The organism is Erysipelothrix sp. P66, from assembly GCF_038682365.1.
GTDB lineage: Bacteria > Bacillota_I > Bacilli_A > Erysipelotrichales > Erysipelotrichaceae > Erysipelothrix > Erysipelothrix piscisicarius.
In genome coordinates this window covers 115,343-173,013 of record NZ_CP152290.1, presented here as the reverse complement: position 1 = coordinate 173,013, position 57,671 = coordinate 115,343, and the positions used below count along the sequence as shown (strand labels likewise).

The 57,671-nt window shown below is 37.3% G+C and carries 52 protein-coding genes, 1 tRNA gene, 1 pseudogene and 1 other annotated feature (2 of these 55 running past the window's edge); of the genes and pseudogenes, 18 read left to right on the top strand and 36 right to left on the bottom strand.

Annotated elements, in window-relative coordinates:
- Positions 1 to 38, bottom strand: partial view of a D-alanyl-D-alanine carboxypeptidase family protein gene (locus AAG186_RS00790; RefSeq protein WP_342621820.1) — the beginning only. The gene continues 1,240 nt to the left of window position 1, outside the view; only the first 38 of its 1,278 coding nucleotides appear in the window; it begins with the start codon at positions 36 to 38; its stop codon lies off the left edge, out of view.
- Between the two features lie 228 nt (positions 39 to 266).
- Between AAG186_RS00790 and AAG186_RS00785 the strand changes: the two genes are divergently transcribed.
- A complete protein-coding gene (locus AAG186_RS00785) occupies positions 267 to 3,392 on the top strand; it encodes a polysaccharide lyase family 8 super-sandwich domain-containing protein (RefSeq protein ID WP_342621819.1) in 3,126 nt (1,041 codons plus the stop codon).
- Positions 3,393 to 3,501: 109 nt separating this feature from the next.
- Here AAG186_RS00785 and AAG186_RS00780 read toward each other — a convergent pair whose 3' ends face one another.
- From AAG186_RS00780 to AAG186_RS00740, 9 genes are all read right to left on the bottom strand, one after another.
- The gene (locus AAG186_RS00780) at positions 3,502 to 4,329 is read right to left on the bottom strand and encodes a lysophospholipase (RefSeq protein WP_342621818.1); all 828 of its coding nucleotides are present in this window, start codon (positions 4,327 to 4,329) and stop codon (positions 3,502 to 3,504) included.
- 4 nt (positions 4,330 to 4,333) lie between these two features.
- Positions 4,334 to 5,101, bottom strand: a complete 768-nt coding sequence (locus tag AAG186_RS00775) for an inositol monophosphatase family protein (protein ID WP_161637179.1) — start codon at positions 5,099 to 5,101, stop codon at positions 4,334 to 4,336.
- A 10-nt stretch (positions 5,102 to 5,111) separates the two neighbouring features.
- A complete protein-coding gene (locus tag AAG186_RS00770) occupies positions 5,112 to 5,879 on the bottom strand; it encodes an inositol monophosphatase family protein (RefSeq protein ID WP_161637181.1) in 768 nt (255 codons plus the stop codon).
- A 126-nt stretch (positions 5,880 to 6,005) separates the two neighbouring features.
- Positions 6,006 to 9,782, bottom strand: coding sequence for a DNA-directed RNA polymerase subunit beta' (gene rpoC, locus AAG186_RS00765; protein WP_161637183.1), 3,777 nt, complete (start codon positions 9,780 to 9,782; stop codon positions 6,006 to 6,008).
- 17 nt (positions 9,783 to 9,799) lie between these two features.
- The gene (locus AAG186_RS00760; RefSeq protein WP_200542486.1) at positions 9,800 to 13,918 is read right to left on the bottom strand and encodes a DNA-directed RNA polymerase subunit beta; all 4,119 of its coding nucleotides are present in this window, start codon (positions 13,916 to 13,918) and stop codon (positions 9,800 to 9,802) included.
- A gap of 98 nt (positions 13,919 to 14,016) precedes the next feature.
- Complete coding sequence (locus AAG186_RS00755) at positions 14,017 to 14,601, bottom strand: methyltransferase (RefSeq protein ID WP_342621817.1); 585 nt, start codon at positions 14,599 to 14,601, stop codon at positions 14,017 to 14,019.
- A 24-nt stretch (positions 14,602 to 14,625) separates the two neighbouring features.
- Positions 14,626 to 14,997 (bottom strand): 50S ribosomal protein L7/L12, encoded by a 372-nt coding sequence (rplL, locus tag AAG186_RS00750; protein ID WP_125163718.1) that lies wholly within the window; start codon positions 14,995 to 14,997, stop codon positions 14,626 to 14,628.
- A 22-nt stretch (positions 14,998 to 15,019) separates the two neighbouring features.
- Positions 15,020 to 15,592: a 50S ribosomal protein L10 gene (rplJ, locus tag AAG186_RS00745; protein ID WP_161637188.1), complete on the bottom strand. Its 573-nt coding sequence runs from the start codon at positions 15,590 to 15,592 to the stop codon at positions 15,020 to 15,022.
- A 34-nt stretch (positions 15,593 to 15,626) separates the two neighbouring features.
- Positions 15,627 to 15,740: a sequence feature (ribosomal protein L10 leader region), on the bottom strand.
- 198 nt (positions 15,741 to 15,938) lie between these two features.
- Complete coding sequence (locus tag AAG186_RS00740) at positions 15,939 to 16,334, bottom strand: helix-turn-helix transcriptional regulator (protein ID WP_200542488.1); 396 nt, start codon at positions 16,332 to 16,334, stop codon at positions 15,939 to 15,941.
- A gap of 159 nt (positions 16,335 to 16,493) precedes the next feature.
- Between AAG186_RS00740 and AAG186_RS00735 the strand changes: the two genes are divergently transcribed.
- Positions 16,494 to 17,636 (top strand): TraB/GumN family protein, encoded by a 1,143-nt coding sequence (locus AAG186_RS00735; RefSeq protein ID WP_342621813.1) that lies wholly within the window; start codon positions 16,494 to 16,496, stop codon positions 17,634 to 17,636.
- A 32-nt stretch (positions 17,637 to 17,668) separates the two neighbouring features.
- Here AAG186_RS00735 and AAG186_RS00730 read toward each other — a convergent pair whose 3' ends face one another.
- Together AAG186_RS00730 and AAG186_RS00725 are read right to left on the bottom strand one after the other, a co-directional pair.
- Positions 17,669 to 18,739 carry an NAD/NADP octopine/nopaline dehydrogenase family protein gene (locus AAG186_RS00730; protein WP_342621811.1) on the bottom strand — a complete coding sequence of 357 codons (1,071 nt, stop codon included), beginning with the start codon at positions 18,737 to 18,739 and terminating at the stop codon, positions 17,669 to 17,671.
- 96 nt (positions 18,740 to 18,835) lie between these two features.
- Positions 18,836 to 20,035 carry an MFS transporter gene (locus AAG186_RS00725; protein ID WP_161637195.1) on the bottom strand — a complete coding sequence of 400 codons (1,200 nt, stop codon included), beginning with the start codon at positions 20,033 to 20,035 and terminating at the stop codon, positions 18,836 to 18,838.
- Between the two features lie 184 nt (positions 20,036 to 20,219).
- On the opposite strand from AAG186_RS00725, the gene AAG186_RS00720 reads away from it, so the two are divergent.
- The 4 genes from AAG186_RS00720 to AAG186_RS00705 are packed head-to-tail and all read left to right on the top strand — an operon-like array spanning position 20,220 to position 24,255.
- Positions 20,220 to 22,145, top strand: coding sequence for a PRD domain-containing protein (locus tag AAG186_RS00720; protein ID WP_161637197.1), 1,926 nt, complete (start codon positions 20,220 to 20,222; stop codon positions 22,143 to 22,145).
- Between the two features lie 12 nt (positions 22,146 to 22,157).
- Positions 22,158 to 22,442, top strand: a complete 285-nt coding sequence (locus AAG186_RS00715; protein ID WP_342621808.1) for a PTS sugar transporter subunit IIB — start codon at positions 22,158 to 22,160, stop codon at positions 22,440 to 22,442.
- A gap of 11 nt (positions 22,443 to 22,453) precedes the next feature.
- Complete coding sequence (locus AAG186_RS00710) at positions 22,454 to 22,906, top strand: PTS sugar transporter subunit IIA (RefSeq protein WP_202606003.1); 453 nt, start codon at positions 22,454 to 22,456, stop codon at positions 22,904 to 22,906.
- 2 nt (positions 22,907 to 22,908) lie between these two features.
- A complete protein-coding gene (locus AAG186_RS00705) occupies positions 22,909 to 24,255 on the top strand; it encodes a PTS transporter subunit IIC (RefSeq protein WP_161637200.1) in 1,347 nt (448 codons plus the stop codon).
- Positions 24,256 to 24,320: 65 nt separating this feature from the next.
- Here the strand turns inward: AAG186_RS00705 and AAG186_RS00700 are convergent, their stop codons facing one another.
- Both AAG186_RS00700 and AAG186_RS00695 read right to left on the bottom strand, forming a co-directional pair.
- Positions 24,321 to 25,040, bottom strand: coding sequence for a DUF695 domain-containing protein (locus tag AAG186_RS00700; RefSeq protein WP_161637202.1), 720 nt, complete (start codon positions 25,038 to 25,040; stop codon positions 24,321 to 24,323).
- A gap of 110 nt (positions 25,041 to 25,150) precedes the next feature.
- The gene (locus AAG186_RS00695; RefSeq protein WP_342621804.1) at positions 25,151 to 26,053 is read right to left on the bottom strand and encodes a sugar phosphate nucleotidyltransferase; all 903 of its coding nucleotides are present in this window, start codon (positions 26,051 to 26,053) and stop codon (positions 25,151 to 25,153) included.
- Between the two features lie 183 nt (positions 26,054 to 26,236).
- Between AAG186_RS00695 and AAG186_RS00690 the strand changes: the two genes are divergently transcribed.
- A tRNA-Thr gene (locus AAG186_RS00690) sits at positions 26,237 to 26,310 on the top strand.
- A gap of 61 nt (positions 26,311 to 26,371) precedes the next feature.
- Here the strand turns inward: AAG186_RS00690 and AAG186_RS00685 are convergent.
- A complete protein-coding gene (locus AAG186_RS00685; protein WP_125163777.1) occupies positions 26,372 to 26,941 on the bottom strand; it encodes a hypothetical protein in 570 nt (189 codons plus the stop codon).
- 247 nt (positions 26,942 to 27,188) lie between these two features.
- Complete coding sequence (locus tag AAG186_RS00680) at positions 27,189 to 27,752, bottom strand: Imm64 family immunity protein (RefSeq protein WP_161637205.1); 564 nt, start codon at positions 27,750 to 27,752, stop codon at positions 27,189 to 27,191.
- 137 nt (positions 27,753 to 27,889) lie between these two features.
- Here AAG186_RS00680 and AAG186_RS00675 point away from each other — a divergent pair, with 137 nt between their 5' ends.
- The 6 genes from AAG186_RS00675 (at position 27,890) to AAG186_RS00650 (ending at position 31,737) form a co-directional block, all read left to right on the top strand.
- Positions 27,890 to 28,378: a GNAT family protein gene (locus AAG186_RS00675; protein ID WP_342621801.1), complete on the top strand. Its 489-nt coding sequence runs from the start codon at positions 27,890 to 27,892 to the stop codon at positions 28,376 to 28,378.
- A 92-nt stretch (positions 28,379 to 28,470) separates the two neighbouring features.
- Positions 28,471 to 29,091, top strand: a complete 621-nt coding sequence (locus tag AAG186_RS00670; protein ID WP_200542491.1) for a TetR/AcrR family transcriptional regulator — start codon at positions 28,471 to 28,473, stop codon at positions 29,089 to 29,091.
- Positions 29,075 to 29,833: a phosphopantothenoylcysteine decarboxylase gene (locus tag AAG186_RS00665; protein WP_161637210.1), complete on the top strand. Its 759-nt coding sequence runs from the start codon at positions 29,075 to 29,077 to the stop codon at positions 29,831 to 29,833. The genes AAG186_RS00670 and AAG186_RS00665 overlap by 17 nt, the downstream gene beginning before the upstream one ends.
- Positions 29,830 to 30,378: a phosphopantothenoylcysteine decarboxylase gene (locus AAG186_RS00660; protein WP_342621797.1), complete on the top strand. Its 549-nt coding sequence runs from the start codon at positions 29,830 to 29,832 to the stop codon at positions 30,376 to 30,378. Before AAG186_RS00665 ends, AAG186_RS00660 begins: the two co-directional genes overlap by 4 nt.
- Positions 30,375 to 31,130 carry a type III pantothenate kinase gene (locus AAG186_RS00655; RefSeq protein ID WP_342621796.1) on the top strand — a complete coding sequence of 252 codons (756 nt, stop codon included), beginning with the start codon at positions 30,375 to 30,377 and terminating at the stop codon, positions 31,128 to 31,130. The genes AAG186_RS00660 and AAG186_RS00655 overlap by 4 nt, the downstream gene beginning before the upstream one ends.
- Positions 31,120 to 31,737: an ECF transporter S component gene (locus AAG186_RS00650; protein WP_342621795.1), complete on the top strand. Its 618-nt coding sequence runs from the start codon at positions 31,120 to 31,122 to the stop codon at positions 31,735 to 31,737. Before AAG186_RS00655 ends, AAG186_RS00650 begins: the two co-directional genes overlap by 11 nt.
- Before the next feature lie 29 nt (positions 31,738 to 31,766).
- Here the strand turns inward: AAG186_RS00650 and AAG186_RS00645 are convergent, their stop codons facing one another.
- The 16 genes from AAG186_RS00645 to AAG186_RS00570 all read right to left on the bottom strand — a co-directional run bounded on the left by AAG186_RS00645 (position 31,767) and on the right by AAG186_RS00570 (position 49,369).
- Positions 31,767 to 32,342 (bottom strand): GNAT family N-acetyltransferase, encoded by a 576-nt coding sequence (locus AAG186_RS00645; protein ID WP_331836464.1) that lies wholly within the window; start codon positions 32,340 to 32,342, stop codon positions 31,767 to 31,769.
- Between the two features lie 279 nt (positions 32,343 to 32,621).
- Entirely contained in the window at positions 32,622 to 33,185 is a 564-nt protein-coding gene (locus AAG186_RS00640) for a Maf family protein (protein ID WP_125163786.1), read from the bottom strand.
- 29 nt (positions 33,186 to 33,214) lie between these two features.
- Positions 33,215 to 33,940 (bottom strand): NYN domain-containing protein, encoded by a 726-nt coding sequence (locus AAG186_RS00635; RefSeq protein ID WP_125163787.1) that lies wholly within the window; start codon positions 33,938 to 33,940, stop codon positions 33,215 to 33,217.
- Positions 33,941 to 35,275, bottom strand: a complete 1,335-nt coding sequence (locus AAG186_RS00630; RefSeq protein ID WP_200542493.1) for a HAMP domain-containing sensor histidine kinase — start codon at positions 35,273 to 35,275, stop codon at positions 33,941 to 33,943.
- Positions 35,272 to 35,928, bottom strand: a complete 657-nt coding sequence (locus AAG186_RS00625; RefSeq protein ID WP_003775921.1) for a response regulator transcription factor — start codon at positions 35,926 to 35,928, stop codon at positions 35,272 to 35,274. The genes AAG186_RS00630 and AAG186_RS00625 overlap by 4 nt, the downstream gene beginning before the upstream one ends.
- Positions 35,929 to 35,938: 10 nt before the next feature.
- On the bottom strand, positions 35,939 to 37,261 hold the full coding sequence (gene glmM, locus AAG186_RS00620) for a phosphoglucosamine mutase (RefSeq protein ID WP_342621793.1): 1,323 nt from the start codon (positions 37,259 to 37,261) through the stop codon (positions 35,939 to 35,941).
- A 13-nt stretch (positions 37,262 to 37,274) separates the two neighbouring features.
- Positions 37,275 to 38,666, bottom strand: a complete 1,392-nt coding sequence (locus tag AAG186_RS00615) for a CdaR family protein (protein WP_161637224.1) — start codon at positions 38,664 to 38,666, stop codon at positions 37,275 to 37,277.
- The gene (gene cdaA, locus AAG186_RS00610) at positions 38,647 to 39,807 is read right to left on the bottom strand and encodes a diadenylate cyclase CdaA (protein ID WP_125163791.1); all 1,161 of its coding nucleotides are present in this window, start codon (positions 39,805 to 39,807) and stop codon (positions 38,647 to 38,649) included. The genes AAG186_RS00615 and cdaA overlap by 20 nt, the downstream gene beginning before the upstream one ends.
- 122 nt (positions 39,808 to 39,929) lie before the next feature.
- The gene (locus tag AAG186_RS00605; protein ID WP_342621790.1) at positions 39,930 to 41,612 is read right to left on the bottom strand and encodes an ABC transporter ATP-binding protein; all 1,683 of its coding nucleotides are present in this window, start codon (positions 41,610 to 41,612) and stop codon (positions 39,930 to 39,932) included.
- Entirely contained in the window at positions 41,599 to 43,293 is a 1,695-nt protein-coding gene (locus AAG186_RS00600) for an ABC transporter ATP-binding protein (RefSeq protein ID WP_342621788.1), read from the bottom strand. The genes AAG186_RS00605 and AAG186_RS00600 overlap by 14 nt, the downstream gene beginning before the upstream one ends.
- 86 nt (positions 43,294 to 43,379) lie before the next feature.
- Complete coding sequence (locus AAG186_RS00595; protein WP_342621786.1) at positions 43,380 to 45,323, bottom strand: DUF2207 domain-containing protein; 1,944 nt, start codon at positions 45,321 to 45,323, stop codon at positions 43,380 to 43,382.
- Between the two features lie 42 nt (positions 45,324 to 45,365).
- Positions 45,366 to 45,920 (bottom strand): LemA family protein, encoded by a 555-nt coding sequence (locus AAG186_RS00590; protein WP_161637231.1) that lies wholly within the window; start codon positions 45,918 to 45,920, stop codon positions 45,366 to 45,368.
- A gap of 135 nt (positions 45,921 to 46,055) precedes the next feature.
- A complete protein-coding gene (gene smpB, locus AAG186_RS00585; protein ID WP_237558307.1) occupies positions 46,056 to 46,496 on the bottom strand; it encodes an SsrA-binding protein SmpB in 441 nt (146 codons plus the stop codon).
- The gene (gene rnr / locus AAG186_RS00580) at positions 46,471 to 48,660 is read right to left on the bottom strand and encodes a ribonuclease R (protein WP_342621782.1); all 2,190 of its coding nucleotides are present in this window, start codon (positions 48,658 to 48,660) and stop codon (positions 46,471 to 46,473) included. The genes smpB and rnr overlap by 26 nt, the downstream gene beginning before the upstream one ends.
- 30 nt (positions 48,661 to 48,690) lie before the next feature.
- Positions 48,691 to 48,918, bottom strand: coding sequence for a preprotein translocase subunit SecG (secG, locus tag AAG186_RS00575; RefSeq protein ID WP_125163795.1), 228 nt, complete (start codon positions 48,916 to 48,918; stop codon positions 48,691 to 48,693).
- 244 nt (positions 48,919 to 49,162) lie between these two features.
- Positions 49,163 to 49,369: a helix-turn-helix transcriptional regulator gene (locus tag AAG186_RS00570; protein ID WP_013852454.1), complete on the bottom strand. Its 207-nt coding sequence runs from the start codon at positions 49,367 to 49,369 to the stop codon at positions 49,163 to 49,165.
- 299 nt (positions 49,370 to 49,668) lie between these two features.
- On the opposite strand from AAG186_RS00570, the gene AAG186_RS00565 reads away from it, so the two are divergent.
- Positions 49,669 to 52,020: an anaerobic ribonucleoside triphosphate reductase gene (locus AAG186_RS00565; RefSeq protein ID WP_161637237.1), complete on the top strand. Its 2,352-nt coding sequence runs from the start codon at positions 49,669 to 49,671 to the stop codon at positions 52,018 to 52,020.
- Positions 52,010 to 52,555, top strand: a complete 546-nt coding sequence (nrdG, locus tag AAG186_RS00560; RefSeq protein ID WP_161637239.1) for an anaerobic ribonucleoside-triphosphate reductase activating protein — start codon at positions 52,010 to 52,012, stop codon at positions 52,553 to 52,555. The genes AAG186_RS00565 and nrdG overlap by 11 nt, the downstream gene beginning before the upstream one ends.
- Before the next feature lie 196 nt (positions 52,556 to 52,751).
- Here nrdG and AAG186_RS00555 read toward each other — a convergent pair whose 3' ends face one another.
- Positions 52,752 to 53,483, bottom strand: a complete 732-nt coding sequence (locus AAG186_RS00555; protein WP_342621778.1) for a tyrosine-protein phosphatase — start codon at positions 53,481 to 53,483, stop codon at positions 52,752 to 52,754.
- A 245-nt stretch (positions 53,484 to 53,728) separates the two neighbouring features.
- On the opposite strand from AAG186_RS00555, the gene msrA reads away from it, so the two are divergent.
- Positions 53,729 to 54,262: a peptide-methionine (S)-S-oxide reductase MsrA gene (gene msrA, locus AAG186_RS00550; protein WP_161637241.1), complete on the top strand. Its 534-nt coding sequence runs from the start codon at positions 53,729 to 53,731 to the stop codon at positions 54,260 to 54,262.
- Between the two features lie 383 nt (positions 54,263 to 54,645).
- On the opposite strand, the gene AAG186_RS00545 is transcribed toward msrA, so the two are convergent.
- Both AAG186_RS00545 and AAG186_RS00540 read right to left on the bottom strand, forming a co-directional pair.
- The gene (locus tag AAG186_RS00545) at positions 54,646 to 55,914 is read right to left on the bottom strand and encodes a glucose-6-phosphate isomerase (RefSeq protein ID WP_237558329.1); all 1,269 of its coding nucleotides are present in this window, start codon (positions 55,912 to 55,914) and stop codon (positions 54,646 to 54,648) included.
- Positions 55,915 to 55,938: 24 nt separating this feature from the next.
- Positions 55,939 to 56,262, bottom strand: a pseudogene (locus AAG186_RS00540) (S1 RNA-binding domain-containing protein); the annotation flags it as partial.
- A gap of 93 nt (positions 56,263 to 56,355) precedes the next feature.
- On the opposite strand from AAG186_RS00540, the gene AAG186_RS00535 reads away from it, so the two are divergent.
- Both AAG186_RS00535 and AAG186_RS00530 read left to right on the top strand, forming a co-directional pair.
- Entirely contained in the window at positions 56,356 to 56,820 is a 465-nt protein-coding gene (locus AAG186_RS00535) for a divergent PAP2 family protein (protein ID WP_125163801.1), read from the top strand.
- Entirely contained in the window at positions 56,817 to 57,056 is a 240-nt protein-coding gene (locus AAG186_RS00530) for a NifU family protein (protein WP_161637566.1), read from the top strand. Before AAG186_RS00535 ends, AAG186_RS00530 begins: the two co-directional genes overlap by 4 nt.
- A gap of 62 nt (positions 57,057 to 57,118) precedes the next feature.
- Here the strand turns inward: AAG186_RS00530 and AAG186_RS00525 are convergent, their stop codons facing one another.
- A protein-coding gene (locus tag AAG186_RS00525) for an ABC transporter ATP-binding protein (protein WP_342621775.1) crosses the window boundary here: on the bottom strand, positions 57,119 to 57,671 show its final stretch. 1,253 nt of this gene lie beyond the right edge of the window; only the last 553 of its 1,806 coding nucleotides appear in the window; the start codon falls outside the window, past its right edge; its stop codon occupies positions 57,119 to 57,121.

The window sequence follows — 57,671 nt, the reverse complement described above, 5'->3', positions numbered from 1 at the left end:
ATCACCCCATATTTATGTTTTTGAATCCATTTAATCATACACAATCTCCTTGCCTCACTCTTGACTTTAATTATCTCATTTTCTTTCATCCATATCCACTTCTAACTAAACTTTAGCTTTAGACATTCCTTGATTTAATTAAAAAAAAACGTTAAAAACCCATTTTCACTTTTCAACCAAACACTTATAGAATTCAATGGAGCGATTGACCAACATCACCGTAAAATGTAGAATTCATCTGTAAGCGTATTCAAAAGGAGGATACCATGAAACACACCAAAACATTATTATGTACCGGGCTCGCGCTCGTAATGAGTTCCAATGCATTGTTGATCCATGCAGACGAACCCACATCTTTAATCGAGAAACAACCACTTTTTTTTAATACCGAAAGTAAACCGGTAAACTCAAAAGAAATGGCTCTTACAATTCAAAAAGGACATCGTAAATTTGTTACGCCACTTCTCAGTGATCCAAATAGCCATTATCAATTTGAAACTACTGATGCCGCAATCGCATCGATATCAGAAAATGGTCTTATCCTTGGCCTTAAAAAAGGGAAAACAACCGTAAACATTAAATCAAAAGACACTTCTGAAATCGTTCAAAGCATCTCAATTGATATTACTGAAGATGCGGTTGATTCCCACTTTATAACGATGGAATCACGCTGGCAAGAACGTGCTGTTGGAGATGAATCCATCAACCTCAATGACAAACACATTCAAGATTATATTCAGGTTGTTGATGGAAAAGCAGATGACGCATTCTCAACACTTGACCAAAGTCCAAATCCTGAATTCCCATGGGCTAATGAAGACAACAAAACCGTAGCTGCTCATAACACCCGTCAATTTACAAATCTAAAGTCCATTGCGATTGCATTTGGAACGTACGGAAGTAAATATTATCAAGATGAAGCAACCTTAAACTTTATTTCGACGCAACTTGATTTTCTCATTAACGACCAAATGTATGGAAGTCCATTCACCGTTCCGACTCACGGAAACTGGTGGGATTGGCAAATTGGAATCCCAATGCGCCTTCTTGATATCCTCTCGATTGTAAATGATTATATCGACCAAGAGGACATAACCCGTTATTTAAAAGGAATTGAAGTCTACAATACAAACCTCACCACGCTCCTCAATGGTGCTCCAGCAACAGGTGCAAATAAAACAGATGTTGGTCTAATTTTCTTAGGGGTTGGGATCATGAAGCAAGATGCTTCACTTCTTGATTATGTAAACCAAGAGATGCCGGAAGTTGTTCAATATGTATCATCAGGTGATGGTCTTTACAAAGATGGATCACTTGTACAGCATAAAGATATTGCATACCTTGGTACCTACGGAAATGACCTCGTAAAGGGAATTGGGAAAATCGCATCGATTGTCGCGGACACACCTTGGGCTATGGATCCTGCAACAATGCAAAATATCTATACACTAATTGATGAGGGATACATTCCACTTATGTATAAAGGGAAAATGATGTCAATGGTTAATGGTCGAAGCATTTCTCGCGCTCCTTACATGAGTCCAACCGCACAAGAGTTTGACACAGGAAAAGAAAGTATCGCAAATATTATGTTGATCGCAGATGCAGCACCGGAACCACTAAAATCTACTTACAAACAACACCTCAAAGAGTGGATTATCGCATCAGATCGTTACCACGATTACTTTAGTCGTACTCGTGATTTCGAATCATTAGTTAAAGCCAAACAAATTTTTGAAGATGAATCCATCCAAACCTTGGAATCAACGCAACATGTGAAAATATATGGATCAATGGATCGCGTTGTAAATCGTAACCACGACTATACCGCAGCACTCAGCATGTTCTCAAAACGAATTTCAAACTATGAATCCATAAACAACGAAAACATGCAAGGATGGCATACAGGAAGTGGTATGCTCTATCTGTACACAGATAACGACATTGATCAATATGATGGTACCTACTGGGCAGCAGTCGATAAATATCGTCTTCCAGGAACAACCGTTGATACACGTCCATTAGCTAATAAAGCGCTCCACCGAAAACTATCCAAACAAGCATGGGTTGGTGGTTCATCAACTGGTAAAATAGGAAGTGCAGGAATGTACTACAACACAAATACGTTTAATAATGGTATGGACCTTCGTGCTCAAAAATCATGGTTCTTCTTAGATGATGCAATTGTTGCACTCGGAACAAATATCACAGGAACATCCCCATCATCCATTGAAACAACAATTGAAAATAGAAAAGTTGATGCCGATGCTCAAATCAAGCACAACGAAACATCCATTAGCGCTCCAAAACTAAGCCTTGAAAAAGGGGATACAATTACCCTCAACAACGGCGACAAAGGAACTTTTGGATACTACTTCCCAACAGAAACAGATGTTGAAATCAGTAATACCGTTCACAGTGGAAAATTTGTAGATCAAAACCTAATGTTTGATGACAAAATTGAATACAGCTCAAACTTCTTTAAATTGGGCATCAACCATGGAATAGTCGCAGACAATGATTCTTATGAGTATGTCATGCTTCCAAACAGTTCCGAAACACAAATTCAAGACTTCGCTAAAAATAACACACTCGAAATCCTTGAAAATAACAACTTAATTCAAGCAATCAAAACAGATACAACCTTTGCAATGAACGTGTGGGGTGTTGATGGTGCCAATCTCGAAGGAATTGGTGTTGACCGTTCCGCATCCGTTACTGCACACATTACAAACAACCGTACGTTAACCATTGCAGTGAGTGATCCAAAACATGTAGAGGAAGAAATTCAGGTAACCATTACCCGTCCCTACAAATCTGTAACCAAGATGGATTCAAACATCACTCAAAATGGAAACCAATTCACAATCAATACCAAAGATCTTGAAGGGGCTTCCAGCATTATCGAATTACGCCTTGATACAGAGGCACTTGAAAATGCTGTCGTGTCAGAGATTCGTACGCTCTTTAAAACAATCGATGCTCTTGATTTAGATCTCTATACTGAAGATTCTAGTAATGATCTAGTTGAAACACGATCACGCGTACAAGAAACCGTTGATAATCCCGATCGTACCCTCGAAGATCTCGAAGACGGCCGCAATCAACTTCAAACCTCCTACGATCATCTTGAACTCAAAGAAATCCAAGAAGAACCTGAAACAAAGCCGGAAACAAAGCCTGAAGAAGGAAAACCAGATGTGGAAATAGAGCCAAACATTGATCCTTCAAAACCAACTGAAAAACCAACTGAAAAACCAACTGAAAAACCAGAAAGTAACCGTGAAGAATCCGATACACTTCCTAAAACAGGTATCAATTCAGAAACACGATCCTTTGCAGCGTTTATGATTATTGGACTTGGCTTACTCTTTAAGCGTAAAGACTCTTAATTGCTAAGAAACAAGTAAAACGTAAAAACATCTCAATCTGACATGATGCCAGACTGAGATGTTTTTTTACTTTATCATTTATAAGAAACCGTCATTTTAGAATTACATATTACTTACTCAACTGAAGCAATATCCACTCAACCATAGTATCTAGAATCTCAGGGTACATCGTTTCATTAAGGATTTCATGGTATAGGTCTGGGTAAGCAATAAAACGTTTGTTTTTTGAACCGATGTTTTCATAAAGCCATTCACCTACTTCGATAGGAACAACCTTATCCTTTTCTCCATGACAAATTAAAACAGGATAGCGGTAACGGGATACATTTTTCGCAACAAACTCCGGTGCCTTAATTAAAAATTCACGCATAAATCCTGCAGTTGCTTTATGTAAAACATCCGGATCATTTTTATAAGCACTCACAACCTCGGGTACCGAACAAATGTCATCTTCCACAACATTACGAATGTTTATCTTTTTAAATGATTTACCGACTACATTTAATACTTTACCCATATTTCCTTCAACCGGCGGAAGTGGCGCCACAGCAGGACCTGATAGAATTTGGCCTTTTAGTTCATAGGGATGTGCTATACCATACATCGTCGTAACAAGCCCACCCATACTATGACCTAACATAAATACAGGAACACCGATATTCTCATCTTTAACAAATTTAACCATTTCATTACAATCTGAGATAAACGATAAATACGAATCGATATGTCCTTTAGGGGAGTCGGTACGACCGTGTCCACGTAAATCATAGCGATACACACTTAATCCTGCTTTATTAAAATGCTCTGTAACATGATCATAGCGACCAATATGCTCCGCAAAACCATGGTTAATAATAACAATAGCCTTCGGTTTTTCAACACAATCAGCTGCATAACGCAGCGAAACCTCATCATTAATCTTTAAATAAGATTCCATATTCCTATCTCCTATCTTTGAGTTCCTGAATCACTGTGGGATTTGAAGCACACATAAATTCAAAATTCTTATCTTCAAATATAATCTTATTATCGCATGTATCGTAAGTGAATGCACCACCAACTGCCTCAAGAATGATTGTTGCAGCTGCAATATCCCATACCTTCAAGCGCCGTGAGAGATACACCTGATGACGTCCTGCAGCGACACCACAAATTTCAAGCGACGCTGCTCCCATATAACGTACCGACATAAAATCATCATGCGCCTTAACCGCATCCCCAAACATAACCTCTAAAGTCTTAGTATCCGAATAAACAACGGAATCACGAAGTGTTACGGTTTGAGATAGCATTGGAAGCTTATGATCGTTGAGGTAAGCCCCTTCGCCTGCAATCCCGACATACATTTCATCACGACTCACGTCATAGACAATCCCAAAAACAGGTTTTTGTTCTTCATAATAACCAACAGATATCGCAAAATTACGTTTTTCAAAAATAAAATTTGACGTACCATCAATTGGATCAATGATCCACAAATCATCAAGTCCAGTCGATGCAACCATTTTTTCTTCGGTAATAAAATTTTGGTTTGGATATTTTGCATTAATGCGTTTGGCTAAAAATTGCTCAGTCCCTTTATCGACATTGGTAACAAAATCATTGCGTGCTGATTTCGTATCAATATTTAATTCTTGCTTCATATGTTCGCGAACATAGTCTCCTGCTTCATAAACTAATTGCTTCGCAAATGATAATTTTGATTGCATACATTTCTCCTTATAGTAGTGCTTTTAAACTTTCTTTAATCGTTTGATTGGATGCCGCGATAAATACACGGGGTTCATTATCAAAGTAAAGCGTATCCTCTAAATCCCCAAAGTGGTAAGTACCACCAACACATGTTAAGACAATCACCGCAGCTGCGAAATCCCATACTTTGAGTTTAGGAAAGACATATGATTGCCATCGCCCTGCCGCAATATGACATACTTCTAGAGCTCCCGACCCTAAAAATCGATGCGTAATAAATAGTGGTTTAAGTTCTTGAGGGGTCATTTTAAATAAACCAGGACGGTAGACATCACCGGAAATAATTGAATCTTTTAACTGAATATCTTGGTCGAGCATCGCTAATTTTTGTCCGTTCAGATATGCTCCTTCACCAACAATCCCAACAAACATCTCATCTGCCATGACATCATAAACAATACCAAATACAGGCATTCCTTGATGATAATAACCCACAGAAATACTGAAATTTTGTTTTTGATAGATAAAGTTTGTGGTTCCATCAATCGGATCAATAATCCATAAATGGTCTTTCCCCATCGTTTCCACGGTTTTTTCTTCAGTTAAGAAATTTTGGTTTGAATAAGCTTCCTTGATTCCTGAAACTAAAAAAATCTCTGTTTGTTTATCAACATTCGTTACAAAATCTGATCTTGATGATTTAAGACTAATATCAATCGATTCCTGCATCATCGTTTTAATGCGTTCTCCGGCTTGACGTACAAGTTTTGTCGTAAATTCTGCTTTTTTATTCATTTTAACGCCTCCATCTTATCATTATAAACCTTTATCAATAAATATGTACATATAAAAAAAGTCCTACACTCAAATCGATGAGTGTAGGCCCTTAATTTTAGAAATGCATTGATTTATAAACCTCAATTATCCACGAATAATTTCGCTAATAACGGAATCCTCTTCCTCAATTGTATTTCGTTCAATACGTTCTTGGCGTTTGAGTTCAGCCATTTCTTTAACCATTTCAGTTGATTCACGGTATAATTCAGAACCTGTTCCCGCTGGAATTTTCTTACCAATGATAACATTTTCTTTCAGACCCATGAGTGGATCAATCTTAGACTTGATAGCTGCATCCGTAAGAACTTTTGTAGTTTCTTGGAATGAAGCAGCTGATAAGAATGATTCCGTTTCAACAGAAGCTTTAGAAATACCGAGTAACACTGGACGATAACGTGCAGGGTTCTTACCTTCCATAAGGATATCTTCATTGATTTGAGTCATGTTATCAACATGCATTTGAACACCAGGAGAAATTCCTGTATCTTGTCCATCAATTACAATAACTTTACGCATCATTTGGTTAATCATAACTTCAATATGCTTATCAGAAATTTCGATACCACCACTTTGGTAGACTTTTTTAACTTCTTTTAAAATGTATTTTTGAACATCGAGACGTCCTGCATATTCCATAAGTTTCTTAGGATCTACAGAACCTTCTGTTAGTTTTTCACCGGCTGAAACCTCAGAACCAACTTTTAACCAACCACGAGCAGGTTGATGTGGTAATGTATGGTGCTCAACAGATGTTTTATCGTTTGCAACGGTGATGATATAACCGAAACCATCTTCGGCATTACGGATATCCGTAATACGTCCGGAAATTTCAGAAATCGCAGCACCCAGTTTTGGTGAACGCGCTTCAAAGAGTTCTTCAACACGTGGAAGACCTTGAGTGATATCTTCCCCACCAGCAACCGCAACCCCACCGGTATGGAACGTACGCATGGTTAGCTGTGTACCCGGTTCCCCGATTGATTGAGCGGCAACGATACCGACTGCTTCTCCAACCTCAACAATTTCACCTGTTGCCATGTTACGTCCGTAACATTTTTTACAGATACCATGTTTTGATTCACATGAGAATACAGAACGAATGCGAACTTGTTTGATTCCTGCATTCACAATACGTTTTGCAGCAAACTCATCGATATATTCGTCTTCTTCGATAATAACTTCTTTAGTTTTTGGATCAACAATTGTTTCTTTAATATAACGTCCAACAAGACGGTCATGGAGTGACTCAACAATTGTATTAGATTTACGATCTACAATTTCCTCTACAAGGAAACCGTTGTCGCTATAACAGTCATCTTCAACGATTGTGACATCTTGCGCAACGTCAACAAGACGACGTGTAAGATATCCTGATTCCGCTGTTTTAAGAGCAGTATCGGTTAGTCCCTTACGCACACCGTGAGTAGAAACGAAGAATTCACTAACATTTAGACCTTCACGGAATGACGAATAGATTGGAACTTCAATAATTGATGATTGATAGCCTGCTTTTGATTTTGATTGAGTAGGTTTACCCATTAAACCACGCATACCGGATAACTGAGTAAAGTTAGAAACGTTACCACGAGCACCCGATGTCGCCATCATATTGATAGGGTTTTTACGAGCAAGTTCGTCCATTAATTCCGCACCAACGCGTCCTTTAATACCATCCCATAGAGTCATCAGTTTACCTTCCCACTCTTGAGCTGTTAAACGACCACGTTTGTATTGTTTCATTAATTTCGCAGCTTGTTCTTTACCCTCATCAACATATTTTTCTTTGTTAGGGGCAACATTGATGTCACTTAACGCAACAGTCATACCCGCAACAGTTGAATAGCGGAAACCTAAGTCTTTAATGTTATCTAAGATTTCAGCTGTTTTATCGATTGAGTAACGATCAAAGATTTCTTTGATAATTTTCTCGAGATCTTTTTTCTTGAAGTCATTATTAAGTGGCATTGCACTAATAATTTCACGAACATCTTGTCCCATCGCAACAAAGAATTTATCCGGTGTCGCTTTAAAGTTATCCGGTGAAACCTCGTTTAAGTATGGGAAGTCACTTGGGAACATATCGTTAAAGATAAGTTTACCAAGCGTTGTAACAAGGTACATTTCGTTTTGTTTTGCACTTAACGTTGATTTCTTAAGTGATGATGCACGAACACAAATACGTGTATGTAAGTGAATCAACTCATGTTCATATGCAAGTTGTGCCTCATTGATGTCACGGAATGCTTTACCTTGGTTTTCACCAAAGCGACGCCATTTAGCACCTTCTTCCATATCGCCACGAGCTTCACATTGTAATGCTTTTTCTTCAAATTCTTCTGGAGATTCTTCCATGTTTAGATAGAAGTTTCCAAGAACCATATCTTGAGATGGTGTAACAATCGGTTTTCCATCTTTAGGACCAAGAATATTACGTGAACCAAGCATGAGCAATTCTGCTTCTGCTTGAGCCATTTCGGATAATGGAACGTGAACCGCCATTTGGTCACCATCAAAGTCCGCGTTAAACGCAGGCGTTACAAGAGGGTGAAGACGAATTGCACGACCTTCAATCATTTTCGGTTTAAAGGCTTGAATACCAAGACGGTGAAGTGTAGGGGCACGGTTTAAGAGCACAGGGTGATCTTGAATTACTTCTTCAACAATATCCCAAACACGTGGATCTTGACGTTCAATAAGTTTTTCAGCAGCTTTAGCATTATTACTAATTCCACGAACCTTCATCTCATTTACAACAAATGGTTTAAAGAGTTGAATTGCCATTTCTTTAGGAATACCACATTCATACATCTTAAGATCTGGTCCAACAGCGATAACTGAACGACCTGAGAAGTCTACACGTTTACCAAGTAAGTTGGCACGGAAACGACCTTGTTTCCCTTTAAGACTGTGTGAAAGTGATTTTAGAGGACGTCCACCAGCACCTGTAACAGGTTTTGAACGACGACCATTGTCAATCAATGCGTCAACAGCTTCTTGAAGCATACGTTTTTCGTTTTGAACGATAACTTGTGGTGTACCCATTTCAAGTAAACGTTTCAGACGGTTATTACGTGTGATTACACGACGGTATAAGTCGTTTGCATCTGAAGCAGCAAAACGGCCACCATCAAGTTGTAACATCGGACGTAAATCTGGTGGAATAACTGGAAGTTCAGTCAGTACCATCCATTCTGGCATGTTATCAGAATTAATAAATGCTTCAACCGTTTCAAGACGGCGAATTAACTTCTTACGCTTGTCACCTTTAGCATTTTCTAATAACTCAAGAATTTCATTACGTTCTTTTTCTAAATCCATATTTTCAAGCAAGGTTTTAATACCTTCTCCACCTGCTTGAGCTACGAAACCATTCGGTCCGTATTGATTGATGTATTCACGATATTCGCGGTCATCAATAATTTGTTTGTATTGTAATCCTGATTTCTTAGGATCCACAATAACCCATTTTACGAAGTACACAACTTCTTCCAAAATTTTAGGGGTAATGTTTAGTAATAAACTCATGCGTGATGGAATACCACGTAAATACCAAATATGTGCAACAGGTGCAGCTAACGTTATGTGCCCCATACGTTCACGACGCACAGCAGATTTCGTTACTTCAACGCCACAACGATCACAAATAACACCACGGTAACGTACTTTCTTGTACTTACCACAGTAACATTCCCAATCCTTTGTAGGACCAAAAATCTTTTCACAGAACAATCCATCACGTTCCGGTTTTTGTGAACGATAGTTAATTGTTTCTGGTTTTTTAACTTCTCCATGAGACCATTCTAGAATGCGCTCAGGGGACGCTAAAGCGAGTTGTATCGAGTCAAAATTATTAATACTCATGAGATTACCGCCTCCTTCTACGCTTGCTCATCAAGGTTTAGTGATTCAACCTCATTAGTTTCTTCGATTTCCACAACAATTTCTGGTTGCGGAACATCTTGTGATGGTGCTGAAGCAACTTCTTCATCACCATCTACAAGACTTTCTTTGATTTCTTCTTTGTTTTCGTCCAAGAATTTCACATCAAGTGCAAGTGCTTGGAGTTCATGTTTAAGTACTCGGAATGATTCTGGAATTCCAGGTTCTGGAATATCTTCACCATTTTGAATAGCGGCATAAGTCTTTGTACGTCCATTTACGTCATCGGACTTAATGGTAAGGATTTCTTGAAGTGTGTTTGCAGCTCCATAAGCATAGAGTGCCCAAACTTCCATCTCTCCAAATCTTTGTCCACCATTTTGTGCTTTACCACCAAGTGGTTGTTGGGTAACAAGTGAGTAAGGTCCTGTTGCACGAGCATGAAGTTTATCATCAATCATATGTGATAACTTAAGCATGTACATAACACCTACTGAAATACGTTCATCATAACGCTCACCAGTTTGTCCATCATAAAGTACCATCTTACCATCAGGTGAAACGTTACCTTCTTTCATGATATTAAACAGTTCATCTGTTTCAATACCATCGAAAACACTTGTAGCAAACTTAATATTTAAGTTCTTCGCTGCAATACCAAGATGTAATTCTAAGATTTGTCCAATGTTCATACGACTTGGAACCCCAAGAGGGTTAAGCATAATATCAACAGGTGTACCATCTTCCATGTATGGCATATCTTCTACAGGAAGAATCTTAGAGATAACCCCTTTATTACCGTGACGTCCAGCCATCTTGTCACCTTCATGGATTTTACGTTTTTGAACGATGTAAACCTTAACAGATTCACTTACTCCAGGTGGCAAGTCATGTCCTTCCGCGCGGCTAAAGATCTTGATATCTTGAACAATACCTGATCCACCGTGTGGAACTTTAAGTGAGTTGTCGCGTACTTCACGGGATTTTTCACCAAAGATTGCAAGTAATAATTTTTCTTCTGGAGAAATTTCGCTTTGTCCTTTAGGTGTTACTTTACCCACAAGGATATCGCCTTCTTTAACTTCAGCACCAATCATAACGATTCCGCGTGCATCAAGATGACGGCATGCAACTTCACTTACGTTTGGTATATCACGGGTAATTTCTTCAGGTCCAAGTTTTGTCTCACGAACTTCAAGTGTATATTCTTCAATATGAATTGATGTATAGACATCTTCTTTCACAAGACGTTCACTCATGATGATCGCATCTTCATAGTTATATCCGTTCCAAGTCATAAATGCGACTGTAACGTTTTGACCAAGAGCAAGCTCACCATTTTGCATGGATGGACCATCCGCAAGGATGTCACCATTTGAAACTTTTTCACCAAGAGCCACTAAAGGTTTTTGGTTAATACATGTTCCTTGGTTTGATCGTCTGAATTTCTGTAATAAATATGTACGTTCTTTTCCTGATACTCCGTTTACAATAACGCGGTTTGCATCAACATAAGAAACGATTCCGTCTTCATGACAGATTACCGCACTCCCTGAATCCTTTGCAATACGGTGTTCAATACCCGTACCAACAAATGGTGAGTTCGGTTTTAAAAGCGGAACAGCTTGACGTTGCATGTTGGCACCCATGAGGGCACGAGAAGCATCATCATTTTCCAAGAATGGAATCGCCGCAGTCGCAACAGAAACAATTTGTTTAGGACTCACGTCAATAAGTTCTACAGTGTCACGGTGGGCAAGAATATTTTCACCACGGTAACGAACAACAACTTCTTCGTTCACAAGTTTGTGATCTTGCACTTCGTTCGCTTGCGCAATAACATATTCAAACTCATCGTCTGCAGATAGATAAATAATATCTTCAGTAACGGTTCCATCTGGAGTAACGATTCGGTATGGTGTTTGAATAAAACCATACTTGTCAATTTTTCCATATGACGTTAAGTTCGAAATCAACCCGATATTTGGTCCTTCAGGTGTTTCGATTGGACAAATACGACCGTAGTGTGATGTATGAACATCTCGAACTTCGAAACCAGCACGGTCACGTGTAAGTCCACCCGGTCCTAAAGCTGAAATACGACGTTTGTTTGTAAGTTCAGCAAGTGGGTTTAATTGGTCCATAAATTGTGACAATTGGGATGAAGAGAAGAACTCTTTAACCATTGCGGTCAATGGACGAACGTTTGTAAGATTTTTGGGTGTTAGGTTCGATGAATCTGAAGAGATTGACATACGTTCCTTAACAACACGTTCCATACGGCTTAAACCGATTCGGAATTGATTTTGGATTAATTCTCCAACTGTACGAATACGACGGTTACCTAATTGGTCAATATCGTCTTCATTACCAACACCATCAATGAAGTTTAAGAAATATGAATATGTAGCATAAATATCTGATGCTACGATTGTTGTTTTTTCAAGTAATGGATCAATACCAACAATCTTCACAATTTCTTCATGATCATCTTCATGCGCAACAAACAATTCTTGCATTGCTGCTCCGACTAACCACATTGTTACGGGGCCATCTTCTAATGAATCAACAATTAGTTTTTCATTTGTTTTATTAATTTTAGGTACGTTGTAATTTGGTGTGAAACGATCTGCGATTAGATTTCCTTTTGCAGACATCATATCTGCTCCAGAAGCATCAAGAATACGTCCAACAGTATATAAACGTTGTGAGTAGTTTAACACTGCCCATACGTTATCTTTTGTTACCACAACTTCTTTACCCATGATACCTGTGTAAATTTGAATCGTTTCGCCTTTTAAGGTCTCAAGATCTTGTGCAGTAAGAACCGTTCCGCGTTCAAATTCAAAATCATCACCATCAACATCTTTCGATAAGATACGTCCAACTAAATGCACGGTTCCATCAACCGTGATATCACGTACATCGGGTGCAGAGAAGATATTCTTAAGTGGGAATACATTCATGTGTCCGCCTTCGCGTAATACATCACGTAATTTTAAGACATCATCACGACGTGTAATATGTGTTCCTTTTTCAAAAACAACATTACCGTTAATATCTTTGATATCACTTGTAAGAACGGTTCCATTTACACGATTGTAAACTTCAAGTTTTTTATGAATTTTATAACGACCTGCTTTATTAAGGTCATAACGGCGTGGATCTAAGAACTTCGCGTTCATCAAGTTGATAGCACCGTCAGTTGTAGGGATTTCATCAGCACGTTGGTTTTCATACATTACACGTAATGAATCTTCAAACGTAACAGTCTTATCTAATACTAATGAGTTCACAATCTCAGGATAGTTTCCAAAGAATGCTGTATAGAGTAACGCATATAAAGTTAAGAATTCACGTTTCTCACTATCAATTTCTTCCCATTCATCATAAACAGGTAAATTCATAGCATTTAAGAACGTTTTAAATGAATGTGTATCAAATGCATCTTCACCTTCTTGTAAATCAAGACTTAAACCAAAAGACTTGAACAAAATTGTGGATACAATCGTACGCTTACGGTCAACTTTCATGTTGATAACACGACCATTAGCCGCTTTACGATCATCACTCATAAATTCTAACCAAGTACCACGACTTGGAATTAATTCGGACATGAACGTGTCACGACCCGTTTTATCATCATTTTCAGACTTAAAATACGCTCCAGGAGAACGCACAATTTGCGAAACAATAACTCGTTCCGCTCCATTAATAATAAAGGTACCTGTTTCAGTCATTAAAGGAAGATCACCGAGGAACACCTCTTCTTCTTTTTCAATCACTTCACCAGTTTGTTTGTTAATTACTTCTAGACGCATTGTTGCTCGAAGTGGCGCAGCATAGTTTGCTTCGCGTGATCGACATTCGTCTACGTTATATTTAGGTTCACCAAATGAATAATCAATGAACTTTAGTTTTACATTTTCATTATAGCTTTGAATAGGATAGATTTCGTTAAAAACTTCAAAGAGTCCCTCGTTTTTAAACCATTCATACGCATCCGTTTGAATTTCTACCAAATTAGGCAATTCTAAGGTTCCACTAACTTGAGAATAATCACGACGGGTAGCCTTATTACCAAATTTCTTTACACTATATACTTGGTTTTTCTCCATTTATGCCATCCTTTCCTGTACTTTTTATAACAACCAAAAAAACGCGCATAAATCCACTATTATGCAATTATATATATTATCACTAATGTGGGTTACAGTCAACGCTTTGAGGCACAATAGATGTAATATCCCTTTTCTTTTTTTAATAACGTGCAATTACCAAATAATGCTTCACATTTTGCTTGCGCAGACTTCGCTCCATGTGACTTACGAATTACAAAGATAAACATCCCATCCTTGGTCAAAACATTGTAAGCATTATCAAATAAAGAATACATTTTTTCTTTTCCAACACGAATCGGCGGATTGCTAATTACAAAGTCATACACGCCATCCAACCCATCTTGAATTTTATTAATTCCATTCACATTATATTTTTCATAGTTTATATTGGCGAGTTCAACCGAACGCGGATTAATATCGACGCCCGTCATTTCAATATCACTAAAGAAATGCGAAAGAATCACACCCACAACCCCAATACCGCATCCTAGGTCTGCAACCTTTCCTTTTAAGGGATGATTGACACAGACTTTAAGCAGTGCTTCGGTACCGCGATCCAGGCCATCTTTCGAGAAAACCCCATCATCCGAGATAACTGAAAAACTAATGTCTAAAAACCGGAAAGGGATATCTCTCCGGTTTTTATTCAAATTAGAATTGTCTGTAAAGTAATGACTCACAGAAGATCCTTCTTAACGTGTTAATTATTTAACTTCTACAACTGCGCCAGCTTCAACAAGTTTAGCTTTGATTTCTTCTGCTTCTGCTGGTTTGATGTTTTCTTTAATTGCTGTTGGTGCGCCGTCAACTAATGCTTTAGCTTCCATCATACCTAAACCTGTGATGTCGCGTAATGCTTTGATAACTCCAACTTTTGAACCTGAGATTTCTTTCAAGATTACTGAAACTTCGCTTGGTCCTTCTTCTTCACCAGCATCTGATGCTGCTGCAACTGCAACTGGTGCTGCTGCTGAAACTCCGAATTCTTCTTCGATTGCTTTTACTAATTCATTTAATTCTAAGATTGTCATTTCCTTTAGGGAAGCGATTAGTTCTTCTGATGTTAATTTTGCCATCTTAATATTTCCTCCTATTTAATTAAGCTTCTGTAGCTTCTTCTTTTACTTCTTCTACAACAGGTGCTTCTTCAGCAACTGCTGCTTCTTCAACAACTTCTCCGCCCTCTGCACGTTGTTCAGCAACTTGTGATACAGCGTAAGCAAAGCTTCGAATTGGTGATTGGAACATTCCAGCCAACATAGCAATCATGCCATCGTGGTTTGGTAATGCTGAGAGTTCTTTGATTTCTTCTTGGTCTACTAAGTTACCGTCAACGATACCAGCTTTAAGGATTAACTTTTTGTTCTTCTTAGCGAAGTTAGCTAATACTCGAGCAGGTGCAACAGCATCTTCTCCAAACGCAACACCGTTAGGTCCTGTTAATTCGGATTTTAAACCTTCAAAGTCTGTGCCTTCGACAGCACGTTGGAACATTGAGTTTTTATAAACTTTAAATTCAACGTTTTCTGCACGAAGTTGACGACGTAGTTCAGTCATTTGATCTACGGTTAGTCCACGGTACTCAACAACAACTGTTGATCCGGCATTCTTTACTTTTTCTTGAATCTCTGCAACAACAGCTTTTTTATTTTCTAAAATTTCTGTACGCAAATGATTCACCTCCATTCGATCTCGGAAATCAAATTAAACCAAAAAAATAAACCCATCCAAAAGACAGGTTCAAAAGTTTTATACTTTCACCTCGGTAACATTATTAAGGTTGCCCCGTTACTGTCTTTGGTTAATTGATAACATAGATATTCTACCAACTTTATTCAGAAAGTCAAGATTTTTATTATTCCAGTGTTAAATATTTCCAACAAATAGCCCCTGCTATCCTTCATGACTGTTTAGATTCATGATTGAATAATTATTTAAAGGCATGCATGTACAAAGCGCCCCATCTTTTTGATGTAAAACAAGCGGACACATGACGTATCCGCTTATCACATTTTAACTATAACTCTGACTTCAATTCTGACTTCATTAAAAGGGCTTTCTTCCGTAAAAAAAGAACCAGTTCATTGATAAGTTTTATTTTGTTTTCTTCATCCAACTCTCGAATATTTAAACCGACTTCATGATGCGTCCCACATAAATTTAGCACATGATAAAACGCTAAATGTAAGCTCCATTCATCAAAATCTTGCATGTGTTTCGGTTTTTGACAGAGAAGACACTCCACAGAAATATTCAGTTCCTCGCAAATCTTTACAAGATTTGAAATATCTGGATTCGAAACCCCCACTTCCCACTTTGCGACTGCTTGTTGAGAATAATTTACACGTTTCGCCAGCTCACGCTGCGTTAATTTTCGTTTTAAACGTATTTTCTTTAGATTAGAGTCTAACATCGTGCTCACCCCTCAAATTGATTATAATCGACAAGTTTTGAAAAAAATATATCATTCATTGACTATATTCTTAAGTAATCTTAATGTTTCGCGGTCAATTCAAATCAAGTACTATGGATGACATTTAGAATTTGATATGATGATGGTACGAGGTATCTTATGAAAACAGTAGAATTTAAAGATAAAACATTGCATTTTGTATCCACCGCTCATGTATCCAAGCAATCCGTCCTTGATGTACAAGAAGCAATTGCTTCCGTTCAGCCACAGGCTGTTTGTATCGAATTGGATGATAACCGGGCTCGTAACCTTATGGAATCTGATAAATATAAAGAAGTTGATATTAAGCAGATTATTAAAACCAAACGAGTTGGTGCTTTTATTGCCACCTTGGTCCTTTCTTCCTATCAGAAAAAACTCGCAGATGACCTTAATACATCTGTAGGTCAAGAAATGAAGCAAGCAATTGAAAGCGCTAAAACGTTTAACGCTTCGATTCATTATATTGATCGTGATGTCCAAGTAACCTTTAAACGCATTTGGGGAAATCTCACTTTCTTTAAAAAAATATCCTTGCTTTCCACGCTCATTTTAAGTGTCTTCGAAGATGATTCGGTTTCAGAAGTTGATGTTGAGAATTTAAAAGAGAGTGATTTATTGTTTGAGTCTGTTCGTGAAATGGATGAAAAACTTCCAGCAATTTCTAAAAGTCTTCTCCATGAGCGAAATGCTTTTATGGCCGAAAAAATTAAAGCATTACCTGAAAAAGAAATTGTGATTGTTGTAGGGGCTGCTCATACTGAAGGTATCATTGAGGTACTGGATCAAGACCATTCGCTTTATGAACTAAATCAAATCCCCGCAAAGAAAAAATTGAATTTATCAGGTTGGATCGTACCGGGAATAATTATTTTATTACTGGTTGCGCTCACGCTTAAAAATCCACACATGGCTCTTAACGATCTTTTGGTGTGGTTTGCATTAAGCGGTGGCCTTGCAACCCTTGGTGCAATCATTTGCCTAGCACACCCGCTTACAATTCTCACAACAGCCCTTACCGCATGGATTGGGACACTCTCACCCGTTTTAGGCGTCGGTATGTTTGCAGGTCTCATGGAAGCATATCAACGTCCACCAACATTCGAAGATTTTGATGCCTTATCCACGCATGCAACCCAACCGAAAATGTGGTTTAAGAACAAAGTTTTACGTATTTTACTAATTTTTGTAATTACATCACTCTTTAGTTCAATCGGCACATTTATTGCCGGTGGAAATATTATTGGTTCACTATTCAAATAAAAAGAGTTCAGTACTTTCGTACTGAACTCTTTTTATTCTATGAAACGTTTGATTTCTTGAATACTCATGTTTTGAATCCCTAAATCTGCCATGCTTGGCCCCATTGTCCAACAATCTTTCCCTAATATGGATGAACCCAATGTCACAAGACTGTTCATTATCGAAGTTTCCACATGAATGTGCTGTGCTAATTTGGCCCACGTTGCGAGTCCAAAGGGAATATCTTCCGAATAATATCTTCCCTTCACATCAGCTGGACCTTTAATGGAAGCAAAACTCGGATTCTCTGAAATTACTTGATGAAGATCATCCGATGCATCCGGACCACCTACCCCTTTATTTACCGTTTCAAAATTGTATTCGAAAGCTTCAAGAAGACGGATTCGTTCTTGATCCAGCCCTTCAGTAGTACGCACAACACAAGAAGTAAATCCTTCAGTGTAAAAATAAAAATCCCCACGGGCCTTTTCAATCCGTCCTGCATTAAGGATACATCCTGGAACATGGATAATAGGATTTAAGCTGTTTAATCCACAAGCAACAATGCTTTCCACAGGTTGAATGCCATCATAAAGTTCCGATAATATCTGACAGACGCGCATTGTTTCTTTTGCTGGTAAGACACCAACTTTAAGTGGATCGAAGCGACTCATAATCATCACATGACCTGGCTCAATGATTCGTGTAGCATAAGGAAGTGTATGTGATTCCGCAAATACAATATTGGCATGATTGCCTACATCATTCATTGCCTTCTTAAATATCAGACTCCCAAATGTCCCTGGAACAATAAAAACGATCTGCCCTTCTTGCAAGCATGGTGCAAGGCGGTATGCATAATCTTTGTGGGCAAAGGCTGGCACGGCAACAAGAATAATCTCTGCGTCCGCAACGCCCTTTTGTAAGTCTGTTGTTACGGATGTTAGGGTTGCGGTGCCTTCCACGACACCGGTCACATGAATTTGGAGTGAATCAAAGACCGTTTGCATATTATGTTTAAACCGCGCATCTTCGATTAAAGTAACCGAGTACCCTTTGAGTGTTAAATCAGCGGCGGCTGCGTGAGCACCATTCCCACCACCAATGATCGCAATTTTTTTCATATTCAATCCTCCTTTAATTTCTACATTATAAATCGAGGCGGGTTCCATGTTTCCATAATGTAATAAGAGACATCGTTTGTGTAACGATGTCTCTTATTATTTCGCGATGCTTTTTTCGGGTTTGAGTAAAACGATAAATGACAGAATAAAGATAAAGCCAGCAAAGAGAAAGGTTGATGACGGCGAAATCGTATAAACCAGACTCGTAAGTAATGCCCCGAAAATTTTTCCGAGCATTAATAATGAATTATAGAGGCCTGCCAGTTGGTTCCCTTCCTCAACACTGCGTTTGTTTGAGATTACTGAATTTTGAAGAATAGGAATCATCACTGTGTACATACCAAACCACGCTAACGCAAAACCAACAAAGGGTTTTGATGTCTGGCTAAAACTTACAATCATAGCGAGCGTTCCCATCGCAATAAACACGGTTTTTAAAAGACCCAACTCAACCGCTTGTTTTTTACGATTGCGACGTCGAATTAAAATAACATTCAACACAACCGCAAACAATCCGGTAATGGCTTTAATAATTCCATTTTGGCTGGGTACAAAGTTGAAAATATCTTTTATATAATAATTAAAACTTTGGTCAAACAAAGTTGTTCCAACGGATGATGTGAACGTTACAATCAATAAAATCAAAACCACATCTTTCATTAAATGACGCGATGACTGAAGGACCTTTAATGGATTGGAGTTGCGAATCATGGACCATTCCATCTTTTCTTCGATTTTCTCATATCGTCCTAAAATAAAATAAAATAAAACACCTAGTACAATTTGAAATACCGCTTGAATCACAAACGTGAGTCGCACAGAAAAATCACCAAGATACCCACCAATAAAGAATCCAAGTGCTGCCCCTACACTGACTATAATCGATGAGATTGTTATGTAATGAGATTGGCGTTCTTCTGGTGCTTCATTCACTACATAACTCATAAGACCTACTTGGAATCCTCCAGCGAAAATACCACTTAAAAGTCTCGCAAAATAAATACTATAGCGATTTAACGCATACCCAAAAAGCAATTGAGCAATCGCATAACCAATCGAGGATATCATTAAAATACGTGTCTTTTTCATCCCATTTGCGACATTCGACCACACAAGAGCAAAAATAAAATTTGTAAGACACATCGCCGCAAACGACAAGCCAAAAACATGCGGTGGTAAATCCATCGATTTTAAAAGAGTCGGTGTTACAGGATGCCCCAAATTCATTCCAATGGTTAAGAGTAAATTTAACACCACAAATATACTCATCTTATACTTTTCAATCAATAACTTCACAACGTTCCTCCACTTAATGTTCTTTGGTCATTATAGCATATGCCTTCCCAAATTCTTATCAACTCGCTTTTTACCCTGTCGCTTCCCAACAGACTTCTCACCCTAAGCATGTCCGTTGACAAAGGACAAACACGAACTGCACACTATATAGAATAAAGTAAACTATGTGTGAGAGCTGATGTTGATGGAATTAACACAAAGACAAAGTAGTATTCTGTTGTTGATAATCAATGCACATGATGCAATTACAAGTGATGATATTGCAACTGAACTGAATATATCGAGCAAAACGGTTCAACGGGAAGTTCAGGCAATCGATCACATCCTTAAAAAAAGCAACATGGCCATCACCTCGTTACGCGGTAAAGGTTATCTGATCGATGACTCATACAAAAACGAAATGTGGAAAACCTATTTCTATAATGATGAGTTCGATAATAACGTATTACCGAATGTAAGACAATCTCGGGTTGAATGGATTATTCGTAAAATTGCGAACGGAACTTTGAACAGTACTTATTTTACATTAGAAGCACTTGCTGATAATTTATTTATAAGTTTATCAACACTCAAAAGAGATCTTGTTAGTGTAAGACGGATTCTAAGGGAATATCATATTTTCCTGGAAAATGACTATAAGCGAGGGTTGGTCCTAACCGGTGATGAAAACAGCATTCGTCGCCTCATCAATGATTACCTTGTCATGGAAAAATCTACCATTGACATGAATCGTATTATCGGACAAAATACCCCTCGCATGGATATCATTGAGCGCATTATTGTGACATGCATTCAAGAGTATCAACTCCATCTCACAGATATTGGATTTAAAAATCTTTCGATTCACATTGAAATTGCTTTGACACGTATTGAACAAGGTAAGCTGGGTTTAAGCAATACAACCACATCAATTCAAACGGATTCAAAAGCTTATTTATGTGCCGAAGCGTTAGCGGTGATGCTGGAAGAGGCATTAGCCATTAAAATTCCGAAGAGTGAAATCATTAATATTTATATCCATTTAAGTTCTCAAAAAAAACTCCATACAGATGTTGATAATGTCAATTCAGAGTCCCATCGCAATTTACAGATCCTCAATGAAGCCCTCGATGACATTTATCGGATTTATGGTAGTGATTTCCGTAACGATGAGATTCTAAAACAAGGCTTGATGACTCACCTCGAAAGTGCGCTCAAACGCATTGAACTTGGACTTTCAATCCGTAACGAATTATTGGATGATATCGAGAAGAATTATCCTTTTGAAATTCAAATTGCGAAAGTTCTTGCCTTTCATTTTTTAAAAACAAACGCAGTAGCCTTTAACTTAGATGAAATTGGGTTCCTCGCCCTTCATTTCTGTGGTGCTCGCGAACGCGCCCGGCACGACGAAAAAAGTGAAACAACACGCGCAATTGTTGTATGCACGACAGGAGTCGGGACTGCAATGCTTCTGAAAGCGAAATTAGAGTCTCAATTTAAAGAGGCACTTGAAATTAAAAAAGTAAGTGCTCTTTATCAACTTGATAAACACGATATGGATGATGTGGATTTGCTTATTTCTACGGTCCACATCGATCGTAATTTAGGGGTTCCTACAGTTGTTGTTTCCGCAATTGTTACCGACCAGGATATCGCACATATTAAGCGATATATCAAAGGCGAACCCACAAACACTCATTCTGTCGCAGATTTATTCGACGAGAAACTTTTTTTAGTTAATCCTGATGCGCAATCACCTCAAGAACTTCTTGAAATGATGAGCCAAAAAGCCCTCACCCTTGGCTATATCGATAAAGCGTGTCAAGAATCGATTCTAGAACGCGAAGCGCTTGGTTCTACTGAGGTCGGTAACCTCGTTTGTATCCCTCACAATATCGAAGGTTCTGTATACCGACCCTCCATTGTGGCATGTGTTCTCGATAAACCCATCCCGTGGAAATATGATCACGTTCAACTTATTCTCATGATTCTCATTGATCAAGACCATCGCACCCAATATTCCGACTTATTCGCAGAACTCTATACGGAAATCGACCATCAATACAAAGTGTCAAACATTATTAAAAATAAGAATATTTCTTATTTGAAATCACTCTTTACTGAGTAGGAAAGGTATTTTATGAAAACTATTATTGTAGCATGCGGCTCTGGTATCGCAACAAGTACTGTTGCCACATCAAAACTTAAAGCAGGACTCGAAGCAAAAGGGCTTCTTGACCACGTTAAATTTATTCAAACTTCACTTGCTGAATTGCCATCCATTGCATCGGATCAAGATGTAATCGTAACTACAGCTCAAGGTGGAGAAGGTTATGGAATTCCTGTTGTATCAGGGCTATCCCTTTTAACGAGAATGGGTGCTCAAGCAACCATTGATAACGTTATTGAAATTCTCGGCTTATAGAAAACGTGGTGATGACAGTGTTTAATGAAGATTTAGTATTTTTAGATTTAGACGTATCATCGCAAGATGAATTATTTGATGTGATGAATCAACATCTTCTCGATCTTGGATACGTTAATGAAGCTTATTTAGGTGCACTAAAGGAACGCGAAGCTACCTATCCAACAGGACTTGCAGCCCCTGTATGCAGCGTTGCAATCCCTCATGTCGATTCAACATACATTCATAAACCAGGGATTGCCTTTGTACGTGTATCTGAAGCAATCGCATATAAAGAAATGGTTACGGATAATGATCTCAATGTAAAACTGTTCTTTTTCTTACTTGTGAAAAACAAAGAAGAACAAGTGCAAATTTTAAGTAAACTTATGGGGACATTTTCCGATGACGATTTCTTAAATCAATTATTACAAGGAAAAACGAATCAGGAAATCTTAGATATTTTAACTAAAGGAGTAGCATAGTCATGTCAATTTTAAATTTTATTGTTGACCTTGGTCCTGCTGTAATGATGCCGATCATCTTTACCATCTTTGCGTTAGCACTCGGGGTTAAGTTTAGTAAAGCATTTAAATCAGGATTAATGGTTGGTATTGGTTTTATTGGATTAAATATCGTTATTGAATTACTTACAAAGAATTTGGAACCTGCTGCAAAACAGATGGTTGCGAATTTTGGTCTAAACTTAACGGTTCTTGATGTTGGTTGGCCTGCAGCAAGTGCTATTGCATTCGGTTCTGCTGTTGGGGTATTAATTATCCCTGTTGGGATTTTGGTTAACATTCTTATGTTATCAACAAAAACAACAAAAACGGTTAACGTTGATATTTGGAACTTCTGGCATTTTGCCTTTACAGGTTCTCTTGTTTTTATGATTACCAATGATTTAATTGTGAGTCTATTAATGGCAGCCTTTAATATGGTGATTATCATGGTTATTGGAGACCGTACCGCACCACTTGTTGAAAAACAACTTGGGTTACCCGGTATTTCAATTCCACATGCATTTACCGCATCTTTTGCACCCATCGCTTATGTTTTAAATGCAATTATTGATAAAATTCCAGGTATTAATAAAATTAAACTTGATGAAAAAGCATTCCAGAAAAAATTTGGTATGTTTGGTGATCCTGCAATCCTTGGTACTGTTGTTGGGATTTTATTAGGTCTTGTTGCCGGTTATGATTTCAAAGGGATTACAAACCTTGCAATCGTGATGGCGGCTGTTTTAGTCTTAACACCAAAAATGTCCGCAATTCTTATGGAAGGTTTAATGCCCATTAGTGAAGCAGTTCAAGCTAAAATCCAAAAGAAATATGGAGAAAACTCAAACCTTCTTATTGGACTTGATTCAGCAGTCGGTGTTGGTAACCCTGTTACCCTTACCATTTCACTTGTAATGGTTCCCATCACAATTATTCTTGCCTTTATCATTCCAGGTAACCAATTCTTGCCGTTCGCAAGTCTTGCTGGTTTACCATTTATGTTTGTTTTAATTGCACCTCTTTGTGGTGGAGACTTCTTCCGTACACTGATCGTTGGAATCTTTACCGTATCGATTGGTCTTTTAATTGGTACAAATATTGCTCCAATCTTTACTGAAGCTGCAAAAGCAGCCAACTTTGCAATCCCAGGTGGTTCTGCATTGATTTCAAGTATTGATTATGGTAGTTCATGGTTACCATTTATGATGGTAAAACTTGTTGAGTATAAATGGATCGGTGTTGCAATTGCCGGTGCTATCTCAGCGGTTCTTATGGTTTGGAACCGTAAGTTAATTCTTAAAGAACAAGCAATTAAAGATCAGGCTTAGTCTCTTTTCGATTAAAAAAATAAAAAGGATTGAATTCGGTAATGGTGCCGATTTCAATCCTTTTTTTATTTGTGAACGTTGCAATACCAACCTTCATATGATCCGTTATATTGATTCGTGAGGGATACGATGTGTTGTGAAATACCATTCATAGTGGGTAATGTTGGAACAATTGAAGCAATCATTCGGGTTTGAATCAAACCATCTTCCCGTGGCTCGATGGTTTGGGTATGTGCAAATTGTTCAAAGTGTTGACTGAATAGTTGTGCATCTTCTTGTCGTTCAAACACCGTTAACACTTCGACATCCCGTTCTACTTCAAATCGTTCTCCTTCGCGTTCAAGGTTCAAACAAAGATTTTGATTGTAGATCATCGCTAATTGATATTCGTTGGGGAATAGAACACTTTTGTAGATTTCAAAATCATCATGTTCACGAACAATGACACCCATGACTTCTTGGGGGAAGCGTTCTTTAAGGATGGATTCAAGACTTATACACGCTTTTGAAACAAAGAAATAGTCACAAACATCATTTCCAGTTATCGCTCCAATTAACTGAACATCCATAGGGCTTAAGAAATCTGTGACAGCAGTTTCAAATTCATTTAGGGTATCAAAAGCTAACTCCGTAGGAAATCCGTTGTCTCGCCCGTTATACGGCTTTCTAACAACATAGAGATGGGGATAATCCGGTTCAATAACAAGGGCATTAAGATCCACACGAACACTGTGTGGTTTTTCATCCATTGTGATTGGATAAAATTGAAAATTTGATTCATACATAACAATAACCTACCTTTATGTTTCTATAATACGACAGCTTTTCAATTAATGCCACCGTGTATCGATAAAGCCATAAAAAAAAGCTACGATAATTCGTAGCCTTTTGTAAATTATTTATCCCAAAGTTTTTCCGGGTATGTACCATCTTCTTGGAACTTCGCAAACTGCGCAAGAACCATTGGTTTATCTTCTTGATAGGTTACACCGAACCAACGATCGGGTGTATCTAAAATCTTAACCGATAATTTACCATCATGGATTAAAGATCCCACATCATTAGGGAGTAATGCTTCTGATTTCATAGGGTTTTTCGCAACATCTTCTTTTAAGAATGTTTCAAATTTTGTTTCCATTAGATCAAAGATTGCCGGTGTAAAGCCCCAGAAGTTCATTGAAACTTGTGTTCCATCAGGAATCAGGGTTTCATCAGGTCCACCAACAACCCCTTTATCTGTACGCTTAATGCCATCTGTTTCCACAATATCCGTTAAGAAACCTTCTACATTTTTACAGACCCCACGCGTTACTGTTCCATTATCAGTAATCGTATTGTCCACAATGTATCCCATCATTGCAGCTTGTTGATCTGTAACTTCTTCATTTAAGAATCGTGCCATTTCCTCAAAAGCAGCTTTTCCGTAGTAGTCATCTGCATTAATAATCATAAAAGGTCCCGATACATGGTTCCGTGCAGCAAGCAGCGCATGTGTTGTTCCCCAAGGTTTTTCACGGCCTTCAACCCCTTCAAACCACTCAGGAACATCACTTGTGCTTTGGAAAGCATATTCCACATTAATAAATGGACGAATTTTCCCAACAAGTTCTGCTTCAAAAATTGCTTCATGCTCTTCACGAATAATTAATACAAGTTTATTAAATCCTGCTTGAATTGCATCATAGATTGAAAAATCAATGATTGCCTCTCCATTTTTTCCGAATTTGTCAATTTGTTTTAATCCACCGTAACGGCTTCCCATTCCAGCAGCTAATATTACTAAAGTTAAATCCTTCATACTTGCCTCCTATTTTTTAACATTGTACCACAGTTATAACGCTTTCATCAGTAAAAGTTACTTCTAAAAATTAGTAAAGCATTACTAAATAACGGGAATTCTTAACTAAAAAATATTTCCTTGAAGTTTATTTGAAATAGTATTTGATTTTTTGAATTACATTGAGTATTATAGTAATGCAATGCCGCCATAGTTCAATGGCAAAATAGAGCAATGGTAATGCTCAGTTCCGAGTTCGATTCTCGGTGGCGGCACCATTTTAATTAAAACAAAGCACTTATTGGCGATTCCGTCTCCAGTAAGTGCTTTTTATTCATTTTATGAGGATGGACGTTCAAGAATTGAGGCTGAATTAAGCTTTAGATACTCTCCATCCTTAACATATATCGTAACTGGATCCGTAAAATTATTATTTTCAAGTATATCATCCACATTGTGATTGGATGTTGTTGTGATTTCATAATAACCACTTAATTCAGTTTGTAGTTTATACGTTCCCGCTTCTAAATGCTCACCAATCTTATACATGCCATCGGCCTGTGGGTTAAGTTTCGGTGATGTGGCATAAGGATATAAACGTGCTTTTGATACTTCAATTGTTTCGTTTTCCTTTAACGTGATAATTGAGTTTCCTTTAAAATTATCATTACTCTTAATTTGAGTCGCATTTTGATTTCTTATTTCAAAATACCCTTCTTGATCTGTCAGAAGCATATATTCTCCTGGCTCGAGATCCGTTCCCACAATGTAGTTTCCACTCTCAAGTGGAAATTCTTGAGGGCTTGCACTCGCTTCAAATGTTACTAAGAAATATAGACATGCGCATGCAACGATTAATACAAAAACACTTAAAAAGATTCTTCTCTTAATTTTTTTAGTTTCTTCCATGGACATCGCCTCCCAAACAGTACTAAGCATACTTCTTTTACACCTTAAATACTGCCCTTTTCTTGTCCATCTTGAGATAAAAACCGTAAAACGGATGTGATTTGTAGCGGCTTAAATAAGTTTCTTCCTTAAATGTGCTTGCTTTATTGGTTATTTTAGAAATCGATTTGGTTCAAGCGCATATCGCTTACATGAAAATCTAGTTATTTTATAAAAAAACCAGGTCTAAAGACCTGGTTTTGATTCTTTAATGGGATCCTCTCAATGTAAAACCATCAAGATACCATTGTGCATACACTGTATTGCGATCATTCATTTTAAAGAGCGCATAGGGTTGATGACCCACTTCTAAGAGGCGTTCTTTTGAATAGAGGTATTCCGCTTCATTATCACAGAATAAGTACTCATATTCGACATTGCGATCAATAATCTCAAAAATTTGTGTTATTAATTGTGTCGCAGATTCTAAATGCTCTACACTCTTTTCCGGTAGAATGTGTTCTTCCGCAATATCAAATTTCACGACCAATGCATCTGTTTCATTCGTGATGCTCATGCGCGCTTCCACATCTGTATCGCCAATTCTAAATTCAATATCAGCATAGGATGTTCGATAGGCAAGTTTTTCGATTGTGGAATAGATATTTCCATCCACAGTTTCGGTAATCCAATCGTGATAATCCCCTTCTTTCGGATGTGTTATTTCCATTTTAGTTTTATAACTATCCACAAGATCCATGATATTCTCAATTTGTCCAATTGTTTTATCTGAGGCTTCAAGTACAATACCAAGTCCTATAATTGTATTCATCGTATCCTCCTTTAAAGTAAAACAAATATACAATACCTAATCGTTTATGTAAAGACACACGCGCTTGGGAATTTTCCATAAACATTCACCAAGTTCAAAGGGGACACATGATAAACTGTCTTAAAGGAGGGGTAACTATGAATACAAAGAATCAACCAGCTTTTATACACTTATCAGAATCCTTACATCTTGTGAAATTTGATGTTTTGTCCGATGAAGCACGATCATGGATGGAAAACGAAGATTTGATGTTTGCGCTTCGCGGCGATCGTATGATTTTTTCGGATCAAGAAGTCGAATCGTATTATGCAAATCTTGCTGAGAATGGTGAGCTTTACTATATAGAAATTCTTCATGGGGATACCTTCCATCAATGTGGTAGTATCGCCCTTATTCGAAATCAGATTAAGATTATCATCGATCCAAAATATCAAAACCAACATATTGGAACTGCTGCGGTCGAAGGATTGTTATTTCGAGCAACCGTATTAGGTATCCCCGAAATCTTTGCACAGGTTAGAAACTACAATACGTTTTCTTTACGCTTATTTCAAAACCTTGGATTCAAAATTCTTGATGAAGCCGATCAAGTCATTACATTGTGTTGTGAGACGAAGCCATTTTGATGGCTTTTTTTATTTGCGCTTGACTTAATGACACCAGTGTCATAAAATAAGCTTAGAAAAATGACACTGGTGTCATTAAGTGAGGTGTTTCGATGACTCGTGTTTCAAATGAAGCAATGCGAAAGGCAAAATATGAACTGATTCTCGAGAAAGCACGCCTTGTGTTTTGCCGTAAAGGGTATGCTGGCGTTACGATGAAAGATATTATCGAAGAATGTGAGATTAGTCGTGGAGGAATTTATCTTTATTTTAGCTCTGTCGAAGAAATATTTAAAGATGTTGTCTTATCCCGAGAACGTCGTAAATTCGAAGGGATTCGTGACTCTGTTCATCAAAATGTTGATTTTTTGGAATTGTTGGACGCTTATTTTCTAACGCAGAAGAAACGTCTTCTCAATATGAGCGAGAGTTTATTACGAGCCATGTATGAATACAACTTTACGCATCGATCTGAAGCAGATTTTGCATTTCGTGAGGCTCAAGTGGATAGCATTCGTAACACACTTGAGGAGATGTTGTCTTTAGGGGTTAAACAAAATTATGTTGTAAGTCCCAATATCGACGCGCTCCGCGACCATATGATGTTTATGATTGAAGGATTAAGTGTGTATTCCCTTTTAGGAGGGCTTACCGAAGCAAATGTTGATGAACAATTTAAACAACTTCGGGCCATGATTTTAGCAAAGGATGTCTCTTATGAAAACGAATTTTAATGTATGTATTACTTCTGGTGGAACTTCTGAACCCATCGATACGGTTCGTCGCATCACCAATACCTCAACGGGTCGTTTAGGAAGCAAAATTGCGGATGCATTCATCGAAGCAGGGGCAAATGTTTATTATGTCTATGCACGAGGCAGTGCCCTTCCTACCCTGTCGTGTCGACAATTTGAAGTGGATACGGTAGCCTCCGTTTCTAGAGTGCTTACACACCTCTTTGATACCGTTTCTTTTGATGTAATGATTCATGCTATGGCTATAAGTGATTATGAAGTGGATGCAATTACGTCTCTTGATCGCATGACATCTAATGTTTTTGAATTCTTGCAACAGAATCCACAACCAACAAAAGAAGATATTAGACAAGTTTTATTGGATTCAAAAGAACCCATGAGTGCGAAGATATCTTCTTCCAATAAAAACCTGGTACTGACCTTGAAACAAACACCGAAGGTCATAAATCAACTTAAACTAAAACAACCCGATGTTTTTTTGGTCGGCTTTAAATTATTATCCAATACAAACTTAGAATCCTTAAAAATCGCAGCCGAATCTCAAATAAACCAGGCTGGAAGCGACCTTGTTGTTGCGAATCGGTTAGAGGATATTCATCACAGCGAACACATAGCGTACTTTATTGATAAAACCGGCTTGATTCACCAAGCGCATACCAAGGAAGCCATTGCGTCTTCACTCGTACAATTACTCTACACACAGAGTCAGGAGTCAATATGAAAACAATTATTTTAGGTGTTAGTGGAAGTATTTCCGCGTATAAATCTGCAGATTTAGCCAACGAGCTGACAAAACGCGGATATACAGTCCACGTTATTATGACCCATTCTGCACAAGCTTTTATTACCCCTTTAACGTTCCAGTCACTCACTAAAAATCTTGTTCATTATGATGTATTAAGTGAGGGTGATCCAAATAAAATCATGCATATTGACCTTGTAAAGTCTGCAGATCTTCTTTTAATTGCACCAGCTACCGCAAATATTATCGCGAAAATCGCTCATGGCATTGCCGATGATATGTTATCAACAACAACGCTAGCCGTGCATGGTATTCCGAAATTCATTGCACCCGCTATGAATACTTATATGTATGAAAACGAAGCAACACAAGATAACTTAGAACTTTTGGAAAAACGAGGTTGGGTTGAAATTGAGCCAAGAAGTTCAGTACTTGCATGTGGCGATCAAGGAAAAGGAGCGCTTGCCGAAATTGACACAATTCTCGATCATGTTGATGCTTTATTTCAAGGAGTTTCCGCATGATTTGTGTGATTAATATTGGGAATACTAATACCGCATTTGGATTTGGTGAACATGAATTATCAGATCAATTTACCATTCCGACTCATGCTTACCAAACCCAAAATGATTTCTTAAAGTATTTTGAAATGCAAAATAGACATCAAAAGATTAATGTTTGTATTATCGCATCCGTAAGACCTGATAAAACTCAATTAATTAAAAGTTCTATGGATTCCTATTTCAAACTGAATGCGAAAGTTCTAGAACACAGCGATGATTTTGGAATGGACTTCTCCCTTTATCCCGATGGAAAACTGGGTATGGACCGTATCCTCGCATTGTATGGTGCAAAAGAACTTTATGGCAACGACATTGCTGTTTTTGATTTAGGAACAGCCACGACCGTTAATGTGCTCTCTGAGAATCAATTTAAAGGTGGCGCTATTATGCCTGGGGTACGCCTGGGTTTAAGCGTTCTGGGTGAAAAAACTGGACTTCTTCCGACCATTAATCTTAATGATACACCTCATTACCTTGGTCTCAATACAGAACAGAATATATTATCAGGTGCATTATATGGTACTGCCTCCATATTAAAAAACTACCGTGCGCTTATATCTGAAGATTATCCAAGTACAACCTTTGTCGTAACCGGTGGCAATTCAAAGGCAATCTTACCGTTATGTAATGGATCTTGGCATTTCGAACCCGACTTACTACTACAAGGCCTCCTCTCATGGTGGATACAAAAAGGAAACAATTATGAAAGCTAAAAAGAAAACGCTCAATTATACACTCTTTACGCTTTTTGCCGCGATTATCATCCTACTATCAATGACACCCCTTGGGTTTATTCATCTCGGCTTTATAAAAGCAACAATCGTACATATCCCTGTCATTATCGGTTCAATTATCCTCGGGCCAACGGCGGGTGCAGGATTGGGTTTAATCTTTGGGATAAACTCAATGATCAACAACACCCTTAGCCCATCCATTCTATCATTCGCATTTTCACCACTTGTTCCTGTTATTGGTACAACATCGGGAAGTCCCTTAGCCCTTGTCATTGCACTTTTCCCTCGTATTTTAGTCGGTGTTATTCCTCACTATATTGTGGAAAGTCGTGTCATTAAAAACGATTCAGTACGTTTAGGTCTCGCTGGATTCCTTGGTTCCATGACCAATACAATATTCGTAATGGGGCTCATCTATCTTCTCTTTAAAGATGCCTACGGATCTGCGCGTGGTATTGAAGGTATTGCAGTTACAAAAGCAATCCTTAGTGTTATCATTATTAACGGGATTCCAGAAGCGTTTGTATCCACAATCATTACGATTCCTGTAGCGAAGGCACTCTATAAAATACGAAGAAATAAATAAAAAATCTCGATTTCGTCGAGATTTTTTATTTATTCTACATACAACTTGGTATACTTTTCTAATAATGCCTTGGGTAATGTAAAACCATACATTTCCTTAATTTTGAAGCCAACATCAACCGCATCCACATCTTTCGCAATGGGTAGATAAAGAAGATTATATATAACACCATAAGCTTCCCATGTATACTCTGTTACGACCGAATCATTTTGTTCATAAAAATCAATACGCTTCGTTCGAATAATACGATCATCCTCTGTTTCCGCTTTATCCGGTCTTTCACTCTCAATGAGTAACCCGTCCACATCAAGTGTCTCCCGTATTTTCTGTAAGAACAACGTACCGATGCCTTGTCCTCGTCTTGCTTGGGTAACAGCATAATAATCTAAAAGTGCAACGCGTTCATCTTCATCCGTAATAAAGTTTGCATAAGCGAGTACACGTTCATCTTCAACCATGACTAAAACGGAGTAACGTCCGTCTTTAAACATCCGTTTAATACTGTGTAACGATCTCAATTCATCATCTGGGAAATCGTTGATCATAAAATTGTTGTAGATGGGAATGAACGCCTCATAATCCAATTCTTTTATTTCGTAATCCACATTAATACCTTCTACTTTCATTCTCTATGTATATCATGACATATTGAGCAAAATATGCAAATGCGTAAAAAAAAATAACGAATGAATCGCTATTTTTATTGTAAATAAAAGATGCCCCACGCACCTTCTATTCCTTCATTTGAAAGGCATGATAGTTTTGCTACCAATAGTTATTACTTCCTAACAATACCTTAGTTTATTGAAATTTAGGTTAAATATGGTATAAAAGTTATAATTTTTGATATAAAATGCATAAAAAAAACGAATTTCTTCGTTTTTTTACCACTCGTTGTGGATTAACTCTTGATTTACTTGAGATATTGGAAGTCCCATTACCGAGTAGAAATCTCCAATAATTGACTTCACAAATACAGAACCAAACCCTTGTATACTGTAACTGCCAGCTTTATCTAAAGGTTCTTTAGTAGCAACATAAGCATCAATTTCTGCTTCTGTTAGTTCAAAGAATTCAACTTCAGTTTTTACTGAGAACACACGTTTGCATTCTGATGAAACAAGACATACACCTGTAATGACGTCATGTTTTGATCCGGATAATTTCATTAATGTATTTTTTGCGTCTTCTTCATTTTTGGGTTTTCCTAGGACTTCTCCATTGAACACAACGACGGTATCCGATCCTAAAACAACACAATCTTGATAGTTTTCAAACACACTTAATGCTTTCTCTTCAGATATTCTTTCAATTTGCTCCTCAACTGTAAGTGATAAATCAAGGGTCTCATCACTGGTTGGTGAAACAACATTAAAAGCCACCCCAAGTTTCGTTACTAATTCACGTCTTCTTGGTGATTGACTCGCTAAAACTAATTTCTTATGCATACAAATCCTCTTTTCACTTATATTATAAACTATTTGTTTCGGATGTACACATGTTTAACATTACTATTTGGAATCCTTCTTTCGTCGATGTCAAATTGTCCAAGTGCTTTGATGAGCGGAGTTAGTTGGTAATAACCATAATTCCGAGGATCAAAATCCGGTTGCTTTTTCATAATTAAATTCCCTAAATCCCCCATAAAAACAAAACCATTATCATCTGCGAGATCATTTACTGATGAAGCAATCAGTTGATGTAATTTATTTTTCTTATCAACTGAAAGTTTAGTTTTAGAATCAACACGCTCCGTTTCAACCAAGTCAATAATTTCTATATAAATGAATTTATCGCATGAAGCAATAAAAGCGCTTGGTGTCTTCTGTTCGCCAATACCGATAACATACTTGCCCGCTTCTCTTAAACGCACCGCTAAACGCGTAAAATCGCTATCAGAAGAGACAATGCAAAAGGATTCAACATTTCCTTCATACAAAATATCCATCGCGTCAATAATCATCGCGGAATCGGATGAATTTTTACCTGTTGTATAGGAGTATTGTTGGATTGGTGTAATTGCATGTTCCAATAAGTGGCTTTTCCAACCTGAAGCCGTTTGTTTCGTCCAGTCTCCGTATATTCTTTTAACGGTTGGCGTACCATAACGTGCAACTTCTCTTAATACACCGCCAATATTAGCATATGGAACGTTCTCTGCATCAATCAGTACAGCAATACGTGAATCAATTTTTTGTTTCATTTAAATTCCTGCCTTTCTAATTTCAAAAACTACGCCTTCATCGACGTTTGAAGCACTAACGACATAACCATAATTTGTCGCTACTTTATTTACAATAGAGAGCCCCAGTCCAAATTGACCTCCCTCTCCCTTTTCATAAGCATTAAAAATTTGTTCTGTTCGGTTTTCATTAATGGTCGAACCATCATTGTATACGGATAAATAATCATTCTTTAATGTAATCACAATTTTGGTTTCTGCGTAACGTAATGCATTATCAAGAAGATTTTCTACCACAACACGCCATGGTTCTTCCGTTCCAAAAAACACATTCTGTTCTTCTGCATTTAAAATTAAGTCAATTTCTGGTCTTATTTGACTTGAAGAAACGATTACAGATTCCATTGTTTCTCGCAGTTCAACATTACTATCCTGATCAATTTGTTCGTGGGTCATATAATCCATCCGATTCAACATTAATAGATTATAGACTTTTTTCTCTAACCGGTCAGCATGTTGAATAATAACATCCACTGATTTTTCAAGTGTTTCGTAAGGATACACGCCGTCTTTAATCGCTTCACTGTATGATTTAATTGTTGCTATCGGTGTTTTAAGATCGTGAGATATATTTTGAATCATCTCTTCTTTTACACGTTCTTGCCGCTTTAACTCTTCATTCATTTCGACGAGAACATCTGCCAATTCTCCGATTTCATCATGACGCTCAATATTCAATTCCGCATCCTCATTACGTTTGATTTTTTCGATGTACGCACGAATTTGATTTAAAGGATGGATAATATAACTTACCCATACAAGTAACAGTAAAAATACAACACCGATGATAATCAAAATCATATTAATTACGTTATTAAGTAATAACGATTTAAACTCATTTTGGTAATTTCGAGAAATTAGTGTCGCAATGCTAGCTTGTTTATCAGGGATGTTTGTAATTGTATAGAGGCTACTATCCTTAAAACGATAGTTGATGCTCTGTTCCAACTCAACTGCATCCATTTGAATTTTAACTTGTTTGAGTAAATCGACATTAATCAAACTTAAACCATTTGATTTGATACTGCCATCTTTGTTACGAATAACATGGATAATGTTTGGGTCATTAGCTCCATATAAATCGACATCATCTAAGCCCCGTTTATAGTTATAAATAACATTCTGTTGCGTTCGATGAATTAAGTCATACATTTGCTTATCCACAAACTTATCGATATTCAGTGATAACGCTCCAAAAAAGAATACTAAAAAGAAAGCAAACGTAAAAACAACAATTGCAATTAATTGCTGTGTTAACGATAGCTTTCTAATAAACTCACGAATATTTCTCATCATCCAAGACGATATCCAAATCCGTATATTGTTTGTATATTAAGACCAGGCATTTTTTTTCGAAGGCGTCTTAAGGTATCATCAACAACTCGATCTGACCCAAAATAATTGGTTTCCCATACATGAACAAGAATTTGTTCACGTGTAAAGGCGACACCTCTATTTTTGACGAAAAGCATCAGGAGATCAAACTCTTTTGTTGTAAGTTCAAGTTCATAGCCATCTTTGCTCGCTTTACGTTGTTTCTCATCAATGACATAACCATCAACTTCGGTTTGAAGATCTTGATTATAAGAACGTTTAATAATGTTATTAACACGCAATACCAATTCCTTGGGCGAAAAAGGTTTTGTAATGTAGTCATCACTTCCCTTTTCCAAACCAATGATTCGATCAAACTCTTTATCTCGCGCAGACATAAAGATTACAGGTGTTGCAGGTGAGTGCATTTTTATCCGTTCAATCAAGTCAAAACCACTCTTATCATCAAGCATAATATCCAAAATCCAAAGATGAACATCATCATCTTGGACATGAGCATTTGCTTCATCATATGTATAATAAGAGCGGACTTCATAACCAGCGTTTTCTAAATAACTTTTGACAAGCTCATTTAAATCTTTTTCATCTTCTACAATACTGATCACATATTTCATATTATCACCCTTACTCAATGTTATTGATTACATTAATCATATCATTGACATAGTGTTCACACAAATCATCTGTTTGTGCTTCAACCATGACGCGGACAAGTGGCTCTGTACCTGAAGGTCTTAGAAGCAAACGACCTTCATCACCAAGTTCATGATGAATTCGTTGCTCTGCTGCTTTAACAGCTTCATGGTTCATAACTGCTTGTTTATCATTAACACGAACATTTTGAAGAAGTTGTGGGAATCGAATACATTCCGAACCGAGCTCTGCTAATGTTTTTCCAGCTTTTGATGCTACTTCCGCAATAACAAGTGCTGTAAGTACACCATCACCTGTTGTCGCATAGTCTTTTAAAATAATATGTCCCGACTGTTCTCCGCCAAGTTTAAAATCATTCTCATTCATCGATGCATAAACATGCTTATCACCAACGTCTGTAGTAATTACATTCAAACCCGATTTTTGACATGATTTTAAAAACCCTAAATTTGCCATAACAGTTGATACAATTGTGTTTTCTTTAAGTTGCTCTCTTGATTTAAAGAATCGACCAAGAATAAATAAGATTTCATCACCATCAACCATTTCACCTTTATGGTTAACTGCTAAACAGCGGTCTGCATCACCATCAAAAGCAAATCCCATATCTGCTCCTAACTCTACGACCTTTGCTTGCAGTGATTCGGGATGTGTTGATCCACATTCCGTGTTGATATTAATCCCATCCGGATTATTATTCATCACAGTCACCTGAGCGCCTAAATCTTTAAACAGTCTTTCCGCAGAAGATACAGCCGATCCATTTGCGGTATCAAGAACAATTTTTAATCCATCAAATCGCACATCAATTAAAGATTCGAGATATTGAATGTATGTTTCTAATCCTTCCGGAAATTCCACTACACGTCCAATTTCATTGCTTTGGGCAACATCGATGGAAATTTCACCATCGATGTATGCCTCAATTTTTTCTTCTAATTCTGCCGATATTTTCATACCCGTCGAAGCAAAGCATTTTAAACCGTTATCGTAGTAAGGATTGTGACTCGCAGAAATCATTACACCTCCTGCGAAGCCTTCGTTTTTTACTGCATATGCTAGTGCCGGTGTAGCACAAACACCTAGTAGATATACATCAGCACCCATTGATGTCGCCCCTGCAGCAATTGCACTTGCGAACATTCCTGACGAAAGTCTTGTGTCTTGTCCAACTACAATTCTCTGCCCTTTAAACGAGTAACCCAAGTATTGTCCCACTTTAATTGCAATATCTAAACTCAGAGCATCATTCGCTTTACCGCGAAGTCCGTCTGTTCCAAAATACTTACCCATAAATACTTACCTCTTATTTTCTAAAACTAAATACTGCCGTTTCTTTTGTTGATTTAACTGAGTAGAGTGACGATGTTGGATCGTTATACTCAACATAAAGTTTCACTTCTTGATTATCACCTGGTTCAATGTCACGCATATCAATATATACTTTAACGTTCTCAGGTTTGAATTTCTCAATATTTTCTTTGGTTCCAAATACTTCTAGAGATGTTGTTGTCGCAGTCTTTTGATCACCCGAAGTACCTGGTGAGATTTTTAACTGGTTGACATTATGAACAAATAGAATTGGAATATCATCAAATTTCTTAGTTTCCCCTTCACCGAGTTTGATATCAAAGTTAACTTTTGAAACCGTACCATGACGGACTCCTGAAGGAAGACTAATATTATGAACGAGTTTCGTATCTTTTGTTAAACCGCTCGCTTGAATTGGAACTTTAATTTCTTCAATACTATCAAGTACCGATTGCTGTGCGTAAATTGTCATCGCTTCATTATCCATCGATAGCGATGCAATTGCCTTACCTTCCGGAATATCACCTTGGAAGACGGGTTTAATCGGAACTGTTTTATTCGGTGATGTTACATCTACCTTCGCTTTGACAGTCTTCGGTAGTACGTCAACAGTTGTTAAGCGTTCTCCTTGTTGATTGTATGCAACGATTTCTGCATCTGTTGTGAACTGTTCAGTTTGTCCACTTACATCAATCAATGCTTTTACAAAGGCAACTTGAGCCATTGTTTCTTTCGAGGCTTTAATTGTAACATCTTGTGTTTCGAGCTCAGGAGTACCTAAGACATATTGGCTTCCGAGTTTATTTTGGTTTACAAATTCTGTACTTAAGGTCATACGTTTTGCCTCTTTGATTCGAATTGTAACATTCGCAGAGGCTGGTGTTATCGTTGTTCGAATTCGTGCAGACGTAATATTTGTTTTGTAATTTACTTGATGTGTACCTTCTGCAAGTCCACTTAAGTCAAGTTCAACCTTAAGATCGTTTTGTGGGTTTACCATTGATATATCACTATAATCCCCAAACACAATCACATCAACCTTTTCATCAAAGTCCACAACTTCATACATTTCAGAGTTATATTTTACAACAACTGGGACATCTGGAATTTGACGTGCTTGGTTCACAGGTGATGGTGTTGAAGCAGAAACATTGAATGCAAAATAAATAAGCAATGCGACTGCAAACGCAACAAGTTTAGCGTGTCGAGGGTTAAAGAGAATACGGTCAAACCATGCACTTAACCAACGTAAAACGCGTAAAAATGCATCGCCGACTGATTCCGTTAGATTCGTAATTTTTTCAGATCGTTCTGCGATAATCTGCGCAAGCTCAAGTTTATCCTCAGAATCAAATTTTTTATTCTTTTTATCTTTCTTCGGACTCATTTGGCTCACCTCCTTCATCGTTTAGTTTATCGGATGAATTCGTATCATCTACGGTCGTTACGGGATCCACATTTTCGGACGTTTTTGATTCATCTTCTTGAGGAGCACTGGTTTCGCTACCTATTACAGCTTTAGCGTCATCTCCAGTTTTATCTTTAGCATCGTTATCTTTAGGTTTCTTTTTGAAAATACCCATTAATTTTGAAAAGTCTCTCTTTTCAGCATTTGATTCTACAGATTCAGTTGATTTAAGGTTTAAATCTGAGCTATCAACTTTTTCAATCTTAATAGGATCAACATTTAATTTTGATAAGTTAAACTTACGCTGTTTACGATGAGCACCTAAGCTTTGACTTACTTCTTTTTCGCTATTTTGGATTAACAAATTGAGATACTCTCGAAGACTTGCTGCATCCATTTCGCGAAGTTTTCCACCCTCAGCAATTGAAATTGTCCCTGTCTCTTCAGAAACAATAATTGTTACGGAATCGGTAACTTCACTTAATCCAATTGCAGCACGATGGCGTGCACCATAGCGCGTTGGTAAATCTTGAGCGGTTGGTGGGAAATATGCAGATGCACATGCAATTCGATCCCCTTGAATAATTACAGCACCATCATGTAAAGGCGTCGACGTAACAAAAATTGAACATAAAAGTTCAGAAGTAACGGATGAATTAATTGGAGTTCCTGTCTTAATATAATCCGCTAATGAATGCCCTTGTTCTAGTGTGATAAGTGCACCTGTTTTGCGTTCCGCTAGCACTGTTGCAGCATCCACAAGTTCATCCACAAGTTTTTCCTTTTCATTACCTGATAAAGAATGGAGCGCAGAAAAAACAGATGTTTTCCCGAGTCGTTCCAACATTGCTCGAATTTCTGGTACAAAAATAATGACTACGACCAAGAATCCATATTGAATCAATAGATCGAGTAGCGCTTTTAATGTAGTGAGACTTAGTTTATGAGCAACAAAACGCATCGCAATGATTAATACGATACCTTTGAAAATTTGAACAGTTCGAGAGTTGTTTCTAACAATTCTCAGAATGTAATAAACCAAAACCCAAATAATTGAAAAGTCTACGATAGCCTTTAAACTATTGATAATTGATTGAAATGTTATTAAGGCGAATGGCATAAGAACCTCCTTATTCTCATTAATTATATCACGCTATCGGTGAATATTCATGACTGTCTATAAGAATATCATATTTTGTGTTTTTATTAAATATATTCATAAGATTGTCACATAACTTCACATCAGTACTGACTCGTGTAGAGTTCATAATAAAAGCCTCTAAGTTCCATCAGTTCCTCGTGTGTCCCTTGTTCGACAAGCCTTCCCGATTTCATAACAAGAATCATATCTGAGTCTGTTACCGTTGAAAGTCTATGTGCAACAAAAAATGTTGTGTGAGATTTCATGATTTGGGTGAAGACATTTTGAATATGTCGTTCCGTTACAACATCAACGCTGCTTGTTGCCTCATCGAGTATAATGATTGGAACATCCATTAAAAGAGCACGCGCAATTGTAATAAGTTGCTTTTGACCTAAAGATATATTTTGTGACCCCAGTTTTATAGGGGCATCGTATCCACCATCAAGTGACATAATATAATCATGACATCCCGCTTGTTTTGCCGCACGAATAATTTCTTCCTCCGTCGCTTTTTCATTGCCATAAGAAATATTCTCACGGATTGTACCCTCAAACAGCCACGGATCTTGTAAGACAATTGACATCGTCTGACGAATACTTGATCGAGACACATCATTTACTTCTAATCCATCAATGAGTATTGAGCCGGAATCTGCATCATAGTATCGCATCAATAAATTTAGCAGTGTCGATTTCCCCGCACCGGTAGGACCGACAATCGCAACTTTACTTAAAGGATTTATTTGTAAATTAAGATTTTCTATAATGGTATGTTTTCCATCATATGAAAAATTAACATCATCAAATGCAACTGTCTTTCCTTCTAATTTTGTTTCTTGAAGACAATCTACTTCGTTTGTTTCGTTAAAAACCTTTTGTTGCCGCTGATAACTTGCTTTCGCTGCAATAATTTGCGAAATAATTGCGCTGAATTCATTAAACGGTTTTGAGAACATCATCGAATAACTCAAAAAGCTTGTCATCAACCCTACTGTAAGGGTGTTATTTAATACGCCGAAAGCGCCCGTTAATCCTAATAAAACATAGGATAAGTTGTTCATTAATCGAGTTGTCGGGTTGGTTAATGCAGACATGAATTGTGCTTTTTCACCAACCTTGTTTAGTTCATTGTTAATATTTGAAAATTCTTGAATGGCTTGGTTCTTGTAATTACTTGTAAGCACAAGATGATAATTGTCGACAAATTCAGAGGTTTTACCGCTAAGTTTCCCGGAAAGCTCTTGTTGTTTTTGGAAGTAGCCAAACGATTTTCGAGAAATTAATTTCGAGGTAAAATAAACGATTGGCACCATCACAAATACCACCAGACTCATTACTAAGTTAATACGAATCATGTAATAAGCTGCAACCAAGACTACGAAGACACCACCTAAAAACTGTGTCAACAAAAGATACATTCCATCAATAATCAGTTCACTATCCATAACAAATAAATTTTGAAGATCTCCATGCGCATGTTGATCAATAAATGAAATTGGTAAGTGCGTAATTTTCTTCATGAGATCACTTCGCAAATTTGATACGAATCGAACTGAAAAACGATTCGCCATACGGTTTGTCGCCCAGCTCAAAATAAAGTGCATAAAATACGCCACCGCGGTGTAACTTAACATTTTTGTGGCAAATTGGAGATCGACATTTTGATATCCCACCATGCCATCTATGGCTTTTCCTAGGAAATATGGAGTTATAACCAAGGCGAAGCTCGAAATGATGCTCGCTAGGACACATAACAAAAGAAGTTTTTTATTGTTTCTCATCATTTTCCTCCTCTTGCAATGCGTTGATGCGTCTGTATAAATCACAACTCTCTAGAAGCGTTTGATGGTTTCCTTGTGCGATGATGACGCCGTTATCGATCACAATAATATTTTCAGCGTTCATAACCGAACTCGTCCGCTGACTAATGATGATTTTGGTACTTTCCCCATAATAACGTTCTAAATTTTCACGCAAACGCTTATCTGTGAGGTAGTCCAACGCACTGAATGAATCATCAAAAATTAGGAGTCCTGGATTTTTCGCAAGGGCTCTTGCGATACTTAGACGTTGACGTTGGCCACCGGATAAATTCGTTGCACCTTCCTGAATTTGAAAATCTAAACCTTTATCAATTAATTCTTTCCCTTCAGCATGATGAAGTGCACTCACGACATCTCGCTTCTGTTCCATTTCTATGTTCTCCTCCATTGTCAAACTTAGAAATGAAGCACTTTGAGAAACATAACCAATATGTTCTCGTAATGAATCTATAGAATAAACCTTAATATCTTGATTATTAATTTGAATGCTTCCCTCACTCACGTCATATAAACGTGGCAAGAGTTTTACTAGACTGCTTTTACCACTCCCGGTGAGACCAATAATACCTAATGTTTCTTTGGGTCTGATTTTTAGATTGATATCTTTGAGTACAATTCTATTGGTATTCGGATATGCAAACGATACATTTTGAAATTCGATGTCCAAGGGACCAGCATATAGACCTTCTTTCCCTGATATATCCATACTGGACTTTAAGTGTAAAATCTCATCAACGCGCTTCTTAGAGGTATACCCTCTAGCAAAAATCATCACGAGGTTCATAAAAACGATGAGGGTCATAACAAGTTGAGTACAATAGTTAATAACGGCAACCATTTGGCCTTGTGTCATGAATCCTTCATTGATTTGGAGTGCTCCAGAATAAACTAATACCACAAGAACGAGATTCATCATAAACGAGGTGAGCGGGCTTGATAGGGTAGACACAAAACCAACTTTTAGTTGTTTCTGTTCTAAAGACTTATTACGACGTGAAAAATTATTAATTTCTCTCTCAGTCTGAGAAAAAGCACGAACAATTCTTACACCACTAAGATATTCTTTAACTTTTTGACCGACTTGATCAAGTTTAGACTGTGCATCAAGATGATAGACCATCGAAAAACGCATAAACAAACCCACAACGATAAGAAATAGAGGAAGCGTAAACAATAACTGCTTTCCAAGTATTGGGCTAAGATGGTAAAGCGCATAGAGGCTTCCTAACATAATCATGGGTGCTCGAACCGCAAGCCGAATGGTCTTAGCAATCATTTCCTGAATTTGATTCACATCCGTTGTAACACGCGTTGTGAGCATTGAACTGGAAAATAAATCTGTATCACCAAGTGATAATGAATTAATTTTTTCAAACAACGAAAGACGAATACGCCCTCCTACCTGCTGTGATATTTGTGATGCCAAATATTGGCAGACAATTGATGATAAATAACCCAAAATTGTAAACAGCAGCATGAAACCACTTATTTTATAAATATAGTTTAAATTATTGCCCACAATTCCGACATCAATTAACTTGACCATCAAAAGTGGCAAGAGCAGTTCAAAAACTGCCTCAATGAACTTAAAAATGATCGCGATAATTGTTTTAAATTTATAGCCTCTAAAAAAATCCATCATAACCCCCTATATACATTACTAATATTATACCTTATATTTTATTTTCCTGAATATAAAGAAAAAGCATCTCTTACGAGATGCTTTTACCAGCTTCCACCACCGGTACCGCCAAATCCTCCTCCGGAGAATCCGCCACCGCCGCCAGAGCCAAATGACCCGCCACCACCTGAAGAGGCAGTTGGTGCAGGTATTGAAACCATAGAAGCCTGTAATGTATTCATCGATCGACTCAAAGAATGCCACATATAGTATGTAGAGAAATTCGGTTGAGATGAAATATACCAGTCCGGTTGTTGGATTGCAATGGATTCAAATTTCTTAGACCAAACATCCGTTACACCCAGAACATAAGCATATGGAAGGATATCATAGAAGATTTCAGGAGTTTCTTCAGCCAATGCTTCAAGACGACTTTGCTCCGCAACCTCAATAAAGCGCTTGAGCCCTAGAATCTGTCCATACCATTCTGAACCGATTTTTGTTCTTCGGCCCATATTCGCAACACTTACAACACTTATTAAGAAAAAAACATACGCCAAGATCATTGGAAGTGGATTTTTAAAACCCCATCCGGTTGCGATGGTCAATGCGACGGTCGCAATTGCGCTTATGATAAAAAACAATAGGGACATACTCTTAGGTTTTCGAGTTCCCGCAACACCATCAAATGACGTAGCGTAATAACCAAAAATTCCGAGCACCATAAACAAACTATATCCCATTATCCCAAAGATATACGCATCATCCTCAATACCCATACGTGCATAACCTACTGATGCTAAAACGATTGCAATACCAATGGGTGCCACAAACATACCGATTGTTTTTAAAACAGTTGAAGATTTCGAAAAAATACGTTCTTCTTTATTCTGTCTGAATCTCAGTGACAAGGATGCCGTAGCATTACTAATTACGTTCCCAAATTTTGTATTGAGCTCTTTCGTTGTCACTTCTTCTCGATTTTTAAAGAGTGCATTAAATACACGCAATTCTTCACGATTTCGGACATCCGATAACTCAGCAATTTTTGTTAATTTTATATTCTTTCCTTTTTCATCCAATTCTTCAATTGTTAGATAGCCCTTAGATGCCCAGTAAATGATTAACGAGACAATATCATTGGCCTTCGAATAACCGCGATAAACGTATCCAGTTTCAGCACTCGAAAGTCCGTAAGGCGCACTAAATTCAACCGTATCCACAATTGGATATTCACGACCGTACTTGAAGAAAAGTATAGCCATGATTAGCGCTAACACGCCCGCTATCCCAACAGTAATTGGGGTCTTATCGAAAATTGGAAAAACGAAATAGTTATGAGGTAAATCCAACCACACACTCAACGCCTCTTGATAAAGGGGTTGATTAAAGGATCCTGTGATTGTTGTTCCATCTACTTTGTATTCCACTGGTAGATTATGCGCTGTTGCATAAAACTTGGGTGTTGCATCAAAAGACTTTGGCATTTGGATTTTAAATGAAGTTTTCATCATTGGAAAATCCCAGTACTGTGTAATTAAGTTTTGATATAACAAATCACCTTGTTCTAATTCTAAGTCTCTTGTGTTAATCACATACGAAAATTCATAGCGTTGAGAACCTTGTAAAAATTTTCCGGGTGTCCCAATTTTTAACACTGCACCATCACTATTATGATCTATCTCCACATCACGATTTTTCACACGAATATCAGAGGTCGGAAATACATAATCTTTAGGACCATTACCAAAATCATAATCGTTATAGCGGTCCGCTATTGTAACAAAAATCCCTTGTCTTGGTTCATGAAAATATGCATCCAATACAATATTAACGTTTATACGACCATCTTCTTTGACATCTAAAGCGATATCAAACGATTCTCCGACAACTGGAAAACCATAATCTTTATAATGATTCTGAATATCAGAAGAATTAGGACTCGGTAAGCTCGCGACTTTACTCCTTGTTTCATTTGCTGATAAAGGAGTGATGAATAATGTTAGAGCGAGTACCATTGCAAATATTAACTGTTTTATACGCTTCATAAAAGAATCCTCCTTATAAAAAAAGGGAGTAACCTCCCTCAATTAGAACTGAACTTTAACGTTTTGACGTTCTGTCTCATTATCAACTTCATAAAGAGGTTTACGTGCAAATCCGAACATATTCGCAAAAATATTTGTAGGGAATGTTTCACGTTTTATATTATATTGACGTGTAACACCATTATAGTACTTACGGGATTGTGCAATTTCTGTTTCGATCGTTTTAAGTTGACCTTGCAAATCCATAAAGTTTGTATTTGCTTTAAGATCAGGGTAGCTTTCTGTAAGCGCAAATAGACGTCCCATTGTTTTACTTAAATCGCCTTCAGCAGCTAACTGTTCTTCCATACCTTGAGCATTTACCGCTTTATTTCGTGCTGCAATGACATTTTCAAGTGTATCTTTTTCATGACCTGCATATCCCTTAACCGTTTCAACGAGGTTTGGAATTAAGTCATAACGTTTTTTCAAATATACATCCATTGTTGAGAAAGCTTCCTCAACCATATTTCGAAGTTTAACTAATCCGTTGTAAGCTGAAATCGCAAACAAAGCAATTACAACTACAATCGCTAAGATTATCATCCAAAGTTTCATATTCAACACCTCCATGTGTTATCTTGATAGTACAACTTAATCAGAAATAAGTCAATAAATCCTCTAGAGCATTCATGCATTTCTAAATTTGTAACCAATCATTCCTCCCCTTAAAAAAAGAAGCATAAATGCTTCTTATCGTTTCATCGCTTTCTCAATGTCTCGTTTAATACTTCGTTCTTTTTCAACTTGGCGTTTGTCAAAGAGATGCTTCCCTTTTGCTGTCGCAATTTCAAGTTTAGCACGACCTCGTGATAAATGGAGATCTAACGGAACAATTGTGTACCCTTGAAGTTGTTGAGCTTTAACAAGTTTTTCAATTTCATGTCGATGCAACAATAACTTACGCTCGCGGGTCTCATCATGATTAAATCGATTTCCTTGTTCAAACTGAGCGATATGCATTCCCTTAATATAGGCTTCACCGTTAACAATCGAGATAAAGGCATCTTTTAATTGAACCTTACCTTGTCGTACAGATTTAATTTCTGTACCTGTTAGAACAATACCCGCCTCATAGCGATCTTCAATATAATATTCATGAAATGCTTTACGATTTTTTGCGACGACGGTCATTAATTCTTCGCCCCTTTCGCTTTTCTTTATATTTTTTTTCATTCGGATGTTTATTGCGCTTGAAACTGTCCTTGTTTGAGTTTGGTTTACGACGACTTATTTTCTTTTGACCGATGATCTCAAAATTAACAACATGTTCAAGCTCATCAACCGAAACAAGTTTTACTTTAAGTTTTTGACCAATTGAGTATGTTCTTCCAGTTCGCTCACCAATCATTTTTTGTGAAGGGCCATCAAAGGTATAAAAATCATCATTTAAATTTCTAACATGGATGAGTCCTTCGACTGTATTGGGGAGCTCCACAAAAATTCCAAAATTACTAATCCCGCTAATGAAACCAACATACTCTTCGCCAATTTTATCAGACATAAATTGAGCTTTTTTAATCTTCTCAACTTGACGTTCTGCATCTAAAATCGAGCGTTCTTTCTTCGACACATGCAAACCAGCTTCAATCGTAAACTGCTCATCTTTTTCTAATTTAGAAAAATCATGTTTAACAGCATATTGTTTGATTCGTTGGTGTAGTAATAAATCAGCGTAACGTCGTATTGGAGATGTAAAGTGAGTATAGTCTTCTAGGGCGAGACCAAAATGGCCAAGCGGTTCTTGACTGTACTTCGCTTTGGTCATCGAGCGCAAAATAAGACGTGATACAACAGGATATTCTGGTTTCCCTTCAAAATACTTCAATGCTTTTTGAATTTCTTTAGGTCTTATCTCTTCTAAATTCCCTTTAAGGCGATAACCGAGAATACGAAGTGTATGACTTAACTCTTGCATCTTTTCACGGTCAGGTGCTTCATGGACACGGTATAATACTGGAATCGATTGATAACGGCAGTGTTGTGCCACAACCTCATTCGCAATAACCATAAAGGATTCAATCATCTCTTCTGCTTCACCACGTTCTCTTAAGAAAATATCCAATACATTTCCTTCGTGATCAATAACAAACTGACTTTCGGCGCTATCAAAACCAATTTGACCTGCTTGATTACGCTTGTATTGAAGACGTCGTGCACAATCGAGCATCATACTTACCATATCTTGAACTTCACCAAGATCGGGTGATGTATTTACCTCTTTATAGCTCATACGACGTTTGGAACAAATAACAGACTCATAAATGTTATAGTCAATAATTTCCCCTGCATAACTGATATCCATCTGACATGTCATCGTCAATCGATCGACGTTAGGATGAAGCGAACAAATACCGTTAGAAAGTTCTTTCGGCAACATTGGGACCACACGATCAACCATATAGACTGAGGAACTACGTTCATAGGCACTTCTATCTAAAGCAGTTTCAGGTTGAACATAATGGCCAACATCCGCAATATGGACATAGAGACGGTATCCACCGTTTAATGCCTCCATATAGATCGCATCATCCAAATCTTTCGCATCTTCACCATCAATCGTAATAACATATTGATCACGATGGTCCATACGATGTTTCGTTTCATTTTGATCAATTTCAGTCGGAACATTCTTCACTTCATCTAAAACTTCTTGTTTAAATTCATTATCAATGCCATAAACAAAAAGAACACTTAGAACATCCATTCCTGGTTCATCCGCTTGACCTAACACAGAAATAATCGCTACATGAATGCGCTCACCAACTGAAGTGATACGACCAATACAACGATCATTTTCCTTCAAATCATGATTCAATGGATCATACTCAACTTTAAATGTAATTTTGTTATCATAAGGAATAAAGAATAATTTTTTTCCATCTTTTTTCATCGTACCTAAAATTACATCACGGTTTCGTTTTAATGATTTAATCACAACCCCAAATCGTTTTTCATTGCTTTTAATTTCGAAGAGTACATCATCCATATCGAGCGCTCCATTAAAATCATCTTTCCCGATATAAAATGAATCACTTAGTGTTTCCGCAAACGCAAATGTTTCTCGGACAACACGAAAAGAACCAATACCATACTTCACATTATCAATATAGTAAAGATTTTCACCATCGATGACAATCTCTTTACCCAAAGACATTTCTTCAAGTACCTCATTAATTTCATCAACATTTAATTTTTTGTTTTCAACTACGCTCTCTATAAACGTACTTAACAACACTTGTTCTTTTAATGACTCCAACTGAGTCTTTACTGCTTCATAATTTTTATATTTACTCATAAAAATAAAAACCGCTTTAAGCGGTTTCTCCTATACTTGTGTTTTTAGGATAAACAAAACAAGAGCAAAGAATATAATTCCTGCACCCATTGTTAGATTAGAGATAACCTTCTCAGCACCACGTTCTTTTGTGTTCGAGAATAAGTCCAATCCTTTTCCGCCTGAGAAAGCGCCTGTAAATCCTTCTGATTTTCCACTTTGTAATAGAGATAAAACAATTATAACCGCAGATATGATTAGTAATAATACTTTTGCCATAATATCCAACCTTTTCTATCTTTTCTAGATTAATTTTAACAAATATTCATTCAAAATACAATTTATTCTTATATATACCAAAAACACCTTATTCTATTCCAACATATATGTCAATCATTCTAACCGCTACATAAATAATATTATCCATATTATTAAACTATCCTTATATATAATAAAAACCAAGAGATCCCCCTCTTGGTTTTAAATAAGTATCACGAATCGATAACCCCTCACCCATTCACCACTAGATATCATAAACAAACTCCAAGATATCGCGTGGTTGACACTTCAATTCTGTGCAGATGGCGTTCAAGGTTGAAAACCGAATCGCTTTGACACGAGAATTTTTTAATTTCGAAAGGTTCACTTCAGAAAGCCCTGTACGTTCCGACAACTCTTTTAGAGTCATTTTACGATCTGCCATGACCCGATCTAGTCTTACAATTATCACTTCGTCACCCCTATCTTTCTAATTTGATTATATCACACAATGATAATCATCATATATTTTCACGATTTTCATTTATACACTGTATAAGGCATTATAACCTAAAAAAACAAGAAAAAACATGAATGTTTCTTGAATTAATAACGATTATCATTAAATATTATACGCTTTTACTTGTGAAGTAGTGTACTAATCGATTGCGACCCCATTACATCTTGGCAAGATTTCTATCTAAATGTATGATAGATATACAAGATAATCATGGATAAAAGTCCGTGATCAAAATACTGTAGGAGGTAAAAATGGAAGGATTAGAACACCTAGATAAAATCACGATACTAAAGCGTGATAATCAAAAAATGAAATTTAATGGCGAGAAAATTGCAATTGCAATCAAAAAAGGTTTTGATTCACTCGAATCAAATAAATATTCAAACGATGATGCAAACCACGTCTACATGGAGGTTTTAAAACAAATCGAAGAAATCGCAGTGCATGAAGACTATATTTCCATTGAACATATTCAAGACTTAATTGAACGTGAACTACTCCGTCAAAATTATACTGATGTTTACGAATCATTTTCCCAATACCGTAATCGTCGAAATGAATCACGAAAAATTTTCATCTCTAAACAGCATAAATTTTTGAAGGCAATTGAAAAATTAAACCAAAAAGAGGCCGTCGATGAAGATTCCAAGCGTGAGAATGCTAATGTTGATGGAAACAGTCCAATGGGGATGATGTTGCAGTTTGGCTCAACCGTTTCTAAAGAATTCGCAAAAGCTTATCAAATGAGTGAGGATTACTATGAAGCCCATGATGCTGGACAAATTCATATTCATGATATGGATTTCTTACCCATGGGAACAACAACCTGTAACCAAATTAATCTAGAACAACTCTTTGAGGATGGCTTTTCAACAGGACACGGACACTTACGCAAACCAAAGGATATCATTTCGTATGCCGCATTGGCCGCAATCGCAATTCAATCAAACCAAAATGACCAACATGGAGGACAAAGTATTCCTGCATTTGATTATTATATGGCTCCTGGTGTGCTTGCGACCTTTAAAAAACAATTCAAACAAAAGCTTTATGATTTTTTAGAAATAACAGAACACCTCGACGAAGTTGATTTTTCGAAAGTTATTAAGCATATTGACCAGCTGCCATCAATCACCGTTGACATCCAAGCGTTTGAACCCCTCATGAAAAAGAATGATGTCTTAATGAACTTGGTGGATAAGGCTTATGATAAGGCTCTAAGAACTACTGATCGTATTACATTCCAAGCAATGGAAGCATTTATCCACAACTTAAACACCATGCATTCTCGTGCAGGTGCTCAAGTTCCATTTAGTTCAATAAACTTTGGAACGGACATAACACCTGAAGGTAGAATGGTTATGGAAAACTACCTTAAAGCACTTGATAAGGGACTCGGTAAGGGGGAAACACCTATTTTCCCAATCTCCATCTTTAAAATTAAGGAAGGTGTCAACTACTATCCTGAAGATCCAAACTATGATTTGTTTAAACTTGCAATTAAAACATCCGCAAAACGTCTTTTCCCAAATTTCTCATTTATTGACTCACCATTTAATAAACAATATTACAAAGATGGTCGTTATGAAACTGAAATCACGTATATGGGCTGTCGTACACGTGTAATGGGAGATGTTACAGATCCAGAACACGAAGAAGTAACCGGTCGTGGTAACCTAAGCTTCACATCTATTAATCTTGTGAGACTTGGAATCAAGCATGGAATTCTGAATCATGACGAACCGGACTTTGATGGTTTCTATAAAGAACTTGAACACCTTATGGAACTTGTGAAAGATCAATTGCTTGAGCGTTTCGAAATCCAATGCAGTAAATCCGTATCGAATTTTAAATTTTTATTGGGTCAAGGGGTTTGGAAAAATTCAAAAGATCTTAAGCCTAAAGACAACCTACGTAAAGTATTAAAACACGGTTCACTTGCATTTGGATTTATCGGTCTTGCAGAATGTCTAAAAGCGTTAACGGGTGCACATCATGGTGAAAGTCCTGAGTCCCAACGTATTGGACTTGAAATCGTTGGATTTATGCGTGATTTAGCCGATAAATACACTGAAGAAGAACAACTTAACTTCTCACTCATTGCAACTCCAGCCGAAGGTTTATCAGGTCGATTTGTTGGTATTGATCGTTCAATTTTCGGATCAATTCCAGAAGTTACTGACCGTACATACTATACCAATTCATTCCATGTTCCTGTTTATTATGATATTTCTATCAAAGATAAATTGGCAATTGAAGCACCTTACCACGCACTCACAAATGGTGGTCATATCACTTATGTAGAGCTTGATGGGGACACGACCCAAAATCTTGAAGCATTTGAAGAAGTCGTGCGTATGATGCATGACAACGAAATTGGATATGGTGCAATCAACCATCCCGTTGATCGCGATCCAATCTGCGGTTATACAGGAATCATTAACGAAGAATGTCCAAGTTGTGGACGACTTGAAAACGACGGTGATTATGGATTTGAACGCATCCGTCGGATTACCGGGTATCTTGTTGGGACTCTAGATCGCTTTAATGATGCAAAACGTTCTGAAGAACACGACCGAGTTAAACATCGCTATGAAAATTAGATTGGCTTCATTTATTTCAGACTCCATTGTGGACGGTGAAGGGATACGCTCTGTAGTTTTTACACAGGGCTGTCCTCACAACTGTCCTGGATGCCATAATCAAAGGTCCATTCCTTTCGATGGTGGTGAGCTTATTGAAGTTGACGAAGTGATTCAACAAATTCTTCGAGCTGATTTAAAACGAGTGACCTTTTCTGGTGGTGAACCCTTTGTCCAGGCTGAACAACTTTATTTCATTGCGAAAAGACTAAAAGAAGAAGGCTACAACTTATGGTCATACAGCGGTTACACCTTTGAAGCACTCTTACGTCATCGAGATCCTTTTGTACAAAAATTTCTTTCACAATTAGACATTCTCATTGACGGACGCTTTTTAATAAAAAAGAAAAACCTCGCTGCGCTGTTCAGAGGTTCTACAAACCAACGAATTATTGATGTTCAAGCATCACTCCAAAAAGGTGAGGCCATTATCGCCGAAAAATACCGTGATGAATTCTCAGAAAAAACTGAACGGGTAAACGATATCTTTATATAAAGAAAGCACCTTAGCGAACTAAGGTGCTTCTTTTATATTAAGGGGAAAGAATTCTGTATGAATATTATTATTGTTGTTATTCATAAGGGGATATGAATATTTTGGAGAAGAGGTTCATACAGGTAAGATTTCTTCTTACACCTAGAGTATACAAAATAATTGTGTTATTGATACTCTAAAACTATGTTAGATTATGTTATCGCTCAGTGTAACGATCGCGCAAAGCTGCAAGTTTATCAGCATCCAATCCATACTCTTCTTCGAAATAGGATTCGTATGATCCATATTTTTCAAGGATAGCTGAAAGTGCACTCTTTAAATAGCCCGGCTTAATAATGAGTCCTGGAACTTTATATAGTAATGTTTCCACAGTACGTCCTTCTTTAAGACGACGCACTTCGTTTTCAAAGATCGCGTCATAAGCTTCCATAGAAAGCATGTAATCATAAATAATTGCATCTTCATGCATACCGAGCGCTAATTGGATTAATGCAGTTGCGACACCGGTGCGATCTTTTCCAGCAGTACAATTATGTAAGTAAGGAACAGCATTGTCTTCCTGTAACACTTTAAAAACATTTTGATATGCAGGATTTGAAAAAGGTAATTTTTCGTAAAACTCAATCATACTTTCGGAAGATAAAACAGTATACGGAACACTTGGATCTTCTTCAAACCCTCCAAGATGTAATGATGCGGAAATATCATGAACATTCTTTGCAAGTCCTTCTTTACGTTCATCCTTATCCAACTCTGTTGGTTCTCTAAAATCATGTAAATTTTGAATGTTTAATGTTTTAACGTAAGCACGATCCGCTTCTGTCAAATCACGATATGAACCAGAACGATAGAAAATACCCGTCTTAATTTTTCGGCCATCTTTTGTCGGGTAACCACCAAAATCTCTAAAATTTATTAATTCACTCATAGTAATTCCTCCATTTAAGCATTGTATCATAAATCACGTTTTAACGTAAAATTAACAATTCCTTCATCATATTATAACGATTATACACTATATTATTAAATAGAGCACACGCTCATAGAATACAATCGACTCCATGATCGTATTCTATCCCAGCATAGACCACTGGGTTTAAGGCACTTCAAAGTGCCTTTTGCTTTAGAAATACACTTGAGTTATGGTATCTTTTAACCATAGGAGGTACTACAATGAGAAATCCATATACACGAGAATTACGAACAATATTTGTAGCCGGTGGCTGTTTCTGGGGAGTTCAAGAATATTATAAGCGGTTAAAAGGAATTGAGAATACTGCTGTGGGTTATGCAAACAGTAATCAAGAAGACATTTCATATCGTGATGTTTGTTCAGGTAACACAGGGGCCGTAGAAGCTGTAATGATTCAATACAATCATGCAGTCATCTCTCTTGATGCAATCGTCGATCACCTTTTTCGAATTATCGATCCTACCAGCCTCAACAAACAAGGTAATGATATCGGGACACAATACCGTACTGGAATCTATTTTGAACACGAGAGTGATCACGAACATCTTGAATCCCTATTAATTGCATATCAAGAACAATATTCAAAACCACTTGCAGTTGAAGTGCTTCCACTTTTAAACTTCACAAGGGCTGAAGAAGAGCATCAAGATTATCTAGAAATGAATCCTGGTGGATATTGTCACATTGACTTTTCACGTGCTAAGAAAACTGAGTTAAAAGAACAACAAAATTGATAACGTGTTTTAGATTGAATTTGTGGAAGTTTATTATTAATTTCACATATTTGTTCTGTTCGTGTTTAACACGATACAAATAGAGGCTGATTGTGTCTGAATTCATGTTTTTGTTGATTCACATAATAAATCCTACTATATAATATTCTTGTGAATTAGATTTTGATTTAATTCAGTATGATATCATCTTTGGTAGGATGATTGATTCTAATACTCAAATCGTTTAATCTCATCTAAGTTATCGATTAAACACAACTTCCTTTTTCAACAAAAGGTTTAATTAAGGCAATTGTGCCTGTCCTTAATTAAAAAATTCCCTTCAACTTCAATTCGAATGGAATCATAAATTAATAATAAAAAACCACCAGATTGGTGGTTTTTTATTATTTACCTAAAAGCTTAAACATGTTTTTCTTATAAACTTCAACACCGGGTTGGTCAAATGGATTCACATCCAACATATACACCGACATTGCAAGTGCTTTAAAAAAGAAGTACATCGCATAACCTAAGTTCTCTTCATTGGCTTCATCAAGATGAATAAGAACATTGGGCACACCACCTGTTACTTCATGTGCCTCTAAAGTTCCTTCGAATGCTTTCTCATTAATCCAGTGCAAACTCTTACCAGCCAAATAATTCATTTGGTCTAAGTCATCTTCTTCAGTCGGAACGACCATATCAGCAATAGGTTTATCCACAAGAACAACAGTCTCGAATAAAACTTTATTCCCGTCTTGAACAAATTGCCCCATTGAATGAAGGTCGGTTGAGAAGTTTACACTTGCAGGTAACAAGCCTTTTCCGTCTTTTCCTTCTGATTCTCCAAAAAGTTGTTTCCACCACTCCGCAAGAAACACAAGGTGTGATTCATAACTAACAAACATTTCCACTGATTTCCCTTGCTTCTCAAGCATACGACGTACAACAGCGTATACATATGCAGGGTTGGCAGATAAATCAGGATTATTTAACTCAAATGTTGCTTTCTTAACACCAGCCATAAACTTATCAATATCTAAGCCAGCTGCTGCCATTGGTAATAATCCCACAGGTGTAATAACTGAGAAACGACCCCCAATATCATCTGGGATTACAAACGATTCATATCCCTTGGCATCTGCTTGGGGTTTTAAAAGTCCTCGTTCTTTGTCCGTTGTTGCATAGATACGTTTAGAAGCATCTGCGCCATATTTCTCTTCCATAAATTGACGAATCATTCTAAATGCTAATGCTGTTTCGGTTGTAGTACCGGATTTGGAAATTACATTACATGCAACTTCTTTATCTTTAATATAGTCTAAAATACGAACTACAGAAGTTGATGAGAATGTATTCCCAACATAAATAATCTCTAAATCATTTTTTGGGAAAGGCCCTTGAATCATTTCAATCGCCGCACGACTTCCCAAATAAGAACCGCCAATTCCACAAACAAGTAAAACGTCAGCTTGATCTTGAATGCGTTTTGCACATTCTTTAATACGTGCAAACTCTTCAACATCATAGCGTTCTGCCCAATCAAGCCAACCCAGGTAATCATTACCTTTACCGCTTCGTGAATGAATCATTTCATGAATACGACTCACATCGTCTTGATAACTTAATACATCTTCTTCTAATAAAGCATGTTTTAAATCTACTCTAATCATTGGATTCTCCTTTTCCGATAACCACTGAGGCATCATATCCGCAAGCGTTTCAAAGCCAATGGAATCACTTGGGACTAAAGGTCTCTTGTGATCTTTTGACTGACGATCTTTACGTGAAGAGTAATTCAATGCTTTCAACGAGAGTCGTAATTGATGTGGTCCTTCACTCACATCAATTATTTTCGCAATGATACGTTCACCTTGGCTCACAAATTGGCGAATATCACGCACAAAATCATCTGAAATTTCAGATATGTGAATTAATCCAGTTGTATTTTCATCGATTGAGACAAAGGCTCCATAAGGCTGAATTCCTGTAATGGTCCCCTCAACAATCTGTCCGTTCATATACATTCTTTTCATAAATCTCTACCTCAATAACATTGTTATTATAACACAGTATCTAATGTATGATATAATAACTTCCGAAGAGGTGACCACATGAGCGATAATTTTTACCCCATTGTTTCTGCACTTGTTGCAAATATTTTAGCTCAAGTTCTAAAACCATTTTTCCACTATTTAAAAACAGGCGAAAAGAACTTAAGTATGATTTTTGAAAGTGGTGGCTTTCCAAGTTCCCATACCGCTCTTGTTATTGGCTTAACACTTGCACTTGGATACCAATCTGGATTTTCTTCGCAATATTTCTTTATTTCACTTGTCTTTTCATTAACAGTGATTTATGATGCTGCGAATGTACGCTATTACGCCGGACAAAACATTAAAATTACCAAACAATTAATTCAGGATATTGAAGTCTTAACACAAACAACATTAGAGAATCCAATTTATAGACAAAAAATAAAAGAAGTCCTCGGCCATAAATGGGTTGAGGTCGTTGGTGGCTTTTTACTAGGCTTTATTACTGCTTCACTACTCTACTTTATGAGGATACCATCATGACCCTAGAAGAACGCATTATTGAATCTCTCGATAAAATACGTCCCTACATCCAACGTGATGGCGGTGACATGGAGTTTGTCAGTGTTGATGAGCACGGTGTTGTTACCGTTAAACTCCTCGGTGCTTGTATCGGCTGTGGATTAATCGATTATACTTTAAAAGGCGGTGTTGAAGCCTTACTCATGGATGAAATTCCTGAAGTTACCGGCGTTATTGCCCAAGATTATTTTGAATGAGAACTAACGTTCTCATTTTTTTTGCATTCGCATCTCCAATAAAAAAGACTAGGGAAAATTCCCTAGTCTTCTTCTGAAAATTGACTGTTGTAAAGTGTTGCATAGAATCCATTTTGAGCAAGTAACTCATCATGACTTCCCTTTTCAACAATATCCCCTTTATCCATAACAAGGATTAAATCAGCGTTTCGAATTGTTGATAGACGGTGCGCAATAATAAAACTTGTGCGTCCTTCCATTAAAACATCCAATGCTTTTTGAATCAGAACCTCTGTACGTGTATCTACGGAACTGGTAGCCTCATCAAGGATGAGGATTTTTGGATCCGCAAGAATCGCACGTGCAATCGTTAAGAGTTGTTTTTGTCCTTGAGAGATATTGGTCGTTTCTTCATTAAGAACAGTTTGATAGCCTTCTGGTAGTGTACGCACAAAGTAATCAACCTGAGCCTTCATAGCTGCCTCGTGGACTTCTTCATCCGTTGCATCCAATTTACCATAGCGAATATTTTCATTTATGGTATCGCTATACAACCAAGTATCTTGAAGAACCATCCCAATTAAATTACGAAGATCCTCACGTTTAAGATCACGAATATCATGATCATCAACCTTA

Coding starts and splice junctions, on each gene's coding strand:
- AAG186_RS00660 (WP_342621797.1), top strand. CDS start 29,830: ATGAAAACAATTATTTTAGGTGTTAGTGGAAGTATTTCCGCGTATAAA.
- AAG186_RS00565 (WP_161637237.1), top strand. CDS start 49,669: ATGGAAGGATTAGAACACCTAGATAAAATCACGATACTAAAGCGTGAT.
- AAG186_RS00775 (WP_161637179.1), bottom strand. CDS start 5,101: ATGCAATCAAAATTATCATTTGCGAAGCAATTAGTTTATGAAGCAGGA.
- rpoC (WP_161637183.1), bottom strand. CDS start 9,782: ATGAGTATTAATAATTTTGACTCGATACAACTCGCTTTAGCGTCCCCT.
- AAG186_RS00665 (WP_161637210.1), top strand. CDS start 29,075: ATGAAAACGAATTTTAATGTATGTATTACTTCTGGTGGAACTTCTGAA.
- AAG186_RS00555 (WP_342621778.1), bottom strand. CDS start 53,483: ATGAGTGAATTAATAAATTTTAGAGATTTTGGTGGTTACCCGACAAAA.
- AAG186_RS00625 (WP_003775921.1), bottom strand. CDS start 35,928: ATGAAATATGTGATCAGTATTGTAGAAGATGAAAAAGATTTAAATGAG.
- AAG186_RS00720 (WP_161637197.1), top strand. CDS start 20,220: ATGGAATTAACACAAAGACAAAGTAGTATTCTGTTGTTGATAATCAAT.
- AAG186_RS00600 (WP_342621788.1), bottom strand. CDS start 43,293: ATGGATTTTTTTAGAGGCTATAAATTTAAAACAATTATCGCGATCATT.
- AAG186_RS00685 (WP_125163777.1), bottom strand. CDS start 26,941: ATGGAAGAAACTAAAAAAATTAAGAGAAGAATCTTTTTAAGTGTTTTT.
- AAG186_RS00785 (WP_342621819.1), top strand. CDS start 267: ATGAAACACACCAAAACATTATTATGTACCGGGCTCGCGCTCGTAATG.
- AAG186_RS00730 (WP_342621811.1), bottom strand. CDS start 18,739: ATGAAAAAAATTGCGATCATTGGTGGTGGGAATGGTGCTCACGCAGCC.
- AAG186_RS00545 (WP_237558329.1), bottom strand. CDS start 55,914: ATGATTAGAGTAGATTTAAAACATGCTTTATTAGAAGAAGATGTATTA.
- AAG186_RS00655 (WP_342621796.1), top strand. CDS start 30,375: ATGATTTGTGTGATTAATATTGGGAATACTAATACCGCATTTGGATTT.
- AAG186_RS00695 (WP_342621804.1), bottom strand. CDS start 26,053: ATGAAGGATTTAACTTTAGTAATATTAGCTGCTGGAATGGGAAGCCGT.
- AAG186_RS00670 (WP_200542491.1), top strand. CDS start 28,471: ATGACTCGTGTTTCAAATGAAGCAATGCGAAAGGCAAAATATGAACTG.
- cdaA (WP_125163791.1), bottom strand. CDS start 39,807: ATGCCATTCGCCTTAATAACATTTCAATCAATTATCAATAGTTTAAAG.
- AAG186_RS00530 (WP_161637566.1), top strand. CDS start 56,817: ATGACCCTAGAAGAACGCATTATTGAATCTCTCGATAAAATACGTCCC.
- smpB (WP_237558307.1), bottom strand. CDS start 46,496: ATGACCGTCGTCGCAAAAAATCGTAAAGCATTTCATGAATATTATATT.
- AAG186_RS00700 (WP_161637202.1), bottom strand. CDS start 25,040: ATGTATGAATCAAATTTTCAATTTTATCCAATCACAATGGATGAAAAA.
- AAG186_RS00760 (WP_200542486.1), bottom strand. CDS start 13,918: ATGGAGAAAAACCAAGTATATAGTGTAAAGAAATTTGGTAATAAGGCT.
- AAG186_RS00770 (WP_161637181.1), bottom strand. CDS start 5,879: ATGAATAAAAAAGCAGAATTTACGACAAAACTTGTACGTCAAGCCGGA.
- AAG186_RS00640 (WP_125163786.1), bottom strand. CDS start 33,185: ATGCATAAGAAATTAGTTTTAGCGAGTCAATCACCAAGAAGACGTGAA.
- AAG186_RS00535 (WP_125163801.1), top strand. CDS start 56,356: ATGAGCGATAATTTTTACCCCATTGTTTCTGCACTTGTTGCAAATATT.
- AAG186_RS00740 (WP_200542488.1), bottom strand. CDS start 16,334: ATGTTAGACTCTAATCTAAAGAAAATACGTTTAAAACGAAAATTAACG.
- AAG186_RS00630 (WP_200542493.1), bottom strand. CDS start 35,275: ATGATGAGAAATATTCGTGAGTTTATTAGAAAGCTATCGTTAACACAG.
- AAG186_RS00590 (WP_161637231.1), bottom strand. CDS start 45,920: ATGAAACTTTGGATGATAATCTTAGCGATTGTAGTTGTAATTGCTTTG.
- msrA (WP_161637241.1), top strand. CDS start 53,729: ATGAGAAATCCATATACACGAGAATTACGAACAATATTTGTAGCCGGT.
- secG (WP_125163795.1), bottom strand. CDS start 48,918: ATGGCAAAAGTATTATTACTAATCATATCTGCGGTTATAATTGTTTTA.
- AAG186_RS00705 (WP_161637200.1), top strand. CDS start 22,909: ATGTCAATTTTAAATTTTATTGTTGACCTTGGTCCTGCTGTAATGATG.
- AAG186_RS00780 (WP_342621818.1), bottom strand. CDS start 4,329: ATGGAATCTTATTTAAAGATTAATGATGAGGTTTCGCTGCGTTATGCA.
- AAG186_RS00615 (WP_161637224.1), bottom strand. CDS start 38,666: ATGAGTCCGAAGAAAGATAAAAAGAATAAAAAATTTGATTCTGAGGAT.
- AAG186_RS00635 (WP_125163787.1), bottom strand. CDS start 33,940: ATGAAACAAAAAATTGATTCACGTATTGCTGTACTGATTGATGCAGAG.
- rnr (WP_342621782.1), bottom strand. CDS start 48,660: ATGAGTAAATATAAAAATTATGAAGCAGTAAAGACTCAGTTGGAGTCA.
- AAG186_RS00680 (WP_161637205.1), bottom strand. CDS start 27,752: ATGAATACAATTATAGGACTTGGTATTGTACTTGAAGCCTCAGATAAA.
- AAG186_RS00735 (WP_342621813.1), top strand. CDS start 16,494: ATGAAAACAGTAGAATTTAAAGATAAAACATTGCATTTTGTATCCACC.
- AAG186_RS00605 (WP_342621790.1), bottom strand. CDS start 41,612: ATGAGAAACAATAAAAAACTTCTTTTGTTATGTGTCCTAGCGAGCATC.
- glmM (WP_342621793.1), bottom strand. CDS start 37,261: ATGGGTAAGTATTTTGGAACAGACGGACTTCGCGGTAAAGCGAATGAT.
- AAG186_RS00650 (WP_342621795.1), top strand. CDS start 31,120: ATGAAAGCTAAAAAGAAAACGCTCAATTATACACTCTTTACGCTTTTT.
- AAG186_RS00710 (WP_202606003.1), top strand. CDS start 22,454: ATGACAGTGTTTAATGAAGATTTAGTATTTTTAGATTTAGACGTATCA.
- nrdG (WP_161637239.1), top strand. CDS start 52,010: ATGAAAATTAGATTGGCTTCATTTATTTCAGACTCCATTGTGGACGGT.
- AAG186_RS00715 (WP_342621808.1), top strand. CDS start 22,158: ATGAAAACTATTATTGTAGCATGCGGCTCTGGTATCGCAACAAGTACT.
- AAG186_RS00675 (WP_342621801.1), top strand. CDS start 27,890: ATGAATACAAAGAATCAACCAGCTTTTATACACTTATCAGAATCCTTA.
- rplL (WP_125163718.1), bottom strand. CDS start 14,997: ATGGCAAAATTAACATCAGAAGAACTAATCGCTTCCCTAAAGGAAATG.
- AAG186_RS00595 (WP_342621786.1), bottom strand. CDS start 45,323: ATGAAGCGTATAAAACAGTTAATATTTGCAATGGTACTCGCTCTAACA.